This window comes from Dyella subtropica (assembly GCF_026283965.1).
Classification (GTDB): Bacteria; Pseudomonadota; Gammaproteobacteria; order Xanthomonadales; family Rhodanobacteraceae; genus Dyella_D; species Dyella_D subtropica.
Genome location: NZ_JAPDPD010000008.1, coordinates 115343 through 169001 on the forward strand (window position 1 = coordinate 115343; position 53659 = coordinate 169001).

General features: G+C 63.7%; 61 protein-coding genes (2 of these 61 cut by a window edge). 31 read left to right on the top strand and 30 right to left on the bottom strand.

The annotated features are described in order from the left end of the window. Positions 1–481: the 3' portion of a nicotinate-nucleotide adenylyltransferase gene (gene nadD / locus OUZ45_RS08765; protein ID WP_266169560.1), read on the top strand. The gene continues 170 nt to the left of window position 1, outside the view; only the last 481 of its 651 coding nucleotides appear in the window; its start codon lies beyond the left edge, outside the window; the stop codon is at positions 479–481. A gap of 85 nt (positions 482–566) precedes the next feature. Here nadD and msrB read toward each other — a convergent pair whose 3' ends face one another. Then, positions 567–1193, bottom strand: coding sequence for a peptide-methionine (R)-S-oxide reductase MsrB (msrB, locus tag OUZ45_RS08770; protein ID WP_266169561.1), 627 nt, complete (start codon positions 1191–1193; stop codon positions 567–569). A 319-nt stretch (positions 1194–1512) separates the two neighbouring features. Next, positions 1513–3234: a cytochrome c biogenesis protein DipZ gene (locus tag OUZ45_RS08775; protein WP_266169562.1), complete on the bottom strand. Its 1722-nt coding sequence runs from the start codon at positions 3232–3234 to the stop codon at positions 1513–1515. A 325-nt stretch (positions 3235–3559) separates the two neighbouring features. On the opposite strand from OUZ45_RS08775, the gene OUZ45_RS08780 reads away from it, so the two are divergent. The 8 genes from OUZ45_RS08780 (at position 3560) to OUZ45_RS08815 (ending at position 9357) form a co-directional block, all read left to right on the top strand. Continuing rightward, complete coding sequence (locus tag OUZ45_RS08780) at positions 3560–4084, top strand: RNA polymerase sigma factor (protein WP_266169698.1); 525 nt, start codon at positions 3560–3562, stop codon at positions 4082–4084. 5 nt (positions 4085–4089) lie between these two features. Next, a complete protein-coding gene (locus OUZ45_RS08785; protein WP_266169564.1) occupies positions 4090–4743 on the top strand; it encodes an NrsF family protein in 654 nt (217 codons plus the stop codon). A gap of 472 nt (positions 4744–5215) precedes the next feature. Next, complete coding sequence (locus OUZ45_RS08790; protein ID WP_266169566.1) at positions 5216–5581, top strand: hypothetical protein; 366 nt, start codon at positions 5216–5218, stop codon at positions 5579–5581. A gap of 367 nt (positions 5582–5948) precedes the next feature. Beyond that, on the top strand, positions 5949–7019 hold the full coding sequence (locus tag OUZ45_RS08795; RefSeq protein ID WP_266169567.1) for an NAD(P)H-dependent flavin oxidoreductase: 1071 nt from the start codon (positions 5949–5951) through the stop codon (positions 7017–7019). Between the two features lie 124 nt (positions 7020–7143). Next, a complete protein-coding gene (gene rsfS, locus OUZ45_RS08800) occupies positions 7144–7533 on the top strand; it encodes a ribosome silencing factor (protein WP_266169568.1) in 390 nt (129 codons plus the stop codon). 100 nt (positions 7534–7633) lie between these two features. Next, complete coding sequence (gene rlmH, locus OUZ45_RS08805; protein ID WP_266169569.1) at positions 7634–8104, top strand: 23S rRNA (pseudouridine(1915)-N(3))-methyltransferase RlmH; 471 nt, start codon at positions 7634–7636, stop codon at positions 8102–8104. 177 nt (positions 8105–8281) lie between these two features. After that, positions 8282–8731, top strand: a complete 450-nt coding sequence (locus OUZ45_RS08810) for a GNAT family N-acetyltransferase (protein WP_266169570.1) — start codon at positions 8282–8284, stop codon at positions 8729–8731. Between the two features lie 59 nt (positions 8732–8790). Beyond that, the gene (locus OUZ45_RS08815) at positions 8791–9357 is read left to right on the top strand and encodes a Maf family protein (protein WP_266169571.1); all 567 of its coding nucleotides are present in this window, start codon (positions 8791–8793) and stop codon (positions 9355–9357) included. Positions 9358–9399: 42 nt separating this feature from the next. On the opposite strand, the gene OUZ45_RS08820 is transcribed toward OUZ45_RS08815, so the two are convergent. Further along, entirely contained in the window at positions 9400–10212 is an 813-nt protein-coding gene (locus tag OUZ45_RS08820) for a CPBP family intramembrane glutamic endopeptidase (protein ID WP_266169572.1), read from the bottom strand. 375 nt (positions 10213–10587) lie between these two features. On the opposite strand from OUZ45_RS08820, the gene OUZ45_RS08825 reads away from it, so the two are divergent. Continuing rightward, on the top strand, positions 10588–12141 hold the full coding sequence (locus tag OUZ45_RS08825; protein WP_266169573.1) for a TerC family protein: 1554 nt from the start codon (positions 10588–10590) through the stop codon (positions 12139–12141). A 97-nt stretch (positions 12142–12238) separates the two neighbouring features. Then, complete coding sequence (locus tag OUZ45_RS08830) at positions 12239–13003, top strand: class I SAM-dependent methyltransferase (RefSeq protein WP_266169574.1); 765 nt, start codon at positions 12239–12241, stop codon at positions 13001–13003. A 33-nt stretch (positions 13004–13036) separates the two neighbouring features. Here the strand turns inward: OUZ45_RS08830 and OUZ45_RS08835 are convergent, their stop codons facing one another. After that, a complete protein-coding gene (locus OUZ45_RS08835) occupies positions 13037–13432 on the bottom strand; it encodes an MAPEG family protein (protein ID WP_266169575.1) in 396 nt (131 codons plus the stop codon). Between the two features lie 215 nt (positions 13433–13647). Here OUZ45_RS08835 and OUZ45_RS08840 point away from each other — a divergent pair, with 215 nt between their 5' ends. Continuing rightward, positions 13648–14034 carry a YkgJ family cysteine cluster protein gene (locus OUZ45_RS08840; protein ID WP_266169576.1) on the top strand — a complete coding sequence of 129 codons (387 nt, stop codon included), beginning with the start codon at positions 13648–13650 and terminating at the stop codon, positions 14032–14034. A 13-nt stretch (positions 14035–14047) separates the two neighbouring features. Here the strand turns inward: OUZ45_RS08840 and OUZ45_RS08845 are convergent, their stop codons facing one another. Both OUZ45_RS08845 and OUZ45_RS08850 read right to left on the bottom strand, forming a co-directional pair. Next, positions 14048–14830 carry an anti-sigma factor family protein gene (locus tag OUZ45_RS08845; protein WP_266169577.1) on the bottom strand — a complete coding sequence of 261 codons (783 nt, stop codon included), beginning with the start codon at positions 14828–14830 and terminating at the stop codon, positions 14048–14050. Beyond that, positions 14817–15401, bottom strand: coding sequence for a sigma-70 family RNA polymerase sigma factor (locus OUZ45_RS08850; protein WP_266169578.1), 585 nt, complete (start codon positions 15399–15401; stop codon positions 14817–14819). Before OUZ45_RS08850 ends, OUZ45_RS08845 begins: the two co-directional genes overlap by 14 nt. 160 nt (positions 15402–15561) lie before the next feature. On the opposite strand from OUZ45_RS08850, the gene OUZ45_RS08855 reads away from it, so the two are divergent. Further along, positions 15562–16503, top strand: a complete 942-nt coding sequence (locus OUZ45_RS08855; RefSeq protein WP_266169579.1) for a metallophosphoesterase family protein — start codon at positions 15562–15564, stop codon at positions 16501–16503. Beyond that, complete coding sequence (locus OUZ45_RS08860; protein ID WP_266169580.1) at positions 16500–16847, top strand: cupredoxin domain-containing protein; 348 nt, start codon at positions 16500–16502, stop codon at positions 16845–16847. Before OUZ45_RS08855 ends, OUZ45_RS08860 begins: the two co-directional genes overlap by 4 nt. Here the strand turns inward: OUZ45_RS08860 and OUZ45_RS08865 are convergent. Further along, on the bottom strand, positions 16834–17643 hold the full coding sequence (locus OUZ45_RS08865; RefSeq protein ID WP_266169581.1) for a dioxygenase family protein: 810 nt from the start codon (positions 17641–17643) through the stop codon (positions 16834–16836). The two genes, OUZ45_RS08860 and OUZ45_RS08865, sit on opposite strands and share 14 nt — an antisense overlap. 147 nt (positions 17644–17790) lie before the next feature. After that, on the bottom strand, positions 17791–19674 hold the full coding sequence (locus OUZ45_RS08870) for a DEAD/DEAH box helicase (protein ID WP_266169582.1): 1884 nt from the start codon (positions 19672–19674) through the stop codon (positions 17791–17793). A 120-nt stretch (positions 19675–19794) separates the two neighbouring features. Here OUZ45_RS08870 and OUZ45_RS08875 point away from each other — a divergent pair, with 120 nt between their 5' ends. The 3 genes from OUZ45_RS08875 (at position 19795) to rimJ (ending at position 22049) form a co-directional block, all read left to right on the top strand. After that, a complete protein-coding gene (locus tag OUZ45_RS08875) occupies positions 19795–20544 on the top strand; it encodes an SDR family NAD(P)-dependent oxidoreductase (RefSeq protein ID WP_266169583.1) in 750 nt (249 codons plus the stop codon). A gap of 105 nt (positions 20545–20649) precedes the next feature. Further along, positions 20650–21498: an S-formylglutathione hydrolase gene (fghA, locus tag OUZ45_RS08880; RefSeq protein WP_266169584.1), complete on the top strand. Its 849-nt coding sequence runs from the start codon at positions 20650–20652 to the stop codon at positions 21496–21498. Then, positions 21495–22049, top strand: coding sequence for a ribosomal protein S5-alanine N-acetyltransferase (gene rimJ / locus OUZ45_RS08885; protein WP_266169586.1), 555 nt, complete (start codon positions 21495–21497; stop codon positions 22047–22049). The genes fghA and rimJ overlap by 4 nt, the downstream gene beginning before the upstream one ends. A 52-nt stretch (positions 22050–22101) precedes the next feature. Here rimJ and OUZ45_RS08890 read toward each other — a convergent pair whose 3' ends face one another. After that, entirely contained in the window at positions 22102–23421 is a 1320-nt protein-coding gene (locus tag OUZ45_RS08890; protein WP_266169587.1) for a DEAD/DEAH box helicase, read from the bottom strand. Between the two features lie 132 nt (positions 23422–23553). After that, entirely contained in the window at positions 23554–24225 is a 672-nt protein-coding gene (locus OUZ45_RS08895; RefSeq protein WP_266169588.1) for a class I SAM-dependent methyltransferase, read from the bottom strand. A 140-nt stretch (positions 24226–24365) separates the two neighbouring features. Here OUZ45_RS08895 and OUZ45_RS08900 point away from each other — a divergent pair, with 140 nt between their 5' ends. Continuing rightward, on the top strand, positions 24366–25601 hold the full coding sequence (locus OUZ45_RS08900; protein WP_266169589.1) for an MFS transporter: 1236 nt from the start codon (positions 24366–24368) through the stop codon (positions 25599–25601). Between the two features lie 344 nt (positions 25602–25945). Beyond that, positions 25946–26431 (top strand): FKBP-type peptidyl-prolyl cis-trans isomerase, encoded by a 486-nt coding sequence (locus OUZ45_RS08905; RefSeq protein ID WP_266169591.1) that lies wholly within the window; start codon positions 25946–25948, stop codon positions 26429–26431. 149 nt (positions 26432–26580) lie between these two features. Here the strand turns inward: OUZ45_RS08905 and OUZ45_RS08910 are convergent, their stop codons facing one another. The 5 genes from OUZ45_RS08910 to OUZ45_RS08930 all read right to left on the bottom strand — a co-directional run bounded on the left by OUZ45_RS08910 (position 26581) and on the right by OUZ45_RS08930 (position 30916). After that, on the bottom strand, positions 26581–27060 hold the full coding sequence (locus OUZ45_RS08910) for a hypothetical protein (RefSeq protein WP_266169593.1): 480 nt from the start codon (positions 27058–27060) through the stop codon (positions 26581–26583). Positions 27061–27081: 21 nt separating this feature from the next. Then, positions 27082–28188, bottom strand: coding sequence for a sulfite exporter TauE/SafE family protein (locus tag OUZ45_RS08915; protein WP_266169594.1), 1107 nt, complete (start codon positions 28186–28188; stop codon positions 27082–27084). Positions 28189–28242: 54 nt separating this feature from the next. Further along, a complete protein-coding gene (locus tag OUZ45_RS08920; RefSeq protein ID WP_266169595.1) occupies positions 28243–29757 on the bottom strand; it encodes a SulP family inorganic anion transporter in 1515 nt (504 codons plus the stop codon). 10 nt (positions 29758–29767) lie between these two features. Beyond that, a complete protein-coding gene (locus tag OUZ45_RS08925; RefSeq protein WP_266169596.1) occupies positions 29768–30451 on the bottom strand; it encodes a carbonic anhydrase in 684 nt (227 codons plus the stop codon). A gap of 183 nt (positions 30452–30634) precedes the next feature. Next, positions 30635–30916: a hypothetical protein gene (locus OUZ45_RS08930; RefSeq protein WP_266169598.1), complete on the bottom strand. Its 282-nt coding sequence runs from the start codon at positions 30914–30916 to the stop codon at positions 30635–30637. Between the two features lie 260 nt (positions 30917–31176). Between OUZ45_RS08930 and OUZ45_RS08935 the strand changes: the two genes are divergently transcribed. Next, positions 31177–32589 carry a porin gene (locus OUZ45_RS08935; RefSeq protein WP_266169599.1) on the top strand — a complete coding sequence of 471 codons (1413 nt, stop codon included), beginning with the start codon at positions 31177–31179 and terminating at the stop codon, positions 32587–32589. A gap of 112 nt (positions 32590–32701) precedes the next feature. Here the strand turns inward: OUZ45_RS08935 and OUZ45_RS08940 are convergent, their stop codons facing one another. The 7 genes from OUZ45_RS08940 to OUZ45_RS08970 form a co-directional block, all read right to left on the bottom strand. Next, the gene (locus OUZ45_RS08940) at positions 32702–33310 is read right to left on the bottom strand and encodes a hypothetical protein (protein ID WP_266169600.1); all 609 of its coding nucleotides are present in this window, start codon (positions 33308–33310) and stop codon (positions 32702–32704) included. A 206-nt stretch (positions 33311–33516) separates the two neighbouring features. Next, on the bottom strand, positions 33517–33912 hold the full coding sequence (locus OUZ45_RS08945; protein WP_266169601.1) for a hypothetical protein: 396 nt from the start codon (positions 33910–33912) through the stop codon (positions 33517–33519). A gap of 312 nt (positions 33913–34224) precedes the next feature. Beyond that, a complete protein-coding gene (locus tag OUZ45_RS08950; RefSeq protein ID WP_266169603.1) occupies positions 34225–34653 on the bottom strand; it encodes an organic hydroperoxide resistance protein in 429 nt (142 codons plus the stop codon). Beyond that, positions 34650–35123, bottom strand: coding sequence for a MarR family winged helix-turn-helix transcriptional regulator (locus OUZ45_RS08955; RefSeq protein WP_266169604.1), 474 nt, complete (start codon positions 35121–35123; stop codon positions 34650–34652). Before OUZ45_RS08955 ends, OUZ45_RS08950 begins: the two co-directional genes overlap by 4 nt. An 83-nt stretch (positions 35124–35206) precedes the next feature. Next, on the bottom strand, positions 35207–35782 hold the full coding sequence (locus tag OUZ45_RS08960; RefSeq protein ID WP_266169606.1) for a C40 family peptidase: 576 nt from the start codon (positions 35780–35782) through the stop codon (positions 35207–35209). Positions 35783–35865: 83 nt separating this feature from the next. After that, positions 35866–37239 (bottom strand): hypothetical protein, encoded by a 1374-nt coding sequence (locus tag OUZ45_RS08965; RefSeq protein WP_266169608.1) that lies wholly within the window; start codon positions 37237–37239, stop codon positions 35866–35868. A 56-nt stretch (positions 37240–37295) separates the two neighbouring features. Beyond that, the gene (locus OUZ45_RS08970; RefSeq protein WP_266169610.1) at positions 37296–38600 is read right to left on the bottom strand and encodes a hypothetical protein; all 1305 of its coding nucleotides are present in this window, start codon (positions 38598–38600) and stop codon (positions 37296–37298) included. Positions 38601–38653: 53 nt separating this feature from the next. On the opposite strand from OUZ45_RS08970, the gene OUZ45_RS08975 reads away from it, so the two are divergent. From OUZ45_RS08975 to OUZ45_RS08985, 4 genes are all read left to right on the top strand, one after another. Next, on the top strand, positions 38654–39913 hold the full coding sequence (locus OUZ45_RS08975; RefSeq protein WP_266169612.1) for an NAD(P)/FAD-dependent oxidoreductase: 1260 nt from the start codon (positions 38654–38656) through the stop codon (positions 39911–39913). A 67-nt stretch (positions 39914–39980) separates the two neighbouring features. Then, entirely contained in the window at positions 39981–41327 is a 1347-nt protein-coding gene (gene gorA, locus OUZ45_RS08980) for a glutathione-disulfide reductase (protein ID WP_266169614.1), read from the top strand. Between the two features lie 76 nt (positions 41328–41403). After that, the gene (locus OUZ45_RS20830) at positions 41404–41619 is read left to right on the top strand and encodes a hypothetical protein (protein ID WP_425601680.1); all 216 of its coding nucleotides are present in this window, start codon (positions 41404–41406) and stop codon (positions 41617–41619) included. A gap of 189 nt (positions 41620–41808) precedes the next feature. Then, positions 41809–42033 carry a hypothetical protein gene (locus OUZ45_RS08985; protein ID WP_266169616.1) on the top strand — a complete coding sequence of 75 codons (225 nt, stop codon included), beginning with the start codon at positions 41809–41811 and terminating at the stop codon, positions 42031–42033. An 81-nt stretch (positions 42034–42114) separates the two neighbouring features. Here the strand turns inward: OUZ45_RS08985 and OUZ45_RS08990 are convergent, their stop codons facing one another. The 7 genes from OUZ45_RS08990 to asnS form a co-directional block, all read right to left on the bottom strand. After that, positions 42115–42543: a RidA family protein gene (locus tag OUZ45_RS08990; protein WP_266169617.1), complete on the bottom strand. Its 429-nt coding sequence runs from the start codon at positions 42541–42543 to the stop codon at positions 42115–42117. Next, a complete protein-coding gene (gene can / locus OUZ45_RS08995) occupies positions 42540–43208 on the bottom strand; it encodes a carbonate dehydratase (RefSeq protein WP_266169619.1) in 669 nt (222 codons plus the stop codon). The genes OUZ45_RS08990 and can overlap by 4 nt, the downstream gene beginning before the upstream one ends. A 10-nt stretch (positions 43209–43218) precedes the next feature. Next, on the bottom strand, positions 43219–44670 hold the full coding sequence (locus tag OUZ45_RS09000; protein ID WP_266169621.1) for an aldehyde dehydrogenase: 1452 nt from the start codon (positions 44668–44670) through the stop codon (positions 43219–43221). A 116-nt stretch (positions 44671–44786) separates the two neighbouring features. Then, entirely contained in the window at positions 44787–45578 is a 792-nt protein-coding gene (locus tag OUZ45_RS09005; protein ID WP_266169622.1) for an SDR family NAD(P)-dependent oxidoreductase, read from the bottom strand. A 29-nt stretch (positions 45579–45607) separates the two neighbouring features. Next, positions 45608–45922: a hypothetical protein gene (locus OUZ45_RS09010; RefSeq protein WP_266169623.1), complete on the bottom strand. Its 315-nt coding sequence runs from the start codon at positions 45920–45922 to the stop codon at positions 45608–45610. 36 nt (positions 45923–45958) lie between these two features. Continuing rightward, positions 45959–46867, bottom strand: coding sequence for a MalM family protein (locus OUZ45_RS09015; protein WP_266169625.1), 909 nt, complete (start codon positions 46865–46867; stop codon positions 45959–45961). Positions 46868–46881: 14 nt separating this feature from the next. Continuing rightward, positions 46882–48282 (bottom strand): asparagine--tRNA ligase, encoded by a 1401-nt coding sequence (gene asnS / locus OUZ45_RS09020; RefSeq protein ID WP_266169627.1) that lies wholly within the window; start codon positions 48280–48282, stop codon positions 46882–46884. A gap of 158 nt (positions 48283–48440) precedes the next feature. Between asnS and OUZ45_RS09025 the strand changes: the two genes are divergently transcribed. From OUZ45_RS09025 to OUZ45_RS09045, 5 genes are all read left to right on the top strand, one after another. Further along, positions 48441–48767, top strand: a complete 327-nt coding sequence (locus OUZ45_RS09025) for a HesB/IscA family protein (protein ID WP_266169628.1) — start codon at positions 48441–48443, stop codon at positions 48765–48767. A 237-nt stretch (positions 48768–49004) separates the two neighbouring features. Next, on the top strand, positions 49005–49439 hold the full coding sequence (gene rpsF, locus OUZ45_RS09030) for a 30S ribosomal protein S6 (protein ID WP_266169629.1): 435 nt from the start codon (positions 49005–49007) through the stop codon (positions 49437–49439). Positions 49440–49454: 15 nt separating this feature from the next. Continuing rightward, positions 49455–49685, top strand: a complete 231-nt coding sequence (gene rpsR / locus OUZ45_RS09035; protein ID WP_266169630.1) for a 30S ribosomal protein S18 — start codon at positions 49455–49457, stop codon at positions 49683–49685. Between the two features lie 97 nt (positions 49686–49782). Then, entirely contained in the window at positions 49783–50232 is a 450-nt protein-coding gene (gene rplI / locus OUZ45_RS09040) for a 50S ribosomal protein L9 (RefSeq protein WP_266169631.1), read from the top strand. A gap of 190 nt (positions 50233–50422) precedes the next feature. Further along, complete coding sequence (locus OUZ45_RS09045) at positions 50423–51817, top strand: replicative DNA helicase (protein ID WP_266169632.1); 1395 nt, start codon at positions 50423–50425, stop codon at positions 51815–51817. Here OUZ45_RS09045 and OUZ45_RS09050 read toward each other — a convergent pair whose 3' ends face one another. Continuing rightward, positions 51818–52696 carry a LysR family transcriptional regulator gene (locus OUZ45_RS09050; protein WP_266169634.1) on the bottom strand — a complete coding sequence of 293 codons (879 nt, stop codon included), beginning with the start codon at positions 52694–52696 and terminating at the stop codon, positions 51818–51820. Between the two features lie 81 nt (positions 52697–52777). Here OUZ45_RS09050 and gstA point away from each other — a divergent pair, with 81 nt between their 5' ends. Then, the gene (gene gstA / locus OUZ45_RS09055) at positions 52778–53392 is read left to right on the top strand and encodes a glutathione transferase GstA (RefSeq protein WP_266169635.1); all 615 of its coding nucleotides are present in this window, start codon (positions 52778–52780) and stop codon (positions 53390–53392) included. 16 nt (positions 53393–53408) lie between these two features. Further along, positions 53409–53659 carry the 5' portion of a DMT family transporter gene (locus OUZ45_RS09060; RefSeq protein WP_266169636.1) on the top strand. 82 nt of this gene lie beyond the right edge of the window, so the window shows 251 of its 333 coding nt (coding positions 1–251); it begins with the start codon at positions 53409–53411; its stop codon lies off the right edge, out of view.

A 53659-nucleotide genomic window follows, 5' to 3' on the forward strand; every position in this document is an offset into this window, starting at 1 on the left:
GCTGCACGCTGCCCTGCAGCGCCAATCGCGGCTGAGCATGGACACCCGTGAGCTGCGACGCAACGGACCTTCCTATACCTACGACACGCTAAGCGAGTTGCGCGCAGAGCAGGGCGATCGGCCGCTGATACTGCTGTTGGGCGCGGATGCGTTCGCGGGTTTGCCGAGCTGGCATCGTTGGCGCGAATTGTTCGACGTGGCGCATCTGGGGGTGTTGAGCCGCCCAGGTGTCGGGGCTGTGTTGCCGAGTGGCTTGCAGACCGAAGTTGCAACGCGTCGCGTGGATGACGTCGCCTTGTTGCAAACATTGCCGGCCGGCAAGGTGATCGAACTGGCCGTGACACCTCTGGAAATCTCGGCCACACGCATTCGCGAATTGCTGGCGTCCGGGCGCGATCCGCGCTACCTGCTGCCGTGCGGTTTGTTTGATGATCCGGCCTTGCTCGCGCCGTATCGCACGCACGGAAGCATCGCACTGTAGGGGCGCACCCTGTGCGCGATGCAATCTTGCAAAGGCGTTGCCAATCCGGTCGCCCACAGGATGGGTTCCTACCGAGCCTTGGTTCTCAAGTCCCTGAGCGCGGCATGAAACGCAACGCCACCGAGTTCATGCAATAGCGCAATCCCGTCGGCCTCGGGCCATCGTCGAACACGTGGCCGAGGTGGCTGTCGCAGCCCGCGCAGCTGACCGCGATGCGCTCCATGCCGAAGCTGCGGTCGGCGGTTTCGATGACGTTGGCCTTGGCGATGGGTTGCCAGAAGCTGGGCCAGCCGGTGCCTGATTCGAACTTGGTGGATGCATCGAACAAGGCGGTATCGCAGCCGACGCAGCGAAACAGCCCCTTGGCATGCAGGTTTCCGTATTGGCCGCTGAAGGCGCGCTCGGTGCCTTCGCGGCGCATCACTTCGAAGGCCTCCGCGGAAAGACGCTGGCGCCATTGCGTGTCGGTCAACACCAACTTGCGTACATGGCAGGGGCCGAGATGTCGGCCATCGGCATCGGCGAAGCATTCGAGCAGCAGATCCTGAGGTGCTGACGCGGCCGCCCCCGCAGCTCCGGCTGTCGCACCCGCCGGTCTGTGTCGCGGCCACAGCAGGCCGCCCAAGGCCACGGCGGCTCCGCCAAGAACGGCGATGCGCAGGAAGTCGCGGCGTTGCTCGTGCTGGTTGGTCTTGATGGTTCGGGTGGTCATGGTGAACCCTCCATATCGATGTCTAGGGATGCTCTGGTCCATTCAGTACAGGCGTCACCGGTTTTGTCTGCCCGCATCTCCGCAGTGCGTTGACGAAGGCAGGCTGGCTGCCTGTCGAGGCGACGCGCTGCGGAGATGCGGGCAGACAGAGCCGGCCCCACATGCTGAATTCAAAGGAAGGGGTGATGTCCAGAAGGCCCGCAGGCTGCGGCGCGCGTCTTGCCAAGGCAGCCAGCCTTGGCTGCGCCACGCACCACACCCTGCGAGCCTTCTGGACATCATGACGCCTGTACTGAATGGATCAGAGCATCCCTGGGGCTCAGCCGAAGGTGAAGGCGTAGGCGTGCACGCCCGGATCGAGGAATTCGATGTCGAACAGACGCTCGCCGGTGCCATTCGCCTGCCGTACTAACTGATAGAGGCGCTGCGAGGTAACGGTGCCATTGCCGTCAGTGTCGATGTCCATGCCGTGATCGTTACCGGGCGCTTTGCCATCGATGCGCACGCGGAAGCGCACGGGTTTGCCGTCGCTGTCCGGGCCCAGCACAAGGTGCAAGTCGCGGCCGCGGAAGCGGTAGACGATGCGGCTGCCGGCACGGGTCGCTTGCGCGTTCTCGTCATGCACGTTCCACTCGCCATCTAGCGTCCACTGGTTCGGCAGTAGCGTGGCGGGTGCGTGGTAATGCCAGCTGTCGTCGTGGGCAATCTGTCCACCGGCGAAGTTCTGCGCGCGGGCGTAGCCCACATAGGTTTCCGACGAGCGGTTGTCATCGCCGGAGCCTGCGGCTTCCGCGCCCTTCGCATCCGGATTCACATAGCCGCCTGGCAAATCAGTCTGGCCGGCCTCGCTAAGCAATTGGCGGATCACATCTTCGCTCTGCGCGTACTCGCCTTCGCCGAAATGGTGGTGGCGAATCTGCCCCTTGGGGTCGATGAAGTAGTGCGCGGGCCAGTATTCGTTGTGGAAGCCTTTCCAGATCGCGTAGTCGTTGTCGAGCGCCACAGGATAGGTGACGCCAAGATCCTTGACGGCCTTGGTCACATTGCCCAGATCCTTTTCGAAGGCGAACTCCGGCGCATGCACGCCCAGCACGATCAGGCCGTGGTCCTTGTACTTGTCGGCCCAGGCGCGGACATAGGGCAGGGCGCGGATGCAGTTGATGCAGGAGTAAGTCCAGAAATCCACCAGCACCACTTTGCCGTGCAGTGACTGCATAGTAAGCGGCGGGGTATTGAGCCACGCGGTGGCGCCGGTCAACGAAGGCAGCGCGCCTTCGACGGGCAGCACATCACCGGCCTTGTGCGCGGGTTGCGGGGCAGGGGCGGTCTTCACGGCATTGATCAACTTCTGTTCGATCCCGCCAGTGCTGGCTAGCGATACGCGCGTCAGCAGGCCGGTATCCAACCCCAGCGCGATGGCCGCGACACCGCACAGCACCAGCGCACCCAGCACCCGGCGCACCCACTCGCCCGCGCCCAGCGAGCGCTTCATCGCCGAGAAAACCCTGCCGCCCACCACCAGCGCCAACGCCAACGACGTGGCGGCGCCGGCTGCATAGGTCAGCAGCAACAACGTGGTCTGCACGCTGGCGCCGTTGAGCGCTGCGCCGGTCAGCAGCAATCCGAGAATGGGGCCCGCGCACGGCGCCCATAGCAGGCCGGTGGCAATGCCGAGGCCGGCGGCCGAGAACACCGAATCGCCATCCGCATCGGAACGCTGCGTGAGCTTGTTGCCCAGCGCCACGAACGGGCGGCTGACCCATTCGGCGACATGGTTGGACAGCAGCGTGAGTCCGAGTACGGCCAACACCACCAGCGCGACTAGCCGGCCATATTGGTTCGCTCGAATCGCCCAGCCGCCGCCGACGGCAGCCAGTGTGGCGACCAGTGCGAAGGTCAGCGCCATACCAAGCAGCATCGGTAGACCGTTGCGCATGAAGGGGCGGTCGGCGCGGGCGAACACGAAGGGCAGCACCGGGAGGATGCAAGGGCTGAGGATGGTCAGCACGCCGCCGAGGTAGGCGAGGATCAGCACGATCATGAGGCAGTGGTCCAAGGGTGGTGTGACTGGCTATTCGGTGCGGGTGCGTCGAGAGTTACCTGTGCGCCGAATCTTGTAAGGGTGCAGCTAGGCATCTAGTCCCGATGCCGCGCCAAGGTAACCGCGCCCGAAGGTAACCTTGGCCGAACCGGTAGCGAAACCTTCGGTATGCCCTTGCCGCGAGGCGTCCATGTCGCACAGCTTGACCGCGGGCACTGCCATGGTTCTAGATGACGGTCTTTACCGCCATCTTGGTTTTCGAGCCGTCTTGCCTGCCGAACCGACCAGCACGCATGAAGAAGCCGATCTGCGCCGTGCGGCGTGGATGGCGGCCGCCCAGGCGGGCGATCGCCGGGCCTACGAGCGCGTGCTGGCCGATTCGCTGCCGTTGATCCGTGCGGTGGCGCGCCGGCAGGGTGTGGCGACGGATGCCGTCGACGATGTGGTGCAGGAAACCCTGATCACCGTACACCGCGTGCGGCATACCTACGATCCATCGCGTTCCTACGATGCATGGCTCACCGCCATTGCCTCACGTCGCGCGATCGACGCGCTGCGCAGCCACGGCCGCCGCGGCCGGCGCGAAGTGCACGACGAATACGCGCTGGAAATTCATCCGGACCGGGATGACGCCACTCACGAGACCGAGCGCGCGCAGGAGGCGCAGCGTTTGCGCGACGCCATCGCCACGCTCCCACCAGGACAGCGCGAAGCGGTGGAGCAGCTGGCGTTGAAGGAGCGTTCGCTGGCCGAGGCCGCACAGCACACCGGCCGCAACGTCGGCGCCCTGAAGGTCAATCTGCATCGCGCGCTGAAGGCATTGCGCAACCGTATCCATGGAGAACCCTAGGCACCATGTCTGATGTACGACGCCACGAGGTCTTGATCGACGCACTCGGTGCCGAGCTGGTGCCGGTGCGGCGACTGCCGCCGCCGTGGCTGCGCTCGCTTGGCTGGCTGTTGGTGGTGTCGGCTATCGCCGTCGTGTTGCTATGGCATTACGGGGTGGCCGACATGCTGCATCGCTGGGCTGGCACACCGGATTTGGCCTGGGCCGCCGTCGGTGCGTGCTTGACCGCGATCACTGCGGCATGGGCTGCTTTTTCCCTGGGTGTGCCAGGCCGGCGTGCGCGGTGGGCCTGGTTGCCGCTGCCGCCGGCTTTACTGTGGCTGGGCGCTAGCGGTTTCGGTTGCCTGCGGGAGTGGATCGCACCTGCCACGCATGTGGCCAGCATGCACGAGGCCAGCGATTGCCTGTTGTTTATCGTCAGCTTCTCCGTGCCGTTGTCCGCGCTGCTGGTGTGGTTGCTGCGCCGGGCATGCCCACTGCGTCCCGTACTGACGGCGGTGATGATCGGTCTCGCCAGCGCGGCGGCGTCAGCCAGCCTGCTGGAGATCTGCCACGCGTTCGACGCGGCCGGCACCGATCTGCTGATGCACAGCCTCGCCGTCGCGCTGGTGATCGGCGCGAACGCCGCCATGGGTGGCCGGTTGTTGCAGCCGCGCTAAGAGCGAATGTCCGCGTGCAGGTCGTCGCAAAATCTTCCTGAGGAACGTGGTGCGTCGCAGCGTGAATTGAAGGCTGAGCGGCATTTTCATGGCCTTGCACTCAGTAATGATGGGCCAAAGGTCTCCTTGGGCCTCGTTTTGCGGTTGTGCTATTGCAGCATTCGGCGTGGCGGCAGTGGACGAGGCGATATTGATGCTGAACGGTGAAGGCGCGGACCCGTTGTGTGTCACAGGCGCAGGTATACGCTTAATCCCTGTCGATAGCGCAAGACATCGCGCCATCGAAGGGTTTCGCGGGCCCAGGGACGAACCGTTGCGCATCGGGCAAGCAGGCTTGATGTGGCGTGACCGTATCCGGTGTTGAGCCGGTGCCGGTATCGCTGATGCAGCTCGGGAGGGGATGCGTCGGCAGCTCCATGGAAGTGCGGCTATCACCGCACGGTTACCTCAACCGATTCAGGAGAACGTACCCATGAAAGTTTCCCGTTACGCCGTACTCGCCCTTTCTATCGCGCTCGGCTTCGGCGCAAGCCAGACGATGGCGCAGGACGCCGGCGCTGCTGGCCAGGCAGCAAAGGATGCCACCAAGGACACGATGAAATCCGCGCAAGACACCAGCAAGGACGCCATGAAGTCCGCGCAGGACACCAGCAAGGATGCGATGAAGTCCACGACGAAGGACACCATGAAATCCGACACGTCGATGAAGTCCGAATCGACGATGAAGTCCGAGTCGAAGGAAGGCACTGCCGGCGCGTCCAAGCACAAGCAACACAAGAAGCACCCGAAGAAGGCCGCGACCGAAACGCCGGCAACCACGCCGGCCAGCGGCGGCTGATCTCTTCGCATTGGCTTTCGCGCGACCCTCCCTGGTGACGGGGAGGGTCGTTTTGTTTCTCGTGGTGTTAGAGCCTGTTCAAAGTCTCCGCGTGGCTCGCGCCGGGATCTGTTTGCACGCAGGGCAAGGAAGAGTGAGGGCGTGTACGTCCGTACACAACCGAGCGATGACGCCGCCATGCGGGCAAACAGACCCGGCCCGGAGGGTTGATCCACAGAGCGCGCCATGCGGCGGTGCGCGGCTTGGCCTGACAGCCAGTCAGGCGCTGCGCCACGCCCCACCACCTGGCGCGCTCTGTGGATCAACGCGAGCTACGCGGAGACTTTGAACAGGCTCTAATGCCTCCGTTTTGCTGCGGAGAAACACCATGGCTTCCAAGTGGCTCACCCGGCTTGGCATCGCACACCCCCTGATTCAGGCGCCGATGTCCGGCTCTACCACGCCGGCATTGGTGGCAGCCGTGTCGAATGCCGGCGGTCTGGGTTCGCTGGGCGCGGGTTACCTCGAGCCGCAAGCCATCCTCGAACAGGCCGCGCAGGTGCGCTCGTTGAGCGACCGGCCTTTCGCAATCAACCTATTCGTGTTGCCTGAGACGTTTGATGTCGACGCCGCTGCCGTGGCTTCGGCACGAAGACATCTGGACGTGCTGATGGAGCGTGAGGGCCTGGCCGTGCGTACCAGCTTGCCCGAGCGCTGGGCCCCGTCTTTCGCCGGCCAGTTCGCTGCCTTGTGCGAGGCGCAGCCCGCGGTAGCGAGCTTTGCCTTCGACTTGCTCACGCCAGCGCAGATGCAGCAGCTCAAGCGGCTCGACATCACCGTAATTGGTACGGCCACCACCGTGGACGAGGCACGCGCTTGGGCAGAGCTCGGCGCGGATGCAATCAGCATGCAAGGCGCGGAGGCTGGCGGGCATCGCGGCAGCTTCCTGCATGAGCCGGAGGAAGCGTTGATTGGCCTGTTCGCCCTGCTGCCGCTGACGGTGCGCGCGGTGGGCATCCCGGTGATCGCCGCCGGAGGCATCATGGATGGCCGCGGCATGCTGGCGGCGGAAGTCTTGGGCGCGGCGGCCAGTCAGCTCGGCACGGCCTTCCTGGCTTGTCCGGAGTGCAGCGCCGCCGAGGCCTGGAAACGCGATCTGCCCCTGGCCGCGGAGCATCAGGTCACCACCGTCCGCAGTTTCTCCGGGAGGGCCGCGCGCGGCCTGCGCAACCGCTATGTGGAGGCCATGCAACCTTTTGAAGCCGCCTTGCCGGCCTATCCCCTGACCAACGCGCTGACCGCCCCATTACGCAGGGCTGCCGCGGCGGCGGGGCGCGGTGATTTGCTCTCTGAATGGTGCGGACAGGGCGCTGGCATGGTGCGTGCCCTGCCGGCGGCCGAGCTGGTGGCGGTGTTGATGGCGGAGTACGCCGAGGCGCGCAAGAACCTATCCTCCTAGTCCAGATAGCCATGCGGACTAGGAGGACAGGCTCCAGGCCATGGTTTGACGCGGCTTTCAGGTGGGGGCGTTATACTGCGACCGCGCTATCCCGCGTATCGATCCCGCATCGAGGCAAACGCACTTGAGTCAGACCTCCCTACGCAACAAGTCGGTCAACGCCGATGCCCTCCGCCAGCACGTGATCAACGCGCTGGACGAACTGAAAGCCAAGGATGTTCGTGAAATCGACGTCCGCGGCAAAACCTCCATTGCCGATCTGCTGGTCATCGCTTCCGGCACTTCCGCGCGCCACGTCAAATCCATTGCCGACGAAGTCGTCAAGTTCGCCAAGAAGGCGGGCGTGATGCCGCTCGGCGTGGAAGGCGAGCGGGAAGCCGAGTGGGTGCTGGTGGATCTGGGCGACGTGATCGTCCATGTGATGCTGCCACGCATCCGCGAGTTCTATGGCCTGGAGCGGCTGTGGACTGTGGGCGACTGCGAAGCCGAAAACGAAGCCGTCAGCGCGGGCTGATCGCCCGCTGGCGTGCGACGACTGTTGCGCGACATCGTTCGATGCGCGCGCCGAATTTTTTTCGCTCTCTATTTTTTATCCCATTGTTCCTTATCCCCGAATGCGCGCACGCCTGATCGCCGTTGGTGAACGCATGCCCGCGTGGGTCGCCGAGGGCTTTGCCGAGTACCGCAAGCGGCTCTCGTATGAGTTGCCGCTGGAGTTGATTGAGCTCAAGCCCGGTGCACGTGGCAAGGGGCGCGATGACGCCCGCGCGATCCAGGATGAAGGGGGCGCGATTCTCGCGGCCTTGCCACGCGACATCCATGTGGTTGCGCTGGATGGACGCGGCAAGACCTGGTCCAGCGAGGATCTCGCGGAGCAACTGGCCAAGTGGCGCATGGCTGGGCGTGATCTTGCGTTCCTGATTGGCGGCCCGGACGGGCATGCGCCGGAGGTGCTGGCGCGCGCGGACCAGCGTTGGTCGCTGGGGCCGCTGACCTTGCCGCATATGTTGGTGCGGTTGGTGTTGGCGGAGCAGTTGTATCGGGCGACGACATTGCTGGCGGGGCATCCGTATCATCGGGCGTAGTGCGTTCCATTCGTCACCCCGGCGTAGGCCGGGGCCCAGTGGCGTTGCCGCTTCGATGTTCGCGTTGTCGCGACCTGGCTCGCCTGCGGCGGGCGTTGCATGTACTCGAACGATTCGTTGCACCTGGCTTCGCCTTCGCTATGCTCTCGGGCAATTTCCCCAATGACTGAGCCATCCATGTCCTTCACCGTGCGCCATGCCACGATCCACGATCTCGATATCATTGCGCCGCTGTTCGATGCGTATCGCCAGTTCTACAAGCAGCCTTCGGACCTTGCGCTGGCGCGCCGTTTTATCGCCGAGCGGTTTCAGCATGCTGAATCGGTGATTTTGCTGGCGCTGGACGAACAGGGGCAGGGTATTGGGTTTACCCAGCTCTATCCGTTGTTCTCTTCGGTGCGTGCTACGCGTAAGTATCTGCTCAACGACATGTTTGTCGTGCCGGAAGCGCGGCGTCTCGGCGTGGCGGCTGCGTTGCTCGAGGCGGCGGCGGAGCATGGTCACGCGATGGGTGTTTCGGGTCTGTCGTTGTCCACGGCGCACGACAATCTGGCGGCGCAGCGTCTGTATGAGTCGATGGGCTGGGTGCTTGAAGAAGAGTTTCGCGAGTACAACCTGGCGCTCTGATTCGTGATATCTCGCGAATATCGCGCGACGCATCTTCTCATTCCAAGGAAGCTCGATTCATGCTCTACCTCGCTTCGCAGTCGCCGCGTCGGCGTCAGCTGCTTGAACAGATCGGCATCGCATTCACGCCTGTCGATGTGGATGTGCCGGAGCAGCGCGCCGTGGGCGAGTCGCCTATCGACTATGTCAGCCGCGTAGCACGCGACAAGGCGCAAGCCGGCAGAGCGGGGTTGGCGAATGGCGCGGTGGTATTGAGCGCGGATACCGAGGTGGTGCTGGACGACGAGGTATTTGGCAAGCCGGCCGATGCCGCTGACGCCACCGCCATGCTGCGTCGTCTTTCCGGGCGCACGCACGAGACGATTTCGGTGGTGTGGGCGGTGCAAGGTGATCGTGCGGAGAGTGAGACCTGCGTGTCGCGCGTGCGTTTCGCCGCGTTGAGCGACGAGGACATCGCCGCCTATGTCGCCAGTGGCGAGCCGTTCGGCCGTGCGGGTGCCTATGCGATCCAGGGGCGCGGTGCGACGCTGATCGAACATCTGGAAGGCAGCTTCACCGGCGTGATGGGGCTGCCGGTGTTCGAGACCGCACGGTTGTTGCGCAGCTTCGGTATTGCGCCGGGCTGAATCGCGTGACTGTGTCGCGCACAAGGTGCGCTCCTACATGGCTCAGCCTGGTGGAACCAGCACGAACCACGACACTACCGCCAGCGCATTGTTGACGCTGTGCGCAATCACGGCCGGCCAGATCGATCCGGATTGAACCCGCAGCCATGCCAACACCAGGCCCAGCAACAGCAGGTTGGGGAGGGCGTACCAGAGGAAGCCCAGGTCCGGCAGGTGGACGCAGGCGAACAGCAGGGCGGTGATGGCGGACGCGATGCCCGCCGGCACATGGCGCATGGCCGAGGAAAGCAGCACGCCACGGAACAGCAGTTCCTCCACCAGCGGCCCCACGGTCATCACCAGTAGCGCAAGCGGAATGCGCAGCGCCGGCGAAGCCATGGCGCCGAGCTGCTTGATGTCCTGGCTGACTTCGTGACCCTGCGCGAGCCATTGGGTGAGCAGGCCGCCAATGAACGGCAGTATCAGACCGAGCAACGCGGCGATCGCGTAGAACGCCGGTTGCCGTGCGGGTGCGAAGCCAAAGCCCGGCGGCATGGCCAGCGGCCATAGCGATGGCCACAGGCGGCGGGTGAGATGGATGGTCAGGCCAGCGGCTACCAGCAGGGTGAGGATCACCATCAGCGCATTGACGTCGGGCTGTGTGAGCAAGGCATGCATCTGCGTCATCACGTTGCCGCCCTGAGCCCCATGACGGAAACCAACGACGAGGCCGATGACCAATCCCGCCACGGAACCGACGACAAACTGCAGTGCGAAGTACAGCACGATCAAGCCCAAGGCCGCCCATAGTGTCGGCAGGCGCGGCGGCGTCAGTGCGGACGGTGTGAAGATGGGGTCAAAGCGCGGTGCTTCCATCGGGCTACATCCTGGAGGGCGGGTTCGCCGGGGGCAACGGCGCGCCCATCTCCCGACGGCTTACACGCTAGCCGCCACCATCGCGCATGCGCAATCCTGCCCTTCGTCATGGTCGTAGGGATGCTCTGAGCCCGTCTACGCAGCCGTCATGATGTGTGGGAGGTTCGCAGGGTGTGGCGCACGGCGACGGCAAGGCTGGCTGCCTTGGCTAGACGTGGGCCGCAGCCTGCGGGCCTCCCACACATCACCCTGTCATCCAAATTCAAAATGTCAGAGCCGGTGACGGCTGCGTAGACGGGCTCAGAACATCCCCGAGCCCTGCCTGTATAGTGGCCGGGTTTTCCAAGGAGGAAGCTGGCGCCAAGGCGCCGTCTCATGTTCGCTCTCGACTGGCTAGCTGACCCCACGGCCTGGGCAGGTCTTCTCACCCTTGTGGTGCTGGAGATCGTGCTCGGCATCGACAATCTCGTTTTCATCGCGATCCTCGCCGACAAGCTGCCGGCGCATCAGCGCGACAAGGCCCGCATGATGGGCCTGGCGATGGCGCTGGTGATGCGCCTGCTGTTGCTCGGCGCGATCTCCTGGCTGGTGAAACTCACTGCGCCGATCGTTACCTGGCAGGGCTTCTCGCTGTCCTGGCGCGACATCATCCTGTTGTTCGGCGGTGTGTTCCTGCTATTCAAGGCCACCCTTGAATTGCACGAGCGGCTGGAGGCCGGCGATGGGCACGAGGCAGGCAACCGGGCGCACGCACGCTTCTGGCTGGTCGTCACGCAGATCGTGGTGCTCGACGCGGTGTTCTCGCTCGATTCGGTGATTACCGCGGTGGGCATGGTCGACCAGCTCTCGATCATGATGATCGGCGTCGTGGTCGCGATGGTGCTGATGATCAGCGCCAGTAAACCGCTCACCGCCTTCGTCAACGCGCGGCCGACGGTGGTGATCCTGTGCTTGTCGTTCCTGTTGATGATCGGCTTCAGCCTGGTCGCTGAGGGTTTGGGCTTCCATATCCCGAAGGGTTACCTATACGCCGCGATCGGTTTCTCGATCATGATCGAAGTGTTCAACCAGACCATGCGCCGCAACCGCCAGCGCAGTCTGTTCAGCAGTTCGCGCAATCTTCGCGACCGCACCGCGCGCGCCGTGCTCCGTCTCCTCGGTACCGGCGGCGAAGAGGAGGAGGATGCGCCCAAGACCACCTCGACCGCCTCGGAAGCCGGCATGGCGGTGTTCGGCAAGGACGAGCTATCGATGGTGCAAGGCGTGCTGGATCTGGCGCACCGTCCGGTGCGTTCCATCATGACGCCACGTCCAGAGATCCGCTGGGTCGATCCGCGCGAGAGTGCCGAGCTGTTGCGCGTGGAAGTCGCTTCTTCCACGCATCAGTGGCTACCGGTGGCCGGCGACGACCTGGACCAGCTGATTGGCGTGGCTTCGTCGCGCGATCTGCTCGTCAGCTTGGTGGAGCATGGCCGCATCGACGTGGACAACGTGGTGCGCAAGCCGATGACCGTGCTGGAATCGCTGAGCGTGCTGCGCCTGATCGACGCCTTCCGTCGCTCGTCGTTGCAGGTGGCGCTGGTTGTCGACGAATACGGCAGCGTGCTGGGCCTGGTCACGCCGACGGACGTGTTGGAAGTGATTGCGGGCGAATTCCCGGATGAGGAAAGCGGCGATCCTTCCGCGGTGCAGGAAAGCGACGGCGCATGGCTGCTGGATGGCAGCTTGGATCTGCGCCGCGTCGAGCACCTGCTCGATCGTCAGCTCACCAGCGACGGCAGCTTCTCCACCCTGGCCGGCTATGTGCTGGAGCAGCTGGGCAGATTGCCTGGCGTGAGCGACCGCCTCACCAGCGAAGGGCTGCATTTCGAAGTGGTAGCGATGGATGGCGCACGCATCGAGCGCTTGAAAGTCACGCCTGCGGACTGAAGCCAGGGATGCTCTGATCTATTCAACGCAGACGTCTCCGCAGTGTCAGCTCGCCTACGTTGAATAGATCAGAGCATCCCTAGCTATAAGGCAGATCATGCAGATCGATTTCGGCAAGACCGCGGGCGACTACGCCAAGCATCGCGTCGGTTTCCCCGAGGCATTCTTTCAACGGATCTTCGCCGATGGCCTGGCGCAGGCGGGGCAGCCGGCGCTGGATCTCGGCACGGGTACCGGTACGGTGGCGCGCGGTCTGGCGCTGCGTGGCTGCATGGTGACCGGACTGGATCCTTCAGCGGCGCTGCTGGCCCAGGCCGCCGAGCTGGATCGTGCGGCGGGCGTACAGGTGCTGCAGGTGCAGTCGACAGTGGAGGCGGCGGAATTTCCCTCCGGCAGTTTCGATCTGATCACCGCGGGTCAGTGCTGGCACTGGTTTGATCGTCCACGGGCGGCCGCGCTTGCGCTGCGCTGGCTGCGACCTGGCGGGCGGCTGGTGATCGCCCATTTCGACTGGTTGCCGTTGGCCGGCAATATGGTTGAGGACACCGAACGCTTGATCCGGGCTCACAACCCAGCCTGGTCGATGAGTGACGGCACCGGTCTCTATCCGGCCTGGCTCAAGGACGTGCGCGAAGCCGGCTTCGACGACCTGCGTACCTTCTCATTCGACCTGGGCGTGCCCTATACCCATGAAGACTGGCGCGGCCGCATACGCGCGAGCGCTGGCGTAGGTGCTTCGCTCGATCCCGCTGCCGTGGCGCGTTTCGATACCGAGCTGGCGGACGTACTGGCTCGCCGGCATCCAGATCCGATGCAAGTACCGCATCGCGTGTGGGTATTGAGCGCGGTATCGCCCGGTTGAAGGCGATACCGCAACAGTCATGCACTGACGTGTTTAGCCCACGAACATCGCCCGTGCCAGGCCGATAACGCCGATCGCCAGCGTGACCAACCAGCCGATCGAGCCGAGCAGAAAGCCACCTTCACGCTTGCGGGCCTCTTTCAGGTAGCCCAGTGCGTACCAGGTGCGGCCCATCACCCACACCAAACCGGCGACACCGGCCCACAGCGCGGACCCGTATTGGACTGCCAGCCACAGCGAAGGCAGGAACATAAGTACAGATTCCAGCGTGTTCATCTGCACGCGGAAGGCCCGCTCGAAGTCTGGGTGACCGTTGGTGGCGGGTGCCTTGATGGCACACCGCACGCGGGCGCGACCCACGGCAAAGGCCGTGCCGAACTGCAACGCGACGGCAAGCAGAACGACCAGGGCGGGGAGATGCTGTGACATGCGGAAGGTCTCGCTGAAAGGTGGCCTACTCTAGCGGGCGGTGCTGAGGGATGTGTTCTGTGTTTGCGGCAATCGATGGGTTTTCTTGACCTGGCCGCTTATACCCAAGGCGTAAGAGCCGAAGCGCTGCGGTTTGGCCGTGGGGCTTCAAAGACCGCGATCAGGTTTCTACAATCCGCCTGCTGCGCGCCAGGGGGTGCGCTCTCGTTGGTCTCATGGCTCATCCCTGCTTGCGCTGCGGCGCGTGCTGCGCGCATTTTCGTGTCGCCTTCCACTGGTCCGAGGCGGAGATGTTCGTGGGCGGCATGGTGCCTACGGAGTTGACTGAGCCGTTGGATCCTCACCGCTTGGCGATGCGTGGTACGCAGGCTCCGCGGCCACATTGCGTGGCTCTGCAGGGGCGAGTGGGTGAGTCCACCGCTTGCAGGATCTATGACCGGCGGCCTTCGGTGTGCCGCGAGGTGACGCCTGCTTGGGAGTTCGGTACGCCCAACCCACAATGCGACAAGGCGCGCATGGCCTATGGGCTTGAACCGCTGACGCCAGAAGATTGGTTCGACCCTTCGGGTTCAAACACGCCGCCGTTGTCGCAAAACGCCTGAGCGGTGGTAGTGATTAACGTGGTGCAGCCGGCGTGCCGGTATCGTTTTGGAAAGCCAGCACGAATTGCCGCAGTTCGCCTTCGTTGACGTCGGAAACGGCCAGATAGCGCATGCCGCCGGTGGTCCAGCCGATGACGGTATAACCGTGTTGTTGCGATACCGCCTGCGGCGCTTCGGCGGTATCCGCCGGCCATTGATACAAGTTGACCACGTGCAGGCGACGCTTGTAGACCAGCGCCGCAACGGTGTGCCCGCCGATGGCATCGAGACGCCCGCCGGCCAAAGGGAAACCCTCACTGGCCAAATCCTTCACCCGTGGTGCGAAATCGAGCTTGCCCTCGAACCAGGGCTTCACGGTGTGCTGATCGGTCGAAATCACGTCCATCAGGTGCTGGGGCTGCAGCGAGCGGAGATGGCCTGAGATGGCCTCACCAGCCAGCAGAGTCTGGTCCGGTCCGTGTGGGCGCAGGGTGGCGATCCAGGCCGGACTGGTAAGCAGCAGGGCGCCCGCAAAACCGGCCGCCATGGCCAAAGCGAGCGGGGCGCGACGCGGCTTGTATGCCACAGTCGCAGGGACGTCTGGTGGGTTCCGAACCCAGCGTTCGCGCAAGGCATCCGGCGTACGGCGGTACAACTCCGGTTGTGCCAGCGCTTTGCGCAGCCGGGTGTGGTCACCGTAGCTGGCGGCACACGCCGTGCACTCCTGGAGGTGCCTGTCCATGCTTGCGCTCTGCGCGGCATCCAGCTCGTCGTCCAGGTAGGCGTGCAGGAGCAGCTTGGCGTCATCGCACGTCATGGCGGCGAGCCTCCCTTGTGAGATGGGTTGGATGGTGGGTCAGTTCGGTTTTAAGGCGCTCGCGCGCACGCGCCAGTCGCGACATGACCGTGCCGATCTTCTGTCCGGTGATCGAAGCGATCTCCTTGTATGAACACTCCTCCAGTTCGCGCAGCACGATGACCTCGCGCAGCGGATGCGGCAGGCGTTCCAGGGCGAGCTGGAGCGAGCCTACATCCACGGCCAGCAAGGCCAGTGCTTCCGGCGATGGATGCTGGTCGATCAGCGGATGGGCTGCGTCGTCCAGCGAATCGCGGAGGTTGTCGGGCGGTGTTTTCATACGCAGCGTGTAATAGGTATTGCGGACGATAGCCAGCAGCCAGACTCGCGCATCGCCACCGCGAAAGCTGTCGAAATAGCGCAAGGCGCGAAGCATGGCCTCCTGCACCACGTCCTGGGCATCCGCTTCGTCGCGAGCGAGCCAGCGCGCGAGGTTGTAGGCCGCATCCAGGTACGGCAGCACCAACGCTTCGAAGCGCGCGCCTATGACGGCGTTCGAACTTCCTGGCGGGATGGACGCTTCGGTTGGCATAAGAAGGGTTACCTCGATCGGGGCGACTTTATTCCCAGTACGAGGATGGCGGAATAGGGCGCATGGTCGATCGGTAATGCATGAGGAAGGGTATCCCGCTGACGGGGCCCGATTCCCATGGCCGCCATGCGGCCGCATGCATTCCGCGGAGTGATCGATCATGCAAAATGAACACGACAACGAAATCTCTGGCCGCCGTCAGTTTTTGAAATGCATGGCCTGGGCCGGAGCCGGCACCCTCTGGCTGATGAAAGGCGGCGTGTTGCACGCGCAGTCGTTGGGTGATGGCGCGGTGGCGTCGGCGAAAGATGCAAGCTTCAGCTTTGTGCAGATCAGCGATTCGCACATCGGCTTTCACAAGGCGCCGAACATGGATGTGGCGGAAACGCTGCGCGCTTCGCTGGCCCAGGTGAACGCGCAATCGACACGTCCGGATTTTCTGCTGCACACCGGCGATCTCACCCATCTGTCGAAGCCTGAGGAATTCGACACGCTATCCGGGCTGATGCGCGAAGCGCGTACAAGCCGCGTGTTTTACGTGCCGGGCGAGCATGACGTGATCGGCGACAACGGGGCCGAATTCTTCCGCCGCTTCGGCGAGCGCCAACAGGCGGGCGGCTGGTACAGCTTCGACCACCATGGCGTGCACTTCGTCGGCTTGATCAATGTGCTCAACCTGAAAGCCGGCGGATTGGGCTCCTTGGGTGCGGAGCAGCTGGCGTGGTTGAAGAAGGACCTTGCATCGCTATCCGCCGAGACGCCGCTGGTGGTGTTCGCGCATATGCCGTTGTGGCCGCTGTATCCATCGTGGGGCTGGGGCACGGACGACAGTGCGGAGGCTATGACGTATCTGCGCCGCTTCGGTTCGGTCAGTGTGCTCAATGGGCATATTCACCAGATCCAGCAGAAGGTGGAAGGGAATATCACCTTCTACACCGCACGCTCGACCGCCTACCCGCAGCCGGCACCCGGGGTGGGGCCAGGGCCGGGGCCCATGAAAGACCTGCCGCCCGGCGCGTTGCACCACTACCTCGGTATTCGCGATGTGCGCCACGTGCAGGGCAAGCAGGTGTTGGCGGTGACCGACGAGGTGCTGACATGAAGATCACGGCAAGTAGATGGTTACTGGGCGTGATGTGCGTGGCTGCCAGCTGTGTGCAACCGGCGCTGGCGGCAAGCGCCGCTGCCACGGCACACACCTCGCAGATCGACATACGCAACTTCGCGTTTGCCCCGAAGACGCTCACCGTACCGGTGGGCACTCGCGTGGTGTGGACCAATCGGGACGACGAGCCGCACGTGATCGTCAGCGCCGGCGCGTTGTTTACTTCCTCGCATGCACTGGACACCAGCGACAGTTATGCCGTGACGTTTTCCAAGCCCGGCACGTACGCTTACTTCTGTTCGATCCACCCGATGATGGTCGGCAGCATCATCGTGCAGTAGATGCAATGGCTGCGTCGTCGAAACGATAGATGTCCATCGCCAGGAAGCCTAGGTCGACGCCCGCATCGATGCGCTGCGCCGTGGCTTGTTCGCCCGCGGCGCCAAGCGCGACGTACAGCGGCAACAGGTGCTCGTCGGTGGGGTGCGCGCGCTGGGCGAACGGCGCCTGGCGGCGGTAGTCGAGCAGGGCGGCTGTGTCGCTGGCTTTGAGCTTCTGCTCGATCCAGTCAATGAACGGGCGCACGTACGGCGCCTCGTTCTGTTCGCTGTAGCCGAGACGGAAGTCGTGCAGGTTGTGGGTGATGCTGCCGGAGCCGATCACCAGCACGCCTTCCTCGCGCAGCGACGCAAGAGCGCGGCCGACGATGTACTGATGCTCCGGGCCCAGCTTGGGCTGGATCGACAATGGCACCACCGGAATGTCAGCGTTGGGATAGAGCAGGCGCAGCGGCACCCAGGCGCCGTGGTCCAGACCCTGCTCGGGGTCCAGCATGGTCGGCAGGCCGGCTTTGTCCAACAGTTCGACCACCTGCGCGGCGAGCGCCGGTGCGCCGGGTGCGGGGTAGTGGATGTCGTACAGCTCCCGCGGAAAGCCATGGAAGTCGTGGATGGTTTCCGGCCGTGCGGCACCGCCTACCGACGGCTGGCGGGCAAGCCAGTGCGCGGAAGCGATCACGATGGCCTTCGGGCGCGGCAGCGCCTGCGCCAACTCTGCCAGACGCACGCCCACCTGACCGGGATGCAGTGCGGTCATCGGTGAGCCGTGGGAGATGTACAGGCTTGGCAGGGCAGGCATGGCGGTTACCTCAGAAGGGCCGCCACTAGAGTATGGGGTGCGCGGAAGTTTTCAGCGCCGCGAGTGTGTGCCTGCCGGGAACGATGCGTTGCCCGATCGAAACGATCGGGCAAGCTGTGCTTAGAACCTGTTCAAGGTTCCATATATTCAGCGCTTCTTGAACGGTTTGCCGCCGCCAGCGCCATGTGGACGCGGCTTGCCTTTGAAACCGCCACCACCCGGACGGAAGCCGCCTGGCTTGCGCGGTGGAGCCTCACCAGCGCCGCTGTCGTTGCCGTCCCACTCTTTGATGCGCAGCTGCTGCTGGCTCACCCACACCTTCTTCAGGTGTTCGAACACTTCCGCCGGCATGCCGTCGGGCAGGTCGATCAGGCTGTACTCGCCGCGAATGCTGAGGCGGCCGATGAAGCCGCTTTCCAGGCCGGCTTCATTGGCGATGGCGCCAATGATGTTGCCCGGCTTTACGCCGTGCTCGTGGCCGACTTCGATGCGGTAGGTGCGTTTGCCTTCCTCGGTGTGGTGCGGACGCGCCGCCGGGCGCGTACCGAACTCGCGAGGTGCGCTTTCGCGCTCGCGCGGCTTGTGCTCGCGTGCGCCGCGATCATGACTGTCACGGCCATCACGGTCGCGGCCGTCACGCTCGGATGGACGGCGATCATCGCGTTCGCGCGGGGCGAACTCGCGCTTCGGCGGCGGCGTCAGCAGCAGCGGCTGCTCGCCCTGCGCGATGCGCGCCAGCGCGGAGGCGATCTCGATCGCCGGCACGTTGTGTTCCTGTTCGTACTGCTCGATCAGCTGCTGGAAAAATGCCAGTTCGCCGACCGCCAGCGTGTCGCTGATGCGCTGCTTGAACTTGTTGATGCGCTGGTCGTTCACCGCTTCGACGGTGGGCAGCTTCATCTCTTCGATGGGCTGGCGCGTGGCGCGCTCGATGGCGCGCAGCATGCCCTTCTCGCGCGGCGTGACGAACAAAATCGCTTCGCCGCTGCGGCCGGCACGGCCGGTGCGGCCGATGCGGTGCACATAGCTTTCCGTGTCGTACGGGATGTCGTAGTTCATCACGTGGCTGATGCGCTCCACGTCGAGGCCGCGCGCGGCCACGTCGGTGGCGACCAGGATGTCGAGCTTGCCGTCCTTCAGCTGCTGGATCACGCGCTCGCGCTGCGGCTGCGCGATGTCGCCGTTGATCGCGGCGGCGGCGAGGCCGCGCGCCTGCAACTTCTCGGCGAGTTCTTCGGTGGCCTGCTTGGTACGCGCGAAGATGATCATCGCGTCGAACGGCTCGGCTTCCAGGATGCGGGTCATCGCGTCCAGCTTATGCAAGCCGCTGACGAACCAGTAACGCTGGCGAATGTTGGCAGCCGTCGTGGTGGACGACTTGATCGTCACCTCGACCGGATCTTTCAAATGATGCTGCGCGATCTTGCGGATCGGCGTAGGCATGGTGGCCGAGAACAGCGCAACCTGGCGCTGCGGCGGTGTGGCCTGCAGCACTTTTTCCACGTCGTCGATGAAGCCCATGCGTAGCATTTCATCGGCTTCGTCGAGCACGAGGAATTTCAGCTCGGAGAGGTCCAGCGTGCCGCGATCCAGATGGTCGATCACGCGACCGGGTGTGCCGACCACGATATGCACGCCGCGCTTGAGCGAGTGCAGCTGCGGGCCGTAGCTCTGGCCGCCGTAGATCGGCAGTACCTGCAGGCCGGGCATATGGGCGGCGTAGCGCTGGAACGCTTCGGCCACCTGGATGGCCAATTCGCGCGTGGGCGCCAGCACCAACGCCTGCGGTTTGCCGGGCCTCAGTTCGAGGCGCGAGAGGATCGGCAGCGCGAAGGCAGCGGTCTTGCCGGTGCCGGTCTGCGCCTGGCCGAGTACGTCGCGGCCTTGCAGCAGCGGTGGAATAGTGGCGGCCTGGATCGGCGACGGCGATTCATAGCCGACATCGGCCAGAACGCGCAGCACCTCGGAGTGAAGTCCAAGCGCAGCAAAACCAGCGGCTGCCGGTGTGGAATCCGTAGACGGGGAGGACATGGGGAACCTCGACATGGCATGCACGAGGGCATGCAGGAGAATGGTCGCTATTGTAGCAGCCTGACTGGCCTTGGCCGAGCTTCCGTACAGCTAAACCTTCAACTATTTCAAGGAATTCGTATGCAAAAGCGTCTGACCGGCCGCGTCGCCCTGGTTACCGGAGCTTCTTCGGGCATTGGCGAGGCCACTGCGCTGGCGTTGGCGGAAGCTGGCGCGCGTGTCGCCATCGCCGCCCGTCGGCGCGATCGCCTCGAAGCATTGGCCGAGCGGTTGGCTCCGCTTGGCGCCGAACCGTTAATCCTTACGGCGGATCTGGTCTCCGAAACCGAGGCTCAGCGCATCGTGGCGGAGACGGAAGCGCATTTTGGCCGGCTGGATATCCTGATCAACAACGCTGGCGTGATGTATCTGGAGCCGGTAGCCGAGGCCGATCTGGGGCGCTGGCGGCAGATGCTCGAACTCAACGTGCTCAGCCTGATCGCCGCGAGCCAGGCGGCATTGGCCGGTATGCGCGCGCGTCGCGAGGGGCACATCGTGAACATTTCGTCAGTGGCGGGTCGCGTCGCCAATCCGAACGCGGCAGCCTATGCGGCGACCAAGTTCGGTGTGGTCGGTTTCTCCGAGTCGCTGCGCCGCGAGGTGTACAAGGACAACGTTCGCGTGAGCGTGATCGAGCCGGGGATGGTGGCGACCGAATTGCGAGAGCACATTGGCCATGCTGGAGCCAGGCAGGCGGTGGAGGCACGCGTTGCTGAAATGCGTCAGCTGTTGCCCGAGGACATCGCGGACACCATCTTGTTCTGCGTCACCCGGCCATCGCACGTGTGCATCAACGAAGTGCTGCTGCGTCCTACTGACCAGGAACGATAATTTGCAGCGCTGATTTGCAGGGATGGTTTGGACGGCGAGGTTTGAGCGGCGAGGTTTGAACGGTGAGTATCATCGCCGTCTGATTGGCGTGCATGAAGGATCAACATGACTGTGGTCGAAACGATCTCCGAGCAGGGTTGCTTTGGTGGTGTGCAGGGTTTCTATCGGCATGAGTCGACGGCCTGCGGCGGGGCGATGCGCTTCGCCGTCTACCAGCCGCCACAGGCAGCGAGCAGGCCTTGCCCGGTGTTGTATTTCCTCGCCGGGCTGACCGCCACCGAGGAAACCGCGACGATAAAGGCCGGCGCGCAACGTTTGGCGGCCGAGCTTGGCCTGATTCTGGTGATGCCGGACACGAGCCCGCGCCAGACCGGCATCGACGGCGCCACGGGTGACTGGGAGTTCGGCGAAGGCGCGGGCTTCTATGTGGAGGCTACTGAAGCGCCATGGTCGACGCGCTTCCGCATGCACAGCTACATCGTGGACGAGTTGCCTGCCTTGCTGGCGGAGCATTTTCCGATCGACCGTGCACACAGCGGCATCTGCGGTCATTCGATGGGCGGACATGGCGCGCTCACCATCGCCTTGAAGCATCCGCAGCGCTATCGCTCGGTGTCGGCTTTCGCGCCGATCGTGGCGCCGAGCCAGGTGCCGTGGGGGCAGAAAGCCTTGCCGCGTTATCTGGGCAACGATGCCGAGGCGTGGGCTGCTTATGACGCGTGTGAATTGGTGCGTCGCCAGACGTTCCCAGGCACGATCCTGATTGATCAGGGCGAGGCTGATAAGTTTCTGATCGAACAGCTGCGGCCGGAGTTGTTCGATCAGGCTTGCGCCGAGTCAGGACAGTCGCTGCAACTGCGCCGGCATGTGGGCTACGACCACAGTTACTACTTCATCGCCAGTTTCATCGACGATCATTTGCGGCATCACGCGCAGGCGTTAGGTGTCGGATGATTGCGACTCGATTCGAGACGGCGCGCACGATCATTCGTCATGCGGTCGAAGCGGATGCGCCTGCCTTGCTGCGTTACCGGGCGGAGAATCGGGAGCATTTTGCGCCATGGGAGCCGTTGCACGACGAGCGTTATGAGACGCTCGATCACTGCGTGCAATCCATCGTCGCCGTACGCGACGTAGTGCAGCTGGATCGCGGCTACCCCTTCCTGGTGTTCGATGCCGACGAGAGCGAAGTGCTTGCCACCTTCAACCTGGCGAATGTCGTGCGTGGCGCCTTTCAGGCGTGCCATCTCGGCTACGGCATCGCCGCGCGCTGGCAGGGGCAAGGGATCATGCGGGAGGCGCTGGTGGCCGGACTGGATTGGGCGTTCGACGGGCTCAGCCTGCACCGGGTGATGGCGAACTACATGCCGCGTAACGAGCGGAGTGCGCGGCTGTTGCAGGGGCTGGGTTTCGAGCGGGAGGGGTACGCGAAGCGCTATCTGCAGATTGCAGGCACGTGGAAAGACCACGTGCTGACTGCGCTTATCAAGCCATCGATGTGGTAATCCTCTCCCGCTAGGGGAGAGGGTTGGCGTTATTCAACCGACGCGGCAGACGTCACGCCTTTGCGGCAGGATTCCGGCGACGCGGACGGCGCTTGCGGTTGCCTTCGCTGGCGCGCTCGCCGTTGCCCTGCTGCTGCGCATGACCATGCGGACGATGCGACGGTGCGGGGCGTGCCGGGCGCTGCTGCTGGCGCTGGCCCTGCACCGGGCGCGGTGCGCCAGCATCCAGGCGCAGCGGGTGCGAGGGCTCGTAACCGGGCACTTCGGTGATCGCGATCTCCTGCTTTAGCAGGCGACGGATGTCGCGCAGCAGGCCGGACTCATCGTGGCTGACCAGCGACACGGCCAGGCCTTCGGCACCCGCACGACCCGTACGGCCGATGCGGTGCACGTAATCTTCGGCGACCATCGGCAGGTCGAAGTTGATCACGATGGGCAGTTGGTCGATGTCGATGCCGCGCGCGGCGATATCGGTGGCGACCAGCACAGTGACGCGGCCGGTCTTGAAGTCGCTCAGCGCACGAGTGCGGGCGTTCTGGCTCTTGTTGCCGTGGATGGCGGCGGCGCGCAGGCCGCCGACTTCCAGGAAGCGCACCAGCTTGTCGGCGCCGTGCTTGGTGCGGCTGAACACCAGGGTCTGGCGGCGGCTGTCTTGCGACAGCACATGTAGCAGCAGGTCGCGCTTGTTCGCCGCGTCCACCGGGTGCACGTGATGGCTCACCGTGGTCGCCACCGTGTTGGGCGGTGTCACCGAAACCTCGCGCGGCTCATGCATGAACTGCATGGCTAGCGCCTTGATCGGCGGTGCGAACGTGGCGGAGAACAGCAGGGTCTGGCGCTGGCGCGGCAACGCGCTGAGGATGCGCTTGAGCGCGGGCAGGAAGCCCATGTCCAGCATGCGGTCGGCTTCGTCCAGCACCAGCACTTCCACGCCGGAGAGATCCACCGAACGCTGCTGCATGTGGTCGATCAGCCGGCCCGGGGTGGCGATCACCACGTCCACACCGCGGCGCAGGGCCTGCATCTGCGGGCCCATGCTCACGCCACCGAAGATGGTGGTGGTGCTCACGCGCAGGTGCTTGCCGTAGTCGCGCAGGTTGTCGTTGACCTGGGCGGCCAGTTCGCGCGTCGGGGTGAGTATCAGTGCGCGCGGACGGCGGGTCTGGGTTTCGCGGCCGCTGGAGAGTTTCTGTAGCAGCGGCAGGGCGAAGGCGGCGGTCTTGCCGGTGCCGGTTTGCGCGGCGGCCAGCAGATCGTGGCCTTCCAGCACTAACGGAATAGCGCCGGCCTGGATGGGAGTGGGGTTGGCGTAGCCTTGTTCGGCAAGCGCACGCAACAACGCGGGCGCAAGGCCCAGCGATTCGAAAGACATGGAAGCTCCTAGAGCAACCCGGAGCGTTCTTCGAACCGCGTTGCAGTATTCAGTAGGGGGAGGGGCGGCAGGTGCCGCGCCGGCGAGTATAGCCGAAACCGGCCCACTCTTACGAATCCTCGGTATGGCGGTTCAGTTTCTTCGTCGCGCCACGATCAAATAACTGTTGAATGGCGTGCTTCCGAACAACGGCTCGATGGTGACCGACAAGCCGGCCGCCTCCAGCGGCCGGCGCAGTTCCGCTGCTTTGGGGTAATGCTGCGCACCGCCGCGGATGCGTCTGCTCAGGCGCAGCCAGACTTCCTCGGCGCGGGTGGCGTGGAAGCGCCAGCTCGAATCGAGCAACACGCTGCGGATCACCAGCACGCCCGCGGGAGCCAAATGTTGCACGCTGGCCTCCAGCAGCGACTGCTGCGCTTCCTGCGGCAGGTAATGCAGCATGTCGAGCAAGGCGACGTGGCCCTGGACCGGAGGCATGGCTGCCGCGTCGGCTGTGCGAAGCTCCATCACGCGTTCAAGCCCGGCGCGGCGCACGGCGATCATGCCGGCGTCGATCTTCCGCTCATCGTGATCCAGGCCGAGGTACCGCGGCAGCGTGCCTCGCGTGTGCAGGTAGAGACCGAGCAGCCCGATACCGCAGCCGATGTCGAGCAGGGGCAGCGCTGTGCCGTCGATGGCTTCAGCGGTGGCAGCGTAGACCGGATCGGAGGCGAGTTTGCCATGCACGTAGCTGCGCTGAAGCCAGCCGTCGTAGAAGTGGGCAATGCGCTGGCGGGACAGGCGTTGGGAGATACGGTCCATCATCCTCGGGGCCTGCAGGGCATGCCTGCAGCCTAGCGCTGGCGGCATGGAGACGCCACACGCACCGATCGCGACGCGACCTTGCACATCGGCGTTCGATGGTGTTTCGTGTGCCGCTTGCTGCCAGCCATTTGGAATCCTCGATGTCGTTGCTTGCGCCCCTGCGGGAACTCGACTCCACCCAACGCCACACCGTGCTGGCGAGCTTTCTCGGCTGGACGTTGGATGCGTTCGATTACTTCCTGCTCACGTTCGTGATCGTGGCCGTGTCGAAGGAATTCGGCGCGGACAAGAGCGAGGTGATCTACGGCCTGTTTCTCACCTTGGCGGCGAGGCCGCTGGGCGCGTTGCTGTTTGGACGTCTGGCCGACCGCTACGGCCGCCGCCCGATCCTGATGTTGGACGTGATTCTGTTCTCGCTGTTCGAACTGGCAACCGCGTTCGCGCCTTCGCTCAGCGTGTTTCTGGTGCTGCGTTTTCTGTTCGGCGTGGCGATGGGCGGCGAGTGGGGGCTGGGTGCGTCGCTGGCGATGGAGTCGATTCCGCCGAAGGCGCGCGGCCTGGTTTCCGGCTTGTTGCAGAGCGGCTACCCCTGCGGCTTCTTCCTCGGCGCGCTGGTCAACTGGCTGTTGGTCGACCATATCGGTTGGCGCGGCTTGTTCATCGTGGGCGCCTTGCCGGCGCTGCTGGTGATCTATATCCGTCGCAGCGTGCCGGAGTCGCCGGTTTGGCAGGCCGGACAGGCAGAGCGCAAGAAGCGCGGCCTGTTCGAGGAAATGCGCGGGCACTGGAAGCTGGCGATCTACCTGACCCTGCTGATGGCCGCCTTCAACATGTTCAGCCACGGCTCGCAGGATCTGTACCACACCTTCGAGGAAGTGAATCTGCATCTGCCCAGCGGTTCGGGCGCGGCTTTCGTGCTGGTCGCCATGCTCAACCTGGGAGCGATGGTGGGCGGCCTGTTCTTCGGTTCGCTGTCCGAGCGGATCGGCCGGCGCCGGGCCATGATGACCGCCGCGTTGCTGGCCATTCCGGTGATCCCGCTATGGATGTATGGCGGCTCCATGCTGTGGCTCGCCGTCGGCGCGTTTCTGATCCAGGTGATGGTGCAGGGCGCCTGGGGCGTGGTGCCCACCCACCTCAACGAGCTTTCGCCGGACGCCGTGCGTGGCACCCTGCCGGGCGTGGCCTATCAGCTGGGCAACCTGCTGGCGGCCTATACGGCCAATGCGCAGAACCTGATCGCCTCCTGGCGTGGCGGCGACCTGGCCTTCGCCATGAGTACCTGGATCGCCGGCATCGCGTTGCTGCTGGCTTTGCTGGTCTGGCTGGGGCCGGAGGCGCGCGGGGTGGGCTTCGGGAAGCCCGGGGCCGAGTGACCATTAGGGATGCTCTGATCGATTCAACGTAGGCGTCACCGCTGTGTCAGCTCGCCTGTGGCCCGGGCGCCACCTCGACAGACAGCCAAGTCTGCCTTCGCCGACGCCCGGGCCACAGGCGAGCTGACACGGCGGCCCCCACATGTGGATGCTAAAAGACGGGGTGATGCCCAGAAGGCTCGCGGTGCGTGTGGCGCGGCTTGCCAAGGCGGCCAGCCTTCCCTGCGCCACGCAACACGCGCCGCGAGCCTTCTGGGCATCATGCCGCCTGCGTTGAATCGATCAGAGCATCCCTAAGGCGTGCTGTTAGAATCTCCGCTTTGTACACATCACGAGACAGGCAAATGAAGGCTGGCAAGGACAAGGTCATCTCGCTGCACTACACCCTCACGGTGGACGGCGAGAAGGTAGAGAGCTCGCTCGATCGCAACGAGCCGCTTTGGGTGCTGCTGGGCCATGGCCAGCTGATTCCTGGCCTGGAGAAGGCGCTGGAAGACCACGGCGAGGGTGAGAACCTGCAGGTGGACGTGTCACCAGCCGAAGGCTATGGCGAGCGCCAGGAAGGTATGGTCCAGCGCGTGCCGAAGAAGTACTTCCAGCAGGCCGCCAAGCTCAAGCCGGGCATGACCACGGTGCTGGCGCTGAAGGAGGGCGGTCACCGCGTGGTGGTGGTGCACAAGGTCGGCATGTCCACCGTTGACGTGGATCTGAACCACCCGATGGCCGGCAAGTCGCTGAAGTTCGACGTGACCATCAACGAAGTACGCGACGGCACCGAGGAAGAGATCCAGCACGGCCACGCGCATCCGCCGGGTGCCGAAGCGCACTGAGCGCTCCACTCGTCGGAAACAAAAACGGCGCCTATGGGCGCCGTTTTTTTTAGTGCGCCCGGCAGGGTGTACTTGCTAGGAGGTGCAAGCTGGGTCGTCTGACTTCTCGTGATGAGCGCACTCGGTGCTGTGGCCAAACGATGGCGTGGCTACAGCGACCAATTGCACACCCCACCCCGTTTCGCTGCAGGCGATGCGCCGCCCTTCGCGCGTAGCTTCGACTTGCAGGTTGGGCATATCAGGTACGCGCCATTGGGCTGCAGTACCGACTTGGCGCCCTGGTCATAGCAATGTACGCACAGGTCGTGCGCAGCATCCGCTTGGTCGTTCGCTGTCTTGGAGCGATATACCAGGCCGCCCAGCGGCAAGGCATACAAGGTGTAGTGCTGGCGATCGAGCGTTGCCAGCTTCATCTCGGTCACCTCCCTATCCAGCGCATCGCGCTCTTCGAGCAGGCTGGTATAGGCGATCTGCATCGCGGCCAACTGCTGTTGAATCTCTGCGATGGCATCGAACAGATCGGTTGCCTTGCCTTGCACCTCATCGAGCGAATGCGCCGAAGCTATGTCCTTGGCGATGTCCGAGCCGGTTCTGATGGCGCCGAGCGCCGAAGCGATGTTTGTGAACATGGGATGCCCCAAAGCGAGTCGTCAGATCTTGTGTTTGGTGAGCACGCCATCTCTATAGACGTACACCTCGAAATAGTGTTTGCCGATAGCGTGGACCTCTTCGAGCATCAGGGCATCGGCCCCTTCGCTCAGGGACATGGCTCGCTGCTGCTTGTCCTGCGGCAGCTGCTTCATCGAAACGACGCGCTCGATTTCGAATCCTTCGCTGAACTTGAACTCCATCGAGAACGCAGCATCTCGCCACTGCAGCTTGCCGTGCAGCCCATTCCGTTTCGCCTCCGCCTGCATGGCAATACCCTCCTGCCTGGCGAGTCCGCTCCCCGCATGGCCAAGCATGACTACTCCGGAAACCACCATCGCGCCGTAGCCGATCCGTTTGAATACATGCTCGCTCAGATAAGGCAGCACCTTGCGGATAGCCCCCGTCGCCAGTAACGCCGCCAGTCCGATCAGCAGGCCATAGAGCACGGAGGCTTGCGTCAATAAGCCAAACAAGCTGTACAGCACCACCTTGATCGCGTGCAGAATGATTTCATTCGCGGCACGTGTCGCAATGACCTGTTCCTTGCTCAGCCCATAACGCAGGTAGAAGCGATTGAAGAGCAGTCCGACTGCACCCGTCAGCCCTGAAACGAAACCCGCGGCGGCTCCGATCAGCATCAGCACATACCTTGCCGGCTTGCGGGCAGCCGCGGCATCGCCCTGATCGGGACGAAGCAGCAGCGGCAGGTTGGCCAACAGGAACACGCTCAACGCCAGTTGCAGATAGAGAGGATTGGCGTAGCTCAACAGCCACGCCCCCAGCCACACGGCAGGAATGGCGATGGGCACGAACCAGCGCACGATCTTCCAATCGATACATTGGAAAAACAGCGTGAGCCTCGAACCTGAACTGATCGCGCTGCCGATGGACAAAGCCGCTGGCACCTGGGGTGAAGGCAAGGCCAGTCCAAGCATGGGCATCAGCAAGAGACCGGCACCGCCGCCGCTCAACGCGCTGATGCCGAATGCCAGAAAGGCGAGCGCGAATATCCCAACAGAAGTAACTAGCATTGGCTCCATTCCTTCACACCAGAGCGAATGATCTCTCTGGCGCAATATCCACCTACGCACCTCGCCGTTTTCCACCCGTGCACGCGCTGATGATCAGTGCATGCACGGGTGGGCTCGGACTGCCGGCACTCAAGCCGCTTTTCCGGCTGCGCCTTCGACGCGTCGTTCCAGCTCGATCCAATCGACCACCAATTCGCAACCACGCGACTTCGCATTGCGACCCCAATCGCGCAGAAGTTCGAAGCTGGCCTGGTCAATGTGGTGTAACTCGTCCATCACCAGGTGCAGGCGTGTGTTCGGCGGCACCTGTTCCAGTGTGCGTGCCATCGAAGGTACCTTCAGGAACGTGGCGATGCCGGTCAGGCGCAGCGAAGCCGAACCAGGCTCTTCGTGCTCACCCAGATTGACTCTGAGTCGCGAGGACAACAGGGCCAGTCGGAACAGCGACAAGGCAAAACCCACCAATACACCGGCCAGCAGATCGGTGGCGACGATTGCCGCGGTGGTCGCGGCATAGATGAATGCCGTGCCCTTGCCGTAAGCCGCGAAGTGCTTCACCTGCTGGAAGTTGATCATCTTCACGCCGGTGTACACGAGGATGCCGGCCAGGCAGGACACCGGCGTCATGCGCATCAGCCACGGCAACAGCATGGCGAACACCAGGATCCAACCACCATGCAATACCGCCGCCATGCGCGTAGCGGAACCCGCTTGCACATTGGCTGCGCTGCGCACTATCACGCCCGTCATCGGCAAGGCACCGAGAAAGCCGCACAACAGATTGCCCACCCCTTGTGCCGTCAGCTCACGGTCGTAGTTGGTACGCGCGCCGTCATGCATGCGATCGACTGCCGCTGCCGAGAGCAACGTCTCCGCACTCGCGATAAAGGCGAAAGTCAGCGCCGCAACCACCAGCGAGGGTTCCAATAATTTGCCCAGTCCATCGAAGCCCGGCAGCGAGATGGCCGACAACAGATTGCTCGGCACATCGACCTTGCTCACACCAATCCCCTGGAACTGCACGAACGCCGTCACCGCGATCACTGCGAGTAACGCCCCCGGTACGAAACGCAGCGCCTTGGGGCGAAACTTTTCCCACGCCAGCATGATGGCGATGGTCGCCAGGCCTACACCCAACGCCGCCTTGCCGGTGCCTTCACCGGTGAACGCACTCGCGAGAGCGCCCGGCAGTGCGGCGAAGTTTTCCAGGCCGCGCGCCAGCGGCGTGGCATCCAGCATCACATGTGCCTGCGAGGCGACGATCAGAATGCCGATACCCGACAACATGCCGGCCACCACGGCCGGCGAGGTCATGCGGAACCAGATACCCACTCGGCACAGGCCAGCGGCAATCTGGATCAGGCCCGCCAGCAGCACTACCGGGCCCAGTGCAGCCACACCATGCTCGCGCACCAGTTCGAAGACCAGCACAGCCAAGCCCGCCGCTGGGCCACTCACTTGCAATGGCGAACCTGCAATGATGCCCACCACGATGCCGCCGATGATGCCGGTGATCAGGCCCGCGGCCGGCGGCATGCCGGAGGCGATGGCGATGCCCATGCACAGCGGCAACGCCACCAGAAACACCACGATGGAACCGAGCAGATCGCGCCCGAAAAGATTCCCAGAAAAATAAGCACGCACGTCGCTCTCCTTAGGCCGCTGGGGTCATGGCCATGGCGAACCGCGCATGCGGCGTTGCCTCAGGCACTTCACGGCTGGCGGGGTCGAATGGCAGGAACTGCCCCGTCACCGCGTCGAACATGCGCAACTCAGCTTGGGCGATGTCGTAGATCCAGCCATGGATGCTTACGCTGCCGTTGGCCATCGCCGCGGCCACGGCCGGCAAGGTGCGCAGATGTTCCAGCTGACCGATGACGTTCTCTTCGGTGAGGCGCTTCAAGACTTCATCGCCGTGCAGGCTGGGACAGTTCTCGGCCACCACGTACCTCGCCACATCGGCATGCTTCAACCACGCCGCAACAGAAGGCATATGAGCAATTTTGGCCGGCGCCTGCAGCGCCTTCATGGCGCCGCAATCCGAGTGGCCGCAGATGACGATGTGGCGCACCTGCAGCACCTTCATGGCGTACTCGATCGCGGCCACGACGCCGCTGACGTGCTGCGCATACGGCGGCACGATGTTGCCGATGTTGCGATAGACGAAGATATCGCCGGGTACTGCCGAGAAAATCATCTCAGGCATCACGCGTGAGTCCGCGCAGGTAATGAACAGCGTATGGGGATTTTGTCCGGTCGCCAGTTTCTCGAACAGCTCGCGCTGTTCCGGAAAGACGTTGCGTCGGAAATGATCAAAACCTTCAAGCAAACGTTCCACGATGGAATCTCCCGATGCATTAAGGGGGTGACGGCTCTAACGGCCGCCTGATGTCGTTAAGAGGGGCATGCGGCCGGCGCATGGGCACGCCAGGGCCCAGACAGACGGGGCCGCCTGTGTGGAGGGCGCACGAAACTCCTCCGCCATCAGCTCATGGCTGCGACGACGGATTGCGTGCGAAAGTCAGACGTTGGGAGGGGGATAGATCAGCCCGAAGGGGCCGTCATCGATCACGGGGTTCATCGCATGGGCGACGGACGGCGCACGCACGTGCCAGTTGAGCAAGGGTGAAAGCTCGACCAGGATGTCGTCCAGACACTGGTCGTCGACGGCGCATAGGTCGTCCTTGTCGATGGGAGCGTCCTGATCCCCTTGACCCAGCAGCACGTTGACCGCTGCCGACGATGCGCTCAGCTGATTCAACTTGCCGATGCTCTGAGCCGTGGCAGCTAGCGTCACCAACATGCCGAAGAGGCATGCGATCAGCAGGGTGAATGTACGCGGCGAGCAACGCAGAGGCATCGTAAGAAGATACGCATTTCGCATGCTGCAACGCAACCCATTTCTGTCACATTTTTTCTTCGGGATGAATATTTGGCCCGGGCGTTCAGGGTTTTTCGGTGTGATGTCACAAAAATGACATCCACGGTACCTAGGCTCGCCCCAGTTGCAATATCGCAAATATTTGCGAAATGCACTGATCCGATCCCTCACCAGGTTGAGCCATGAAGAAGAAAACCCTTGCATCCGTGCTCTGGACCATGGGCGCAGCAGCGTTCTCCGAAGCCTCGCCCGCCGCCGCGCTCGATCTCTATGTCGACCGCAAGACGCAGCAGATCTTTGCTGAGCCCGGAACGGGCCGCGTCAAGCTCGGCACCTTCGTCCAGGTCGATGAGCAGGGCGGCGAACCACAGACAGCAAAAGCGCCTCTGCCTCAGCAGGCATCCGCCACCGCAACGGCCGCGTCGAGCACTCCGAACAGCACCAAGCCCGCCGCCAAGAAGTGGTACGAGCGCATCAACGTGCGCGGCTATACACAGCTGCGCTACAACCAGGGCGTGGGCGGCGATGCTGGCATGCTGCGTTCGCCCAGCGATCGCTTTATCGGCGACAACCAGGGCTTTGGCATCCGTCGTGCCCGCGTCGTGCTTAGCGGCGACATCACCGACAGCGTTTCCTTCTATCTGCAGCCGGACTTCGCCAGCACACCGTCGGGTTCGAGCACATCCAACTTTGCACAGCTGCGCGATGCCTATGCGGATATTTATTTCGACAAGGATCGCGAATACCGCGTGCGCGCCGGTCAATCCAAAGTGCCTTACGGCTGGGAAAACCTGCAGTCCAGCCAGAACCGCCTCGCCCCGGATCGCGCCGATGCGCTGAATTCCGGCGTGCGCGACGAGCGCGACCTCGGTCTGTTCTTCTACTACACGCCCACCGCGGTGCAGGAACGCTTCCAGTATCTGGTCAAGTCGGGATTGAAGGGCTCGGGCGACTACGGCGTGTTCGGCCTGGGCTTCTACAACGGCCAGGGCGCCAACCGTGCTGAGCGCAACAACAGCCTGCACACCGTGCTGCACTTCACCTACCCATTCAAATTCGCCAATGGGCAATACATGGAAGTGGGCGCCGACGCTTACAGCGGCCGCTTCAAGATCGCCGCGCCCAGCGCCGTCACCGTCAACGGCGAAAACTTCACGCCGGTCGATACCGCGCCGAAAGAAGGCTCGTTGGATCAGCGCGTGGCCGTGCACGCCATTTACTACCCGCAGCCGTTCGGCCTGCAGGCGGAGTGGACGGTGGGACGCGGGCCGCAACTGGACCTGGCCGAGGGCCGTATTCGCACGCGCTCGCTCCGCGGCGGCTACGTGCAGGCGATGTACAAGTTCGACAGCGGCTCGACTGGCACGTGGATGCCTTACATCAAATGGCAGAGCTACCGTGGCGCGTCCAAGTTCGACACCAACACGCCGCACATGCTGGTCAACGAAACCGAGTTGGGCGTGGAATGGCAGCCCAACACAGCAGTGGAAATCGCCGTTGCCTACGCCAACATGCACCGCACCAATGTGAGCGAGGCGCCGTACCGCCGGGTAAGGGGCGACCTGTTGCGCGTGCAATTGCAGGTCAACTACTGAAGCCGCTTCGGCGGAGCTAACCAACATAAAGGCGGGCTTGTGGCCCGCCTTTATCGTTAGTGAGACAGCCGGCACGCATCAGATCATCGTGAGCGCTGGCCGTGATGTGCGCTCATTGCGACGCATGCTTCTGGTCGCCAGCGGGCCCGATCCAAACCCAGCGCACGCGCGCATCGTCGTACGGATCGCCGATATTCAGGCGCGGCAGCGACGAGCCCAGGTCGCAGGTCACCACCACGTCCTGAAAGTGCTTGTAGTTAGGCACATCCACCGGTACATCGGCATGCCATTCGCCGCTCTTGGGGCACGCCGAACCCACGTTCGCCCGTGTCACGCTCTGTGCATCAGCCACCCACTCCCAACGCTCGGGCGCAAAGTACTTGCCTCTTTCGCCAAGCTGCTTTTGCGTGGGTGCCTTCGCTCCGGCGGACAGCAGCGTCACGGAGCGTCCCGTCTTGCCATGGCTGCCGACAGCCCTGTAGTAGCCAGGCTCGACAACGGTTGCGCCGGCCGTTAGTGGCTGATGCTTCAGCGCCGCACGCTTGCTTGCCTCGGCAGTCGCCGCATCCGCGTCGCTGTGAGTCGCCATGCCGGAGGGGCCGATTTGCGAAGGGTAATCCACCGCTTGGTGCGGGTTATCCGTCGCGGCATAAGCCGTTGCCAGGGGGGCCAACAGCGCGAGCGTCATGGCGGTCAACCGCAGGGAGGAGCTTTTCTTCATGGTGATTCCTTGTTTCTGGATCAGGCAGAGTCCGGCGTTCGTCATAGGCGCCAGCCCTGCAAAAGGTGCAGCCGGGCACGCGGCACGACAGTCCGTCGCGTCGGTCATCGGCAAGGGAGTAGATGCAAAGCCATGCATGGCGCACGCAGCGCGATGGAAAGGCTAAAGGCGAGTGCGGCAGCTACAGCGGCAGCCAGCCGCGAGGATCAGACGTCAGGCGGTGGTGATGGTCGTGCGATCGTGGCATTGCGCCACAGCGCCACAAAAGGCGAATGGGCGGTGTCATTGCTCGCATGTACAGCCAGAGTCAGCGACAGGCCTTCGAGTACATCATCGACGCCAGGCGCATGGTTCTCGGCGGAACAATCCGTGGACGACGCATCCGCGCCGTGCAGCCCCTCGTCAACGCAGGACAAGGTCAGCGCGGCATCCGCACCCGAAACACGAACACCGTTCCAGGCATACGCGGTCGTCAGCAAGATGCTGAAGCAGGCGATAAGCGCGAGGAGGGTGAAATGGGATTGGCGTCGTAAGAACATACGCATCGAGAATGTCATAGACAGCCAAGTCATGACAAGTTGATGGCTGACCATGCTGTTCATGCAATGCGCCGCGCCAGCCAGATTCCAGCAAGCCCATCCAAGTCGTCGACCATCATCAACACAGCGAACGAGACATGACATGCCACCGATCGCAGTGACCCAATGACACTGCACGCCATCTACTGCGCGACCGACGCCGACTTCAACCATCTACCTATAGATGTTCGACGGGTCGGCGGCCTTGGCATAGGGAAAGTCCCCCTGTTCAGTCGAATAGGGGGACCCCATCACTCCACGGTTTCAATAACCAGTGCGAACGCCTTGCCTATGAGTGCCGTTTCTTCTACGTCTACGGTGGCGTAGAGCTGTGTTTCAGATCAGCTTGATCTGTACGTCCACATTGCCGCGGGTGGCGTGGGAGTAGGGGCAGATGTCGCTGTGGGCCACGTCCACCAACTTCTGCGCGACGTCGCGATCGATGCCGGGCAGGCTCACTTCCAGCTGCACGGCGATGCCGAACCCGGTGGGTTCGCGCGGGCCGATGCCCACGTGTGCAGTTACGGAAGCCTCTTTCAGCGCCACTTTCTGTTCGCGTGCCACATAGCGCACCGCGCCTTCGAAGCAGGCTGCGTAACCGGCGGCGAACAGCTGCTCCGGATTGCTGCCAGCGCCGCCCGGGCCGCCGAGTTCCTTCGGCACTTTCAGGTCGAAATCGAGCACGCCGTCGCTGCTGTGGATATGGCCTTCGCGGCCGCCCTTGGCGGTGGCAGTGGCGGTGTAGAGGATCTTGTTGATGCTCATGTTTGGGTCCTTGGTGGGAGCCAGGCTTGGGGTGGGGAGAGCTGCGCGGCCAGTTGCTTGAGTTCGTCGCGCAGGCGTTGCATGTCTTCATGACTGAGGCAGAGCCGGGACGCCATGCAGGCGGGAACGGCCTTGGCGGGTTCGCGCAGGGCGCGTCCCTCCGGGGTGAGGCAGATTTCCACTTCCCGCTCGTCGCTGCGGCGGCGCTCGCGGCTGATCAACGCGGCTTGCTGCAGCCGCTTGAGCAATGGCGTGAGCGTGCCGGAGTCGAGTTGCAGCCGCTGGCCCAGCTCGCGCACGGTCAGGCCGTCCTGTTCCCACAGCACCAGCATGGTCAGGTATTGCGGGTAGGTGAGGCCAAGCTCGTCCAGCAGCGGGCGGTAAGCCGCTGTCATGGAGCGCGAGGCTGCATACAGCGCGAAGCAGAGCTGCTGGTCGAGCAGTAACGAAGGGTGGGTGGCGTCATTCATGGGCTGAATAAGATCACAAAATTAAATTGTGTACAATTCAATTTTTCAATCGCAGCGATAGATGAAAGGCAGCCACCGGCGATTCAGTCCAGCAGCCGCTTGCCGTAAGCGAAGTGATCTTTCCAATACGGGCCGTCGATGTCGTCCAGTCGCACCGTGCCGCCGCTGTTCGGGGCATGCACGAAACGCCCCTTGCCGACGTAGACGCCAACATGGCTGATGCCGCTGCGGCTACCGAAAAACACCAGATCGCCGCTAGCCAGTTCAGTCATCTGGCTCACCTTGCGGCCATCCATCGCGGACATCTCGCGCGAAGTGCGCGGCAACTGCAACCCGGCGGCCTGCCGATAGATGTAATCCACCAAACCGCTGCAATCGAAGCCGCCATCGGGCGTGTTGCCGCCCCAACGATAGGGCGTGCCGACCAGGGCAATGGCGCGAAACAGCACGTCGTTGGCTGTGCCGGTATTGGCTTCGGAGGGCGCGCGAGCAGGCAGATTCGCTAGCGACGAGTTGGAATTCTTATCGGTGGATGGCGGCCGGCGCGGCGCGCTGGAGCACGCTGCCAATAACAGGATGGCCAAGGCCAGGGCGGCGTGTCGCAGCGTGCGGGGCGATATCGGTCGCTGGGTGTGGGAGGCGGCGGAGCCCAATCGCATGAGACAACCTCGGCACAAGTTGCGGCCGAGGTTATCAAATCAATGGGTTGGGGTGAAGTCTTCGCGTTGTGAGCGAGGTTGGGTCAGCGCTCCCGGATGGAGACCGTCTGTTCGCTCAGCATTTTGCCGTCGGCGTCCTTGGCGCGCATCCGATAGGAGCCGGGGAACAGAAACAGCGTGCTCTCGGTGTTGGACTGCAGAAAGGCGTAGCGATCGGCGGCCACGGCTTCGTAGGGTTCATGCAGATAGTAGGCTTCGACGACACAAGGCAGGGTATGGCCGCATAACGTGGTGTTGATCGGCAGCGGGAAGCGCTGGCCATGCAGGGAAAGCCAGTCGGGGCGCACGCCGGTGCTTGCCAACGACTTCACCGGCACGGCCTGACCATCCAGGGTGTACCAGCTCGGCTGCTGTTTGCCTTCATCGGTGGCATTTTTGTTCGATGGCAGGATCACGGTCACGTTGTAGCGCGCCGGATCGGCACTCCAAATGACCGTCGCATCGTGCAGCGCGGCGTCCGCACTCCGCACCCGTTCGTCGCCACGATGGATCAGCACCACCGGCTCGGTTGGCTGAAAGGCGGCAATGATCTGGTCGTACGCGGACAATGGCAGGCGAGGGTTGGCCTCGCGGAACTGGGTTTGGTCGATGGAGAGCGGTTCGATTCCGCTCAGTGCCTGCAACTGGGCTGCCATCGGCAAAGCGTCGCCCAGGCGTCCTTTGGCTTTGTCGATATGCGCATAGCCGGCATGTACGAACAGCCGCGCTTCGGGGTGCCCGGCGAGTACGCGCTCGTAAAGGTTTTTGGCTTGTCCGCTTTCGCGCCCCTGCGCCGTGTCGCTGTCGGCGTCATAAGGCACCACAACGAAGCCGAGTTGGATGGCTTTGCGTACGATCTCGCCGAACAGGGGTTCGTGCACATACTCGCTGCCGCTGTTCCAGGTGGGATAGCCGCGTGCTGCCAGTCCGCTATCCCGATCGCCCAGTGCCTCCAGCGCGATATGGGTAAAGCCGAGCGCACGCAGGCGCGGCAGCAGGGCCAGGGTGAGCTGCCGAGTATGCGCGTCGTGGTGGGCCTCGTTGACCATCACGATGCGCCGATCGGTGGCGAGTCGTGCAATCGCCTCTGCCGCACTCACCGCCTGCCACTCGCCCGGTTGGGGCACGAGGCCGGTATAGACCTTGCGACTGTCGATGGGAAACTCGGACAGCGCTTCGGCGTACATACCCAGTTCGTTCTCAGTGGTCGCCAGCAACTGCCTGGCTACCATCTGGTCATCTGTGGGCAATTTGCGGATGGCTCCCGTTAGGTAGCGGTAGCGAGCGAGGTCGTCCGTCATCGGCTGGACGGTCTTGAACAGTTCTTGGACGGATGGATCGACGCCGCGAGCGCGGCTCGCGGGAGCGAGCGAGAATACGGCCATGCAAAGGATCGTAGCGATGCGTCGTACGGTCATGGTTTGAAGCCCCCTGGGTGGCCTGAAGCTAACGCAAAAATGGCTCGGTAAGAAGCTCAGGGCCGCGGCACGTCGATGTTGCGTTGAGTCAACGTACGGCCATCGACATCCCATGCGCGCAACCGGTAGCTGCCTGGATAGAGGTAGAGCGAGTTCATGCTCTCACCGTCCAGGAAGCCGTAGCGATCGGCCGGAATGGCGTCGCTGGATTCATGGGCATAGCGGGCTTCGATCACACAAGGAAGGTGGCTGTTGCAGAGTTCGGTGGTGATCAGGTGCGATTTACGGCGTCCATCCAGCGATAGCCAATGAGGGCGGCGCTGGTGGCCGGTGGGTGGCAGCAGTACATCGACATCGTGCCGGGTCGGATCGGAGCTCCATGCCGTGCCGTCCGCACGCCGGGTCAGCACCACCGGCCCTTGCGGCTGGTAGAGGGTGAGCAATTGCCGATAGCTATCGTTGCCCGCTGAGGAGCCGATGTCGCGCCATCGCGTCTGGTCGATCGTTAGCGGGTCGAAGCCGCTCAGGCGCTTCAGCAGCATGGCCATGGGCGGAATGGTGCCGCCCAAGTTGCCCGGCGCCTTGTCGATATGCGCATAGCCTGCGTGCACGAACAGGCGTGCATTGGGCTCGGCTTGGAACACTTTGCGATAAAGCTGTCGCGCCTGTCCGGCCTCGCGCTCGGCCAGGTCGCCGGCCTCAGATTCGTAGGGCACCACGATGAAGCCGAGCTGGATCGCCTGGCGCACGATTTCGCCGTACAACGGCTCGTGCAGGTACTCGCTGCCGCTATCGGCAACGGGATAGCCGCGCTGCATCAGGGTGCCGTCGTGGTCGTTCAAGGCTTCCGCGGCGAAATGCGTAAAGCCTTCCGCGCGCAGACGCGGCAGCAGGGCGAGGGTGAGGGCGCGCGTATGGGCGTCGTGGTGCGCTTCGTTGACCATCACGATGCGGCGGTCGGCGGCCAGTTTCGTGATCACCTCGACGGCATCGCTGGCCTGCCATTCGGCCGGCTGGGGAAGTTCGGCGTTGAACTGAATGCGATTGTCGAAGGGGAAGTCGCGCACGGCTTCGTCGTATAGCCCCAGCTCGTCCTCGACGGCGGCGAGCAATTGCTGCAGGGCGATGCGTTCCTCCAGCGGCAACCGCGGGAGCGCATCGGACAGGTAGCGATAGCGCTGCAGATCATTCTTCAGCGGCTGCAACTCGCGAAACAGATCGTGTGAGGGCGGTTGCGCGGAGGAGGCGTTGGCCTGCGTCGCGCTGGTTGCCATCGATGAGGATGAAGGCAACGCAAGGGAAAGCAGCATCCCGCCGATGGCCAGAATGCGGGTATGCAGACGCGATACGGCAATGTCCATGGCTCAGTACCCCCGGGGATAGGGTTGGGCTGCTGCGCCGCTACAATAGCCGAATGGATGCTTCGCGCAGTGATGTACTCGTTCTTGGCGGTGGCGTCATCGGCCTCGCCTGTGCCTATTACTTGCTGAAGTCTGGCGCTACCGTGCGTGTGCTGGAGCAGGGTACGCCGGGTTGCGGCAGTTCGCACGGCAATTGCGGCACGATCACCCCCAGCCATGCCGCGCCGTTGGCTATGCCGGGCATGCTGGGCCTGGCCCTGCGCTCGATGTTTCGTGCCGATGCGCCGCTCTACCTCAACCCACGCCCCGACCTGCAGCGCTTGCGCTGGCTGCTGGGGTTCGCGCGACGCTGCAACTGGCGCGACTTTGAACACGCCGCCGTGGCGCGCTCGGCGATCCTGCAGCGCTCGCGCGGTTTGCTGGAGTCACTGATCAAGGGCGACGGACTGGATTGCGAATTCGTGAATCCGGGTGAGTTGTATGTCTACCGCACCCAGGCCCAATTGGCGGCGGACGAACGTCACCACGCGGCGCTGCTCGACCGTCTTGGCGTCGAGGTGCGGCGCATGCGTGGCGACGAGGTGGAAGCGGCCGAGCCCGCGCTCAAGCCGGGCGTGACGGGTGGTCTGCTCCACCCGGGCGACGCCCAGTTGCGCCCGGACCGCTACGCCGCCGAACTGGCACGCCGCGTGCGCGAGCTGGGCGGCGTGATCGAATGCGGTGCGCGCATCGACCAGTTCGGCATGCAGGACAGCCGTGTGTCTCATGTGCGTACCACGCGTGGGGTTTTTCACGGTGATCGTGTCGTGATGGCGCTGGGGGCGTGGTCGCCACTGCTTGGTCGCGAGCTTGGGCTGCGCTTGCCGATGCAGCCCGGCAAGGGTTATTCGCTCACCTACACCCGGCCCACGCGCGTGCCGCGGTATGCATTGGTGCTGCGCGAGGCGGCGGTTTGCGTCACCACCTGGGGCAGCGGCTATCGATTGGGTAGCACGATGGAGTTCTCCGGCTATGCCGAGGGTCTCAATCGCACTCGCCTGGAAGCCTTGCGCCGGGGGGCAGCCGCGGCCTTGCATGAACCCGAAGGACCGGAGTTGTTGGAGGAATGGTGGGGATGGCGGCCGATGAGCGTGGATGAAGTGCCGATCATCGGTCCTAGCAAGCGCTGGTCGAACCTGTTGCTGGCCACGGGTCACGGCATGCTCGGCGTGAGCATGTCCGCCGCTACCGGCGAATTGATTGCTGCACTGGCGGGAGGGCGCACTCCGGTCATTAATCCAGTGCCTTATGCACCGGCGCGATTCGGTCTCTGACCGCGTGTGTTGACACCCACTTAAAGCCGCGGCCGTTAGCGTGGCCGCTTACGGAGAATCAAGGCGAATGGCTGATACCTACGATCTGATCGTGCTTGGAGCGGGCTCGGGCGGTCTTGCCACGTCCTTCCGCGCGGCACGGCACGGCGCGCGCGTGGCACTGCTCGACCCGGGTGCACTGGGAGGTACTTGCGTCAATGTCGGTTGCGTGCCGAAGAAGGCGTTGTGGTTCGCCGCGCAACTTGCCCAGGGGCAGGTGCTGGCCGAGGCCTACGGTTTTGCGGGCGTGCAGGGGCCACTGGACTGGGAGCATTTCCGCCAGCGCCGGCTCAGTTATATCGATGGCATCAAGCAGCGCTACGAGAGCCGTCTGGCCGAAGCGGGTGTGCAGTTGCTGCGCGAGGCGGGCCGCTTTGTCTCGGCTGACACCATTGCCACCACCAGTGGTGCCGAGTTGCGTGCGCCGCAGATCGTAATCGCCACGGGTGCGCGCCCCCAGCGGCTTGACGTGCCTGGCTTCGAGTTAGGTCTGGTATCCGACGACATCTTCACCTTGCGCGAATTGCCGCGTCGCATCGCCGTGGTGGGGGCGGGTTACATCGCCGTCGAGTTCGCCGGCTTGCTGCGTGCGCTGGGTAGCGAGGTCACGCTTCATGTACGTCAGCACTTGCTCAGGCAGTTCGATGCCGAACTGGTGGGCGCACTCGGGCAGCACATGGTTGAGCAGGGCATTCGGCTGGCGCATCAGGCACGCATCCGCGCGGCACGGCGTGTAGAGGATGCCGTGGTGCTGGAGGATGAAGAGCGCGGCGACTGCGGCCCCTATGACGCCGTGTTGTGGGCGCTGGGCCGCGTACCGAATACCGAACGCCTGGACCTCGATGCAGCGGGTGTGCAGGTTGACGCACAGGGCCATGTACTGGTCGATGCCTGGCAGAACACCAACGTGTCTGGCATTGCCGCACTGGGCGATGTGGCGGGGCGTCGTGCGCTGACGCCGGTGGCGGTGGCGGCGGGTCGGCGCCTGGCTGATCGCTGGTTCGGCGGCGAGGAGGATGCGCGGCTGGACTACGACAACATCCCCAGCGTCGTCTTCTCCGAGCCACCCCTCGCGGCTGTCGGCCTCAGCGAGGTGCAAGCGCGCGAACAGTATGGCGACCAGGTGCAGATCCATCACAGCCGCTTCACCCCGATGCAATGGGCGCTCGCCGGACACAAGGGACAAAGCGCCATGAAGCTGGTCTGCGTCGGCGAGGAACAGCGTGTGGTCGGCATCCACGCACTCGGGCCGGGTGCGGACGAGATGCTGCAGGGTTTTGCCGTGGCGCTGAAGATGGGGCTGCGCAAGCGCGATCTCGATGCCACCGTCGCCATCCACCCCAGCTCCGCCGAAGAGCTGGTGTTGATGTCCTGAGCGCTGGCCGCAACTCGCTGAACTGGGCGGATGGAGACTTTCTCCCTGCGAACCGCCGTGTCTGGAGGACGCGGAGCTGGATGCGGCGGAAGTTCAATGGCGAGTAAACGCATTCTGGAAGCCGTCCCACCAAACCTTGTCGCATGAAATTGCGAGGCTGCGGCAGGCGTATGGGCGCGTCTGGGGGCTGGCACAGCTGACTTACAGGGGAGATAGCCTTGCCTACGATGACGCCAAGGCCACACATTTGCAGGCGTTGCTTGCCCAAGGTCTGCAACGCCGTCTCGACTGATCGTAAATAATTGCGTTGCGTATTTATCGCTTGGGAAAGTCAATAAGCGGGCTGCGACAACGTGACGGAAATGCCTGAAATAATTCAGTTCCGATCCGCCGTAAAACATGCCATGTTGTCGCCGCCGCGCCACCCGCGTCGCCGGGTTCCGGCCGGGTCCGCGGCCCCTATCGTTCGAGGCTCATCATCATGCGTAAACTTGCGATCGCTTCCCTGCTCGTTGCTGGCGTGGCTCTTTCCGGCTCTGTGTTTGCCCAGGACGCTGCGGCGGCTCCGCAGGCAGCTGCACCGCAGGCGGCAGCTCCGGCCGCCAAGTCGGCGCCTCACCATGCGAAGAGCCATCACAAGAGCAGCCATGGCCACAAGGGTCACAAGGGTTCGGCCAAGGACACCACGCCGGCCACTGCTCAGTAATCGAGCGCAGTTAGCCTGCTGTCGAAGGCCCCGGGGCGACCTCGCCACCGGGGCTTTTTCATGTGCCGCGGATAACGGTTGTCAGTCCGTCGTTGCCGGAAGGGCAGCAACGCATTTGAGTTCGATGGCGATGGGTGTGGGCAGTGCCGTGATGCCCACCGTGGTGCGACAGGCATCGACGCCCGTGAAGCATTCGGCGTAGAGACGGTTGTATGCGCTGAAGTCGCGAGCCATGTCGGTGAGGTAGACGGTGACGTCGACCAGATCCTCCCAGTGCGCACCGCTTGCCTCGAGTACGGCACGCACATTGGCAAATACCTGGCGGCACTGCGCTTCGATGTCGTAACCCATCAGCTTTCCCTCGGCATCGTAGACATTGCCCGGGATCGCGTTGCTGCCGGGTGTGCGCGGGCCGACACCCGACAGGAACAACAGATGGCCCACACGGCGCGCGTGCGGATACGCGCCGACGGGTGCGGGTGCCGTGTCAGTGCGCACCGCATCGCTCATCGTGATGGCTCCTGCAAGGACACCAGCCGCTGCAATGCTTGCTCGTAGGCAGGGCGCAGTTCCGCGCGCGAGCTGACGTGCAAGTTCAAGTCGTTTATATGGCCGTCGAACAAGCTGTAGCACCAGGCGTGCACGGACAGTTTCTGGCCGCGCTCCCACGCGTCCATCACGATCGTGGTGTGGCAGACGTTGACCACCTGCTCGATCGCATTGAGTTCGCACAGGCGGCTGTTGCGCAGATGCATCAGGTCCAGCGAGGCGAGCATGCCGGTGTGTTTCTGCGCGACGTCGCCGACATGGCGCAGCCAGTTGTCGACCAGGCCCAGGCGACGGTCATCCAGCACTGCCTGCACGCCACCGCAACCGTAGTGACCGACGACCAGGATGTGTTCCACCTTGAGTACGTCGACGGCGAATTGGATGGTGCTGAGACAATTGAGGTCGGTATGCGACACCACGTTGGCGACATTGCGCTGGACGAAGATGTCGCCCGGCGGCAGGTCGACGATCTGCGTGGCCGGCACGCGGGAGTCGGAGCAGCCGATCCATAGATACCTGGGGGCCTGTTGCTGGGCGAGGCGTTCGAAGAAGCGCGGGTCCTCCGCGCGGACGGCCGCCGACCAGCGGCGATTGCCGTCGAGCAGATCTTGCAATGGGCTTTTCAAAAGGATGCTCTCAGTAACGGATGCAAATGTTTTTGGGCTCGGTGAAAAAGCGCAGCGCTTCCACGCCACCTTCGCGGCCGAGTCCGGATTGTTTGGTGCCGCCGAACGGCGTGCGCAGATCGCGTAGCAGCCAGCAGTTGATCCACACGATGCCGAAATCGAGCTGCGCGCCAAAGCGATGCGCGCGCGCGAGGTCGGTTGTCCATAGCGAAGCGGCCAGGCCGTAACCGGTGCCATTGGCGATAGCCAGCGCTTCGGCTTCGTCCTCGAACGGAATCAGGCTGACTACTGGGCCGAAGATTTCCTGCTGGTTGGTGGCCGTGTTGGGCCCCAAGCCTTCGATCACGGTGGGTGCGACATACCAGCCGCCAGCATGGCGGCCGGGCAGGGTGATGGACTGGCCGCCGCAGAGAATGTGGCCGCCTTCGTCACGCGCCTGTGCGATGCAGCCCATCACTTTGTCGAAGTGCGGCTGCGAAACGAGCGCGCCGAGATCGCTGGAGGCATCGAGCGGGTCGCCGACGCGCAGCGCACGCACGCGCTCGAGGTAACGCGCGCGGAAGTTGTCGTAGATCGTGCGCTGCACCAGCAGGCGCGAGCCGCACAGGCAGATTTCGCCCTGGTTGGCGAAGCCGGAGCGGACGATGGTGTCGAGGTTGGCGTCGCTCAGGTCGGCGTCGGCGAACACGATGGCGGGGTTCTTGCCGCCCAGTTCCAGCGAGAGCTTCTTGAAGTGCGGCGCGGCAGCCGTGGCGATCTGCGCACCGGTTTTCGTGCTGCCGGTGAAGGACACTGCCTTCACGCCGGCATGCTCGACGATGGCCTGCCCCACAATGGGGCCACGGCCCTGCACGATATTCAGCACGCCGGGCGGAAAGCCGGCTTCGATGCTCAGCTCGCCCAGCAACGCCGCAGTGCAGGGCGTGATCTCGGACGGCTTGGCCACCACCGTGTTGCCGGCAGCCAATGCCGGCGCGATTTTCCAGGTGAACAGATAGAGCGGCAGATTCCACGGGCTGATGCAGCCCACGACGCCCAGCGGCTGACGCAAGGTGTAGTTGATCGCGCCCAATTCCATCGCATGCGATTCGCTGCTCCACGGCACGACCGCCGCAGCGAAGTAGCGCAGGTTGCTCACTGCACGGGGAATGTCGAGGCTGCGTGCCAGGCTCAGCAGCTTGCCGCTGTCGCGCGATTCCAGTGCGGCGAATGCGTCGAGTCGCGCTTCGATCAAATCGGCCAGTCGATGCAACAGGCGGGCGCGTTGCTCAGTAGGCGTCGCGGCCCATGCGCTGGAAGCGCGCTGCGCAGCGGCGACGGCATCGGCCACATCCTCTGCGGTGGAATCGGGGCAATGCGCGAACACTTCGCCGGTGGCTGGCTCGAACACCTCGAGCCAACGATCCAGGTGCGGCGCTTGCAGGCGACCGTCGATGAGGTTGGCGAGGCGCAGGCTTGGCATCGGCGCAAGCTTAATTCGAGCGATCAACGATTGCACCGGACGGGGGAGTATGTGCGGTGGGGAACAGGGACGCGAAGCGTGCGTGGCTGTAAAGCGCTTGCTCTGCCCCGTTCTTGTTAGCTCAACGCTCGCGTGCGTCCACCGTCCACCGCGATGCTCACGCCGTTGACATAGGCCGCGGCCGGCGTGCACAGGAAGGCGATGACCGCGGCAACTTCCTCAGGCGCGCCGAAGCGGCCGGCCGGCACGCCGGCGAGCATGCCGCGCGCGAGCTCGTCCGTGCTGTAGCCGGTGCTCGCCGATTGGGCCTCGAGCAACCCGTCCAGGCGTCCGGTGCGGGTATAGCCAGGCAGCACGTTGTTGACCGTGATGCCGTCGGCGGCGAGCTCGCCAGACAGGGTTTTAGCCCAGCCCGCCACGGCGGCGCGGATGGTGTTGGACACGCCAAGTCCGGAGATCGGCTCTTTCACCGAGGTGGAAATGACATTGACGATGCGGCCGTAATGGCTGGCCTGCATGCCGTGCAGCACCGACTGCACCAAGGCCTGCCCAGCCAGCACGTGCTGGCGGAACGCGGCTTCGAAGGCGGCGGGATCGGCCGTATGCGCAGGGCCGCCCGGCGGGCCGCCGGTGTTGTTGATCAGGATGTGTACCGGCGCGGACGCGGCGATATCGGTGGCGGCGGTGAGCAGGCGTGCCGTATCGAGCATGTCGGCGGCATGCCAATGATGTTGCTGATCGGCATGCGTACGCGGGAGGCTTTGTGCCAGGGCCTTCAATGCATCGACAGAGCGCGCCAGCACAGTGACGTTGGCGCCGAGTTGGGCCAATTCGATCGCGGTCGCGCGGCCAATGCCTTGCGAGGCGCCACAAACCAGGGCGTGACGCCCGCTCAGATCCAACTGCATGGCGCGTAACTCCTAAGTAGTGATGGGGCTCAGCGTGCCATCCACTGCAGGCTCAGTGCGGCGAACCAGCAGAGCCAAGCGGCCCAGGGACAGTAGCGCCAGGCGCGTCGCCAGCGAGTGATGGCGGTGTCTTCAAGTGCGGGCAGGATGGGCGAGCGCAGAGCCAACTGCAGCCGCATCCAGATGCGCAGTGGGCCCGGTAGCTCGCCTTTCGGCTCGGCGATGATCTGCCACTGCGCCGGATGACGTGTGCGTAGCAGCTTGGCGATACGGAACTGGGCCAGGAAGTGCAGCAGGAAAAAGACCACGCCGGCGACCAGTAGCGATAGGTAGAGCGTGACCATGCGGGAGTGGTTCCGGAGTTCTGAGAAAGACGTGCGTCAGTTGATGGTATCGCCAGGCTTGCTGCTGGTGTTCTGAGTATCGTCGGATGGGGCCTTCGACGGTTTGTTTTCTGCGGGTGCCGTGCTGATGATCTTGGTGCTCGCGTCGTTGCTGGCGCCTGGCCACAGCGGAACCACGGGTAAGGCGGTGCGCAACGTATTCAGCACGCCTTCGCCCTTCTGGGCTTTGGCGCAGATGGCATTGTCCACGGCGTCGGCGTAGGTCTTGTTCATCAGGCCGATCCAGACCGAGCCGTCGGGACCGTGCGGAATGCGGAAGTTGCCGGCCGCCGCCATTTTTACCGGGGCCTCGGCTGAAAAAGCGGCGGGCGACTGTTCCCAATAGGTGCTGCCGGCCTGCTGCTTTGCCGAGCTGTACAGCACCAGATAGCGCGCCTGCTTGCTGGTGACCTTGACGCTGCCGAACGCGCCGGTGCTCTCGCTGGTCCAGCCCATGTGCTCGCACAGGCCCACGTCTTCGGTGCTGATCGGCTGGAACGCTTCGTCCAGCAGGGTGACGGTGGGCGCGAACAGATAACTGGCGCGGAGCCAGCGGCCATTCAATTCGGACTTCAGCCCCACGCGATAAGGCAACTTGGTATCGGCCGGCAGACGGAAGCTCAGGAAATAACTGCGCTCGCCGTTGAGGCTGGCCACCATGCTGCCCGGGCCCAGCTCGAACGGCTTGGGACTCCAGGGCAGGGTGGTCTGGAACGAGAAATCCGCAAAGCTGCTGCAGCAGGGGGTGGCCTGCTGCAAGGCCGCCTTGGCCTGGTCCAGCGCCGTACTGCTTTCTTCCGGCGGGCGCAGATTTGGGGGCACCAGAATCTTTGCAGTGTGGCAGGCGCCAAGCGGCAAAGTGAGGGAAAGCAGCAGTAAGGCGATGACCGGTTTGCGCGGGAGCATGTCTCAGATCGTCGTCAGAACTCGGCCGTTCCCGCCGCACGCGGGTAGGGAATGGCGTCGCGAATGTTGGCCAGGCCGCAAACGTAAACCAGTAGCCGCTCGAAGCCCAGTCCGAAACCGGCGTGCGGCACGCTGCCGTAGCGACGCAGGTCACGATACCAGCCGTAGGTGGTGGCATCGAGACCGAACTTCGCCATGCGGCGGTCGAGATAGTCCAGGCGTTCTTCGCGCTGGCTGCCGCCGATGATCTCGCCGATGCCGGGGGCCAGCACATCCATCGCCGCCACGGTTTTTTCATCGTCGTTGAGGCGCATGTAGAACGCCTTGATCTGCTCGGGGTAGTTCATCACAACCACCGGGCGGCCGATGTGCTTCTCGGCGAGATAGCGCTCGTGCTCGGTCTGCAGATCGATGCCCCAGGCCACCGGGAATTCGAACTTCTGGCCGGACTTCTTGAGGATCTCGACGGCATCGGTGTAATCGATGCGTTCGAACGGCTGGGCGATGAAGGCCTCCAGGCGACTGATGGCATCCGGCTGCACGCGCTCGGCGAAGAACGCCATGTCATCCGCGCGCTCGTCCAGCACGGCCTTGAAGATGGCCTTGAGGAAGGCTTCGGCGCAGTCGGCGTCGGCGGCCAGGTCGGCGAAGGCGATTTCCGGCTCCACCATCCAGAACTCGGCCAAGTGGCGCGGGGTGTTGGAGTTCTCGGCGCGGAACGTCGGGCCGAAGGTGTAGACCTTGCTCATCGCCAGCGCATACGCCTCGACGTTGAGCTGGCCGGACACCGTGAGGAAGGCTTCGCGGCCGAAGAAATCCTTGCGGAAGTCGATCTTGCCCTTGTCGTCACGCGGCAGGTTGGCCAGGTCCAGTGTGGACAGGCGGAACATGTCGCCGGCGCCTTCGGCGTCCGAGGTGGTGATGATAGGCGTGTTGATCCAGAAGAAGCCTTGCTCGGTGAGGTGGCGGTGGATCGCCGTCATCATCGTGTGGCGCACGCGGGTCACTGCGCCGAACAGGTTGGTGCGCGGGCGCAGGTGGGCGACCTCGCGCAGGAACTCCATGGAGTGCTGCTTCGGCTGGATGGGGTACGTGTTCGGGTCGTCGACGAAGCCGGTGATTTGCACACTTTCGGCCTGAAGCTCGAACGTCTGGCCCTTGCCTTGTGACGGTACCAGGGTGCCGCTGACGATGAGGCCGGCGCCGGTAGTGAGGTGTTTTACCTCGCTTGCATAGTTATCCAGTGTCGCCGGCACGACCGCCTGGATCGGGTCGAAGCAGGAGCCGTCGGTCACATTGACGAAGGACAGGCCCGCCTTGGAGTCGCGAATAGTGCGCACCCAGCCCCGCACGGTCACTTTGCTGCCGGCCTCGACTTTGCCGGAGAGGGCCTGTTTGACACTGACCACCGTCATAGATTGAAACTCCTGCTGATGCGCCGCATCTGGCACGTGGAACCGGGGCGAAATGCGCCGCGAGGCAAGTCATTTCGGGGCAAACCGGCATGATAATGTAGGCTTCGCCCGAACCGCGACGGTTTCGGCCGTTATTTCCGCACTGCAGATCGCACGACATGACCATCACCATCACGCCCGCCGCCAATGAACGCATGCGCCACTTCCTGGCCAGCACGCCCGCTGCGGTCGGCGTGCATTTCGGCGTGAAGCGCACGGGCTGCTCGGGCTTCGCTTATGTGGTGGACCTCGCCGAACGCGTAACCGACGACGACCAACTGATCGACATCGACGGCGTGCGCCTGATCGTTGACCCCAAGAGCCTGCCCTTGGTAGATGGCACGGTGATTGACTTCCAGCGCCAGGGCTTGAACGCCAGCTTCGTCTTCCACAACCCGAACGCCACCGGCGAATGCGGTTGCGGCGAAAGCTTCACCGTCGCCTGAGTTCCCTGTAGGAGCGCACCCTGTGCGCGAAAAGCCCGCAAGGCGCTGATAGATCCGCGGTCGCCCACAGGGTGGGCTCCTACATCAATATTTTCAGTCGCTTGCGCTAACCATCTGCGCCCGCTTACAATTCCGATTCTGTCTGGTCCCATAAAGGCCCGGACAGGACCTTGCCTCACCGTAACCGACGGGAGGCTGCGAGGCCGCAAGGCCGCATCCACAAGGAGTTACCCAACAATGACCCTGCGTCATTACGAAGTTGTGTTCCTGGTCCACCCTGACCAGAGCGAGCAGGTCCCGGCCATGATCGAGCGCTACAAGGTGCTGATCGAAGCCGACGGCGGCAAGATCCATCGCCTGGAAGACTGGGGCCGCCGCCAGCTGGCCTACCCGATCGTGAACCTGGCCAAGGCTCACTACGTCATGCTCAACATCGAAGTCAGCCAGAACGCGCTGACCGAGCTGGAGTCGGGCTTCCGCTTCAACGACGCCGTGCTGCGCCACCTGGTGATCAAGCGCGATGAAGCTGACACCGAGCAGTCCTTCATCCTGAAGTCCAAGGAAAAGGATGACGCCAAGTCCTCGCGTCGCCGCGACGACGACAGCGAAGGTGACGACCGCCCGCGTGGTGGCCGTGACGACCGCGACAACGATCGCGACAGCGACGACTGATCAGGAGCCTAAGCCATGTCCAAGTTCTTCCGCCGCCGCAAGTTCTGCCGCTTCACGGCCGAAAAGGTCAAAGAGATCGACTACAAGGATCTCAACACCCTGCGCCAGTACATCACTGAGAACGGCAAGATCGTTCCCAGCCGCATCACCGGTACCAAGGCGCGTTACCAGCGTCAGCTGGCCGTGGCTGTGAAGCGCGCGCGCTTCCTGGCACTGCTGCCTTATACCGACAACCACGACGTCTAATCGTGTCGTGTGCCCTCTCCCCTGGGAGAGGGCAACTCTTCGGACAACCGTCCACGGCTGCGCCGGGCCACACCGGTGCTAACGAAAAGGAACCACCATGGAACTGATTCTTCTCGAAAAAGTCCGCAACCTCGGCAACCTTGGCGACAAGGTCAACGTCAAGCCGGGTTACGGCCGTAACTACCTGCTGCCGCAGGGCAAGGCTGTGCCGATCAACGCCGCTAACCTCGAAGCCTTCGAGAAGCGTCGTGCCGAGTACGAGGCCAAGGCCAACAAGCAGCTGTCTGATGCTCAGGCCCGTCAGGCCAAGCTGGTCGACGTGTCGGTGACCATCTCCGCGCACTCCAGCCCGGAAGGCAAGCTGTACGGCTCGGTCGGTCCGCGCGAAATCTCCGAGGCCCTGCAGGCCGCGGGTCACGACGTGCACAAGAACGAAGTGATCCAGGGCGAAGGCCCGATCCGCCTCACCGGCGAGTTCGAGGTAGTGATCGCCCTGCACGCGGACGTGCAGAGCTCGGTCAAGGTGATCGTGATCGGCGAGAAGTAAGCCGATCCATCGCCTGCGATGATCCAGACGGGCGCCTTCGGGCGCCCGTTTTCTTTGGCAGCGGCTTATCCACCGCAGTCCACAAGATATCCACAGACTTATTATCTCGCGGCCTGAGAAAACGCCGCGTATGCTCGTGCCCGGCGGCCACGCTCGGCCGTGCTCGCCTGCCACACCGCGAGGAATCTCGATGTCCTTTGTCCCCGAACGCAAATCCGGCAACTCCGCCATCGAAGCGCTGCGCGTGCCGCCGCATTCGATCGATGCGGAGCAGGCTGTGCTGGGCGGTTTGATGCTGGCCCCGGATTCGCTGGACAAGGTGGCCGACCGTCTGAGCGAACGGGATTTCTATCGCAAGGACCATCGCCTGATCTGGCGCGCCATCACCGAGCTGGCGAACAAGGGCATGCCTTGCGATGCGGTGACCCTGGGCGATTGGTTCGAGGCGAACGATCTTGCCGAGATGGTCGGTGGCGCGGCGTATCTGATCGAGCTGGCCAATGCGACCCCGAGTGCGGCGAACATCGGCGCTTATGCCGACATCGTGCGCGAGAAGTCCATTCTGCGGCAGTTGATCGACGCCGGCGTCGAAACCACCGAGGACGGCTACCGCCCCGAGGGTCGGAGCGTGCAGGAGGTGCTGGAAAGCGCCGAGCAGCGCGTGTTCAAGATCGCGGAATCCGGTGCGCGCGGCAAGAAGGACACGGTCACCATGCGCGAGGCGGTCAAAGACGCCTTCCGCCTGCTGTCCGAGCGTTACGAAAATCGCGGCCAGCTCACCGGCATCTCTACCGGGTTCACTGACCTCGATGAACTCACCTCGGGCCTGCAGCCGTCCGACCTGATCATCGTCGCGGCGCGCCCGTCGATGGGTAAGACGGCGTTCTCGGTGAATATCGCCGAGGCTGCCGCGCTGCGCGCCAAGAAGGCGGTGGTGATCTTCTCGATGGAAATGTCAGCCTCGCAGCTGGCTTTCCGTATGATTTCCTCGATCGGCCGCATCCATCAGCAGCATCTGCGCAATGGCGATCTGGCCGAAGAGGACTGGCCGCGCGTCACCAATGCTATCGCCATCCTGTCCGAGGCGAAGATCTTCATCGACGATACGCCCGGCCTTTCGCCGGTGGAAATGCGTTCGCGCTCGCGGCGTATTCATCGCGAGAACGGCGGTCTGGGCCTGATCGTGGTCGACTACTTGCAGCTGATGCAGGTGCCCGGAAACAAAGAGAACCGCGCTACCGAAATTTCAGAAATCTCGCGTTCGCTTAAAGGCCTGGCCAAGGAGCTGAATTGCCCGGTGATCGCCCTGTCGCAGTTGAACCGCTCGCTGGAACAGCGCGCCGACAAACGCCCGATGATGTCCGACCTGCGTGAGTCGGGCGCTATCGAGCAGGATGCGGACGTGATCATGTTCATTTACCGCGACGAGTACTACAACAAGGAATCGCCGGACAAAGGCCTCGCCGAGATCATCATCGGCAAGCAGCGTAACGGCCCGACCGACACGGTGAAGCTGGCCTTCCTGGGTCACTACACCAAGTTTGAAAACTACGCGCCGGACTCGTTCGTTGGTGCGTTCGAGTAACTACGGCGCCGGCCAGAAATCATTGGCGTGCTCTTTCGCCCACTGCAGAGTGAAGTCGCGGAACAACCGGATTCGCGTCGACGTGCGCAGATCGGGGTGAGTGGCAAACCACAGCTGCGACTGCACGTCCGGCAGCAGCTCGCTCACGCGGCGAAGCTGATCCGACGGCTCGGCATAGAAGCAGGGCAACAGTGCGCGACCTACGCCGGCTTCGCAAGCGGCAAGCGCGGCGGGCAGGGTGTCCACCACTAAGGCGATGTTTTCCGGCTCGACATGGTTCCTGATCCACTGCGCTGCGTCGAGATGCGACAGCGCATCGCCAAGCCCGATCCAGCGTTCCTTGGACTGAGCTTTGCGCCGCGATTTAGCTTCATAGATGGCGGTGGCGATCGGCGCGAGCTTGCGCACCGATAATCCTGGCGGCGATTGGCGCGCAGGGCGTATCGCCACGTCGGCATCGCGTTTCTGCAAGGTGAGAAACGCGTTGTTGATCACCAGCTCGAAGCGCACCGAAGGGTGCCGCGCCTCGAAGCCGGTGCAGAGATCAACCAGGTGGCGGGCCAATGTGTCTGGCGCGGTGATGCGCAGCAGCCCCTGCACGCGTTGGTCGCGCCCTTGTAGTTCACGCGATAACTGGGTGGTTTCAGCGAGTACGCGCTCAGCCGCGCGCGAGGCCAGCTCCCCGGCTTCCGTTGCTTCGTAGCCGCGCCGGCTACGCCGAAACAATGTGACGCCGGTGCGCGCTTCGATCGCGCCAAGACGGCGGAATGCGTTCGAGTGGTCTACCTCCAACTCGCGTGCCGCGCCGGCAAGACTGCCGTTGGCGGCGATCGCCCGGACCAGGTCCAGATCGTCCAGTGACCAGTCGCCTGACTTCATGTGCAAGGTTTCCTTGTGCCGGCGACAAATGGTGCGAGCCGGCCTGTGGCTGGAAGCTAGGTCTCCCCACAGGAGACAAGAATGAAACTCTACTTCACCCCAGGCACCTGTTCACTGGCCCCGCATATCGTGCTGCGCGAACTTGGTCTGTCTTTTGAGCTGGAGCGCGTCCGCCTCGGCGAAGCGCCGGTCATTGCATCGACGCAGGCGGACTACCTCAAGCTCAATCCGAATGGTTATGTACCGCTGCTCGAGCTGGACGATGGGCGCTTGCTCACGGAGGGTGCGGCCATCTTGCAATACCTTGCCGATCTGGCTCCTGCGCAAGGTCTGTTGCCGGCGGCTTCGCCTATCGAGCGTTACGAGATCATGCGATGGCTGGTCTACATCAGTTCTGAGCTGCACAAAATGTTCAGTCCATGGCTGTTCCATCCGGAGTATGGCGAGCAGGCAGGGGGCGTGGCTCGTGTGCGTATAGCCAAGCGCCTGGAGCTGGTTGAGCATCAGCTGGAGGGCCGGGATTTTCTGCTCGGCGAGCGTTTCACTGTGGCGGACGCTTATCTCTTCGCCATTGTCAGTTGGGCCAAACCCTGTCGGTTGTCGCTGGCACCTTTCCCGCGCTTGCAGGCGCATCTGGAGCGTGTGGGTAGGCGCGAGAGCGTGCTTGCCGCACTCAAGGCCGAGAAGGGCGCATGACGTCATGGAGACTGGCATGAAGACCTCCACAGCGTGGCTGATGCTGCTTTCAGCCGGCGCGCTCGACGTGTTGTGGGCGATCTCGATGAAGCTGGCACAGGGCTATACCCGCGCGGGCTGGACCGCGGTGTCGCTGATGGCGTTGGGGGCCTTTGTGTGGTTGTTGGGCAGGGCGCTCACCGTGCTGCCGGTGGGTAGCGCCTATGCGGTGTGGACGGGCATAGGCGCGGCGGGCACGGCGCTGTTGGGGGCAGCCTTTTTCACCGA

Coding starts and splice junctions, on each gene's coding strand:
- msrB (WP_266169561.1), bottom strand. CDS start 1,193: ATGACCACCCGAACCATCAAGACCAACCAGCACGAGCAACGCCGCGAC.
- rpsR (WP_266169630.1), top strand. CDS start 49,455: ATGTCCAAGTTCTTCCGCCGCCGCAAGTTCTGCCGCTTCACGGCCGAA.
- OUZ45_RS08840 (WP_266169576.1), top strand. CDS start 13,648: ATGGCTCATCCCTGCTTGCGCTGCGGCGCGTGCTGCGCGCATTTTCGT.
- OUZ45_RS08810 (WP_266169570.1), top strand. CDS start 8,282: ATGTCCTTCACCGTGCGCCATGCCACGATCCACGATCTCGATATCATT.
- OUZ45_RS08990 (WP_266169617.1), bottom strand. CDS start 42,543: ATGAGCGATGCGGTGCGCACTGACACGGCACCCGCACCCGTCGGCGCG.
- OUZ45_RS08815 (WP_266169571.1), top strand. CDS start 8,791: ATGCTCTACCTCGCTTCGCAGTCGCCGCGTCGGCGTCAGCTGCTTGAA.
- OUZ45_RS08985 (WP_266169616.1), top strand. CDS start 41,809: ATGCGTAAACTTGCGATCGCTTCCCTGCTCGTTGCTGGCGTGGCTCTT.
- OUZ45_RS08910 (WP_266169593.1), bottom strand. CDS start 27,060: ATGTTCACAAACATCGCTTCGGCGCTCGGCGCCATCAGAACCGGCTCG.
- fghA (WP_266169584.1), top strand. CDS start 20,650: ATGACTGTGGTCGAAACGATCTCCGAGCAGGGTTGCTTTGGTGGTGTG.
- OUZ45_RS08970 (WP_266169610.1), bottom strand. CDS start 38,600: ATGGACATTGCCGTATCGCGTCTGCATACCCGCATTCTGGCCATCGGC.
- OUZ45_RS08830 (WP_266169574.1), top strand. CDS start 12,239: ATGCAGATCGATTTCGGCAAGACCGCGGGCGACTACGCCAAGCATCGC.
- OUZ45_RS08775 (WP_266169562.1), bottom strand. CDS start 3,234: ATGATCGTGCTGATCCTCGCCTACCTCGGCGGCGTGCTGACCATCCTC.
- OUZ45_RS09045 (WP_266169632.1), top strand. CDS start 50,423: ATGTCCTTTGTCCCCGAACGCAAATCCGGCAACTCCGCCATCGAAGCG.
- OUZ45_RS08960 (WP_266169606.1), bottom strand. CDS start 35,782: ATGCGATTGGGCTCCGCCGCCTCCCACACCCAGCGACCGATATCGCCC.
- OUZ45_RS08940 (WP_266169600.1), bottom strand. CDS start 33,310: ATGAAGAAAAGCTCCTCCCTGCGGTTGACCGCCATGACGCTCGCGCTG.
- OUZ45_RS08855 (WP_266169579.1), top strand. CDS start 15,562: ATGCAAAATGAACACGACAACGAAATCTCTGGCCGCCGTCAGTTTTTG.
- OUZ45_RS09000 (WP_266169621.1), bottom strand. CDS start 44,670: ATGCCAAGCCTGCGCCTCGCCAACCTCATCGACGGTCGCCTGCAAGCG.
- OUZ45_RS08875 (WP_266169583.1), top strand. CDS start 19,795: ATGCAAAAGCGTCTGACCGGCCGCGTCGCCCTGGTTACCGGAGCTTCT.
- OUZ45_RS08780 (WP_266169698.1), top strand. CDS start 3,560: ATGGCGGCCGCCCAGGCGGGCGATCGCCGGGCCTACGAGCGCGTGCTG.
- OUZ45_RS08895 (WP_266169588.1), bottom strand. CDS start 24,225: ATGATGGACCGTATCTCCCAACGCCTGTCCCGCCAGCGCATTGCCCAC.
- OUZ45_RS08900 (WP_266169589.1), top strand. CDS start 24,366: ATGTCGTTGCTTGCGCCCCTGCGGGAACTCGACTCCACCCAACGCCAC.
- rplI (WP_266169631.1), top strand. CDS start 49,783: ATGGAACTGATTCTTCTCGAAAAAGTCCGCAACCTCGGCAACCTTGGC.
- rlmH (WP_266169569.1), top strand. CDS start 7,634: ATGCGCGCACGCCTGATCGCCGTTGGTGAACGCATGCCCGCGTGGGTC.
- OUZ45_RS09050 (WP_266169634.1), bottom strand. CDS start 52,696: ATGAAGTCAGGCGACTGGTCACTGGACGATCTGGACCTGGTCCGGGCG.
- OUZ45_RS09025 (WP_266169628.1), top strand. CDS start 48,441: ATGACCATCACCATCACGCCCGCCGCCAATGAACGCATGCGCCACTTC.
- OUZ45_RS08820 (WP_266169572.1), bottom strand. CDS start 10,212: ATGGAAGCACCGCGCTTTGACCCCATCTTCACACCGTCCGCACTGACG.
- OUZ45_RS09010 (WP_266169623.1), bottom strand. CDS start 45,922: ATGGTCACGCTCTACCTATCGCTACTGGTCGCCGGCGTGGTCTTTTTC.
- OUZ45_RS08890 (WP_266169587.1), bottom strand. CDS start 23,421: ATGTCTTTCGAATCGCTGGGCCTTGCGCCCGCGTTGTTGCGTGCGCTT.
- OUZ45_RS08865 (WP_266169581.1), bottom strand. CDS start 17,643: ATGCCTGCCCTGCCAAGCCTGTACATCTCCCACGGCTCACCGATGACC.
- OUZ45_RS08870 (WP_266169582.1), bottom strand. CDS start 19,674: ATGTCCTCCCCGTCTACGGATTCCACACCGGCAGCCGCTGGTTTTGCT.
- OUZ45_RS08905 (WP_266169591.1), top strand. CDS start 25,946: ATGAAGGCTGGCAAGGACAAGGTCATCTCGCTGCACTACACCCTCACG.
- OUZ45_RS08935 (WP_266169599.1), top strand. CDS start 31,177: ATGAAGAAGAAAACCCTTGCATCCGTGCTCTGGACCATGGGCGCAGCA.
- OUZ45_RS08955 (WP_266169604.1), bottom strand. CDS start 35,123: ATGAATGACGCCACCCACCCTTCGTTACTGCTCGACCAGCAGCTCTGC.
- OUZ45_RS08795 (WP_266169567.1), top strand. CDS start 5,949: ATGGCTTCCAAGTGGCTCACCCGGCTTGGCATCGCACACCCCCTGATT.
- OUZ45_RS08825 (WP_266169573.1), top strand. CDS start 10,588: ATGTTCGCTCTCGACTGGCTAGCTGACCCCACGGCCTGGGCAGGTCTT.
- OUZ45_RS08845 (WP_266169577.1), bottom strand. CDS start 14,830: ATGACGTGCGATGACGCCAAGCTGCTCCTGCACGCCTACCTGGACGAC.
- OUZ45_RS08835 (WP_266169575.1), bottom strand. CDS start 13,432: ATGTCACAGCATCTCCCCGCCCTGGTCGTTCTGCTTGCCGTCGCGTTG.
- gstA (WP_266169635.1), top strand. CDS start 52,778: ATGAAACTCTACTTCACCCCAGGCACCTGTTCACTGGCCCCGCATATC.
- OUZ45_RS08965 (WP_266169608.1), bottom strand. CDS start 37,239: ATGACCGTACGACGCATCGCTACGATCCTTTGCATGGCCGTATTCTCG.
- OUZ45_RS09015 (WP_266169625.1), bottom strand. CDS start 46,867: ATGCTCCCGCGCAAACCGGTCATCGCCTTACTGCTGCTTTCCCTCACT.
- OUZ45_RS08975 (WP_266169612.1), top strand. CDS start 38,654: ATGGATGCTTCGCGCAGTGATGTACTCGTTCTTGGCGGTGGCGTCATC.
- rpsF (WP_266169629.1), top strand. CDS start 49,005: ATGACCCTGCGTCATTACGAAGTTGTGTTCCTGGTCCACCCTGACCAG.
- OUZ45_RS08945 (WP_266169601.1), bottom strand. CDS start 33,912: ATGAACAGCATGGTCAGCCATCAACTTGTCATGACTTGGCTGTCTATG.
- OUZ45_RS08790 (WP_266169566.1), top strand. CDS start 5,216: ATGAAAGTTTCCCGTTACGCCGTACTCGCCCTTTCTATCGCGCTCGGC.
- OUZ45_RS09005 (WP_266169622.1), bottom strand. CDS start 45,578: ATGCAGTTGGATCTGAGCGGGCGTCACGCCCTGGTTTGTGGCGCCTCG.
- OUZ45_RS08860 (WP_266169580.1), top strand. CDS start 16,500: ATGAAGATCACGGCAAGTAGATGGTTACTGGGCGTGATGTGCGTGGCT.
- gorA (WP_266169614.1), top strand. CDS start 39,981: ATGGCTGATACCTACGATCTGATCGTGCTTGGAGCGGGCTCGGGCGGT.
- OUZ45_RS08930 (WP_266169598.1), bottom strand. CDS start 30,916: ATGTTGGTGACGCTAGCTGCCACGGCTCAGAGCATCGGCAAGTTGAAT.
- asnS (WP_266169627.1), bottom strand. CDS start 48,282: ATGACGGTGGTCAGTGTCAAACAGGCCCTCTCCGGCAAAGTCGAGGCC.
- rimJ (WP_266169586.1), top strand. CDS start 21,495: ATGATTGCGACTCGATTCGAGACGGCGCGCACGATCATTCGTCATGCG.
- OUZ45_RS08950 (WP_266169603.1), bottom strand. CDS start 34,653: ATGAGCATCAACAAGATCCTCTACACCGCCACTGCCACCGCCAAGGGC.
- OUZ45_RS08850 (WP_266169578.1), bottom strand. CDS start 15,401: ATGCCAACCGAAGCGTCCATCCCGCCAGGAAGTTCGAACGCCGTCATA.
- OUZ45_RS08785 (WP_266169564.1), top strand. CDS start 4,090: ATGTCTGATGTACGACGCCACGAGGTCTTGATCGACGCACTCGGTGCC.